The sequence below is a fragment of the Streptomyces sp. NPDC005761 genome (assembly GCF_040630635.1).
GTDB lineage: Bacteria > Actinomycetota > Actinomycetes > Streptomycetales > Streptomycetaceae > Streptomyces.
Genome location: NZ_JBEXXX010000001.1, coordinates 339,941 through 396,074, shown reverse-complemented (window position 1 = coordinate 396,074; position 56,134 = coordinate 339,941). Strand labels below are relative to the sequence as shown.

At 70.9% G+C, this 56,134-nt stretch carries 49 protein-coding genes and 1 tRNA gene (2 of these 50 cut by a window edge); 24 read left to right on the top strand and 26 right to left on the bottom strand.

Features of this window, described 5'->3' with window-relative positions; translation table 11 throughout:
- From ABZ434_RS01800 to ABZ434_RS01790, 3 genes are all read right to left on the bottom strand, one after another.
- Positions 1-2,367, bottom strand: partial view of an FtsX-like permease family protein gene (locus tag ABZ434_RS01800; RefSeq protein WP_359131316.1) — the 5' portion only. 213 nt of this gene lie to the left of the window's left edge; the window shows 2,367 of its 2,580 coding nt (coding positions 1-2,367); it begins with the start codon at positions 2,365-2,367; the stop codon falls past the left edge of the window.
- Positions 2,364-3,152, bottom strand: a complete 789-nt coding sequence (locus ABZ434_RS01795; protein ID WP_148019058.1) for an ABC transporter ATP-binding protein — start codon at positions 3,150-3,152, stop codon at positions 2,364-2,366. Before ABZ434_RS01795 ends, ABZ434_RS01800 begins: the two co-directional genes overlap by 4 nt.
- 345 nt (positions 3,153-3,497) lie before the next feature.
- Entirely contained in the window at positions 3,498-4,121 is a 624-nt protein-coding gene (locus ABZ434_RS01790; protein ID WP_359131313.1) for a TetR family transcriptional regulator, read from the bottom strand.
- 72 nt (positions 4,122-4,193) lie between these two features.
- Here ABZ434_RS01790 and ABZ434_RS01785 point away from each other — a divergent pair, with 72 nt between their 5' ends.
- From ABZ434_RS01785 to ABZ434_RS01775, 3 genes are read left to right on the top strand one after another with little or no spacing between them, the layout of a single operon-like run.
- On the top strand, positions 4,194-4,886 hold the full coding sequence (locus ABZ434_RS01785) for an NAD(P)H-binding protein (RefSeq protein WP_359131311.1): 693 nt from the start codon (positions 4,194-4,196) through the stop codon (positions 4,884-4,886).
- Positions 4,883-5,287 carry a TIGR03618 family F420-dependent PPOX class oxidoreductase gene (locus ABZ434_RS01780; protein WP_359131310.1) on the top strand — a complete coding sequence of 135 codons (405 nt, stop codon included), beginning with the start codon at positions 4,883-4,885 and terminating at the stop codon, positions 5,285-5,287. Before ABZ434_RS01785 ends, ABZ434_RS01780 begins: the two co-directional genes overlap by 4 nt.
- A gap of 19 nt (positions 5,288-5,306) precedes the next feature.
- A complete protein-coding gene (locus ABZ434_RS01775; protein WP_359131422.1) occupies positions 5,307-6,218 on the top strand; it encodes a haloalkane dehalogenase in 912 nt (303 codons plus the stop codon).
- Between the two features lie 9 nt (positions 6,219-6,227).
- Here the strand turns inward: ABZ434_RS01775 and ABZ434_RS01770 are convergent, their stop codons facing one another.
- Both ABZ434_RS01770 and ABZ434_RS01765 read right to left on the bottom strand, forming a co-directional pair.
- On the bottom strand, positions 6,228-7,109 hold the full coding sequence (locus ABZ434_RS01770) for an aldo/keto reductase (protein ID WP_359131308.1): 882 nt from the start codon (positions 7,107-7,109) through the stop codon (positions 6,228-6,230).
- A gap of 14 nt (positions 7,110-7,123) precedes the next feature.
- Positions 7,124-8,065 carry an NAD-dependent epimerase/dehydratase family protein gene (locus tag ABZ434_RS01765; protein WP_359131306.1) on the bottom strand — a complete coding sequence of 314 codons (942 nt, stop codon included), beginning with the start codon at positions 8,063-8,065 and terminating at the stop codon, positions 7,124-7,126.
- Between the two features lie 70 nt (positions 8,066-8,135).
- Here ABZ434_RS01765 and ABZ434_RS01760 point away from each other — a divergent pair, with 70 nt between their 5' ends.
- Positions 8,136-9,077 (top strand): LysR family transcriptional regulator, encoded by a 942-nt coding sequence (locus tag ABZ434_RS01760; RefSeq protein WP_359131305.1) that lies wholly within the window; start codon positions 8,136-8,138, stop codon positions 9,075-9,077.
- A gap of 38 nt (positions 9,078-9,115) precedes the next feature.
- Here the strand turns inward: ABZ434_RS01760 and ABZ434_RS01755 are convergent, their stop codons facing one another.
- A complete protein-coding gene (locus ABZ434_RS01755; RefSeq protein ID WP_359131421.1) occupies positions 9,116-9,736 on the bottom strand; it encodes an XRE family transcriptional regulator in 621 nt (206 codons plus the stop codon).
- A 339-nt stretch (positions 9,737-10,075) separates the two neighbouring features.
- On the opposite strand from ABZ434_RS01755, the gene ABZ434_RS01750 reads away from it, so the two are divergent.
- Positions 10,076-11,524 carry an NCS2 family permease gene (locus ABZ434_RS01750; protein ID WP_359131303.1) on the top strand — a complete coding sequence of 483 codons (1,449 nt, stop codon included), beginning with the start codon at positions 10,076-10,078 and terminating at the stop codon, positions 11,522-11,524.
- A gap of 117 nt (positions 11,525-11,641) precedes the next feature.
- On the opposite strand, the gene ABZ434_RS01745 is transcribed toward ABZ434_RS01750, so the two are convergent.
- Positions 11,642-13,099 (bottom strand): MFS transporter, encoded by a 1,458-nt coding sequence (locus ABZ434_RS01745; RefSeq protein ID WP_359131302.1) that lies wholly within the window; start codon positions 13,097-13,099, stop codon positions 11,642-11,644.
- Positions 13,100-13,271: 172 nt separating this feature from the next.
- On the opposite strand from ABZ434_RS01745, the gene ABZ434_RS01740 reads away from it, so the two are divergent.
- On the top strand, positions 13,272-13,727 hold the full coding sequence (locus ABZ434_RS01740) for a MarR family transcriptional regulator (RefSeq protein WP_359131301.1): 456 nt from the start codon (positions 13,272-13,274) through the stop codon (positions 13,725-13,727).
- 35 nt (positions 13,728-13,762) lie between these two features.
- Here ABZ434_RS01740 and ABZ434_RS01735 read toward each other — a convergent pair whose 3' ends face one another.
- From ABZ434_RS01735 to ABZ434_RS01725, 3 genes are all read right to left on the bottom strand, one after another.
- On the bottom strand, positions 13,763-14,656 hold the full coding sequence (locus ABZ434_RS01735; protein WP_359131300.1) for a cellulose-binding protein: 894 nt from the start codon (positions 14,654-14,656) through the stop codon (positions 13,763-13,765).
- A gap of 193 nt (positions 14,657-14,849) precedes the next feature.
- The gene (locus ABZ434_RS01730) at positions 14,850-17,315 is read right to left on the bottom strand and encodes an SUKH-4 family immunity protein (protein ID WP_359131299.1); all 2,466 of its coding nucleotides are present in this window, start codon (positions 17,313-17,315) and stop codon (positions 14,850-14,852) included.
- Positions 17,316-17,320: 5 nt separating this feature from the next.
- Positions 17,321-18,298: an SMI1/KNR4 family protein gene (locus tag ABZ434_RS01725; protein ID WP_326736634.1), complete on the bottom strand. Its 978-nt coding sequence runs from the start codon at positions 18,296-18,298 to the stop codon at positions 17,321-17,323.
- A gap of 304 nt (positions 18,299-18,602) precedes the next feature.
- Between ABZ434_RS01725 and ABZ434_RS01720 the strand changes: the two genes are divergently transcribed.
- Positions 18,603-19,136 carry a YwqJ-related putative deaminase gene (locus ABZ434_RS01720; protein WP_359131298.1) on the top strand — a complete coding sequence of 178 codons (534 nt, stop codon included), beginning with the start codon at positions 18,603-18,605 and terminating at the stop codon, positions 19,134-19,136.
- An 8-nt stretch (positions 19,137-19,144) separates the two neighbouring features.
- Positions 19,145-19,678, top strand: coding sequence for an SUKH-3 domain-containing protein (locus ABZ434_RS01715; RefSeq protein ID WP_359131297.1), 534 nt, complete (start codon positions 19,145-19,147; stop codon positions 19,676-19,678).
- Between the two features lie 67 nt (positions 19,679-19,745).
- On the opposite strand, the gene ABZ434_RS01710 is transcribed toward ABZ434_RS01715, so the two are convergent.
- Positions 19,746-21,047, bottom strand: a complete 1,302-nt coding sequence (locus tag ABZ434_RS01710; protein WP_359131295.1) for a histidine kinase — start codon at positions 21,045-21,047, stop codon at positions 19,746-19,748.
- 200 nt (positions 21,048-21,247) lie between these two features.
- Here ABZ434_RS01710 and ABZ434_RS01705 point away from each other — a divergent pair.
- The 6 genes from ABZ434_RS01705 to ABZ434_RS01680 all read left to right on the top strand — a co-directional run bounded on the left by ABZ434_RS01705 (position 21,248) and on the right by ABZ434_RS01680 (position 26,021).
- Positions 21,248-21,319: transfer RNA gene (locus ABZ434_RS01705), tRNA-Gln, on the top strand.
- A 119-nt stretch (positions 21,320-21,438) separates the two neighbouring features.
- Complete coding sequence (gene glmU, locus ABZ434_RS01700) at positions 21,439-22,887, top strand: bifunctional UDP-N-acetylglucosamine diphosphorylase/glucosamine-1-phosphate N-acetyltransferase GlmU (RefSeq protein ID WP_359131293.1); 1,449 nt, start codon at positions 21,439-21,441, stop codon at positions 22,885-22,887.
- A 120-nt stretch (positions 22,888-23,007) separates the two neighbouring features.
- Positions 23,008-23,982 carry a ribose-phosphate diphosphokinase gene (locus ABZ434_RS01695; protein WP_148019072.1) on the top strand — a complete coding sequence of 325 codons (975 nt, stop codon included), beginning with the start codon at positions 23,008-23,010 and terminating at the stop codon, positions 23,980-23,982.
- 186 nt (positions 23,983-24,168) lie between these two features.
- On the top strand, positions 24,169-24,747 hold the full coding sequence (locus tag ABZ434_RS01690; RefSeq protein ID WP_359131292.1) for a 50S ribosomal protein L25/general stress protein Ctc: 579 nt from the start codon (positions 24,169-24,171) through the stop codon (positions 24,745-24,747).
- A gap of 113 nt (positions 24,748-24,860) precedes the next feature.
- Positions 24,861-25,454 carry an aminoacyl-tRNA hydrolase gene (gene pth / locus ABZ434_RS01685; protein ID WP_359131290.1) on the top strand — a complete coding sequence of 198 codons (594 nt, stop codon included), beginning with the start codon at positions 24,861-24,863 and terminating at the stop codon, positions 25,452-25,454.
- Positions 25,455-25,550: 96 nt separating this feature from the next.
- Positions 25,551-26,021, top strand: a complete 471-nt coding sequence (locus ABZ434_RS01680; protein ID WP_359131288.1) for a hypothetical protein — start codon at positions 25,551-25,553, stop codon at positions 26,019-26,021.
- 54 nt (positions 26,022-26,075) lie between these two features.
- Here the strand turns inward: ABZ434_RS01680 and ppc are convergent, their stop codons facing one another.
- Positions 26,076-28,805 (bottom strand): phosphoenolpyruvate carboxylase, encoded by a 2,730-nt coding sequence (gene ppc, locus ABZ434_RS01675; RefSeq protein WP_359131286.1) that lies wholly within the window; start codon positions 28,803-28,805, stop codon positions 26,076-26,078.
- 342 nt (positions 28,806-29,147) lie between these two features.
- On the opposite strand from ppc, the gene ABZ434_RS01670 reads away from it, so the two are divergent.
- The 4 genes from ABZ434_RS01670 (at position 29,148) to ABZ434_RS01655 (ending at position 34,591) form a co-directional block, all read left to right on the top strand.
- Positions 29,148-30,128 (top strand): fatty acid desaturase, encoded by a 981-nt coding sequence (locus ABZ434_RS01670; protein ID WP_359131285.1) that lies wholly within the window; start codon positions 29,148-29,150, stop codon positions 30,126-30,128.
- Positions 30,125-30,811, top strand: coding sequence for a TetR/AcrR family transcriptional regulator (locus tag ABZ434_RS01665; RefSeq protein ID WP_359131283.1), 687 nt, complete (start codon positions 30,125-30,127; stop codon positions 30,809-30,811). Before ABZ434_RS01670 ends, ABZ434_RS01665 begins: the two co-directional genes overlap by 4 nt.
- A gap of 279 nt (positions 30,812-31,090) precedes the next feature.
- Positions 31,091-32,752 (top strand): VCBS repeat-containing protein, encoded by a 1,662-nt coding sequence (locus ABZ434_RS01660; protein ID WP_359131281.1) that lies wholly within the window; start codon positions 31,091-31,093, stop codon positions 32,750-32,752.
- A 78-nt stretch (positions 32,753-32,830) separates the two neighbouring features.
- Positions 32,831-34,591, top strand: a complete 1,761-nt coding sequence (locus ABZ434_RS01655; RefSeq protein ID WP_359131280.1) for a VCBS repeat-containing protein — start codon at positions 32,831-32,833, stop codon at positions 34,589-34,591.
- 40 nt (positions 34,592-34,631) lie between these two features.
- Here ABZ434_RS01655 and ABZ434_RS01650 read toward each other — a convergent pair whose 3' ends face one another.
- Positions 34,632-35,015 (bottom strand): VOC family protein, encoded by a 384-nt coding sequence (locus ABZ434_RS01650; RefSeq protein ID WP_359131279.1) that lies wholly within the window; start codon positions 35,013-35,015, stop codon positions 34,632-34,634.
- Positions 35,015-35,812: a trans-aconitate 2-methyltransferase gene (locus ABZ434_RS01645; RefSeq protein ID WP_359131277.1), complete on the bottom strand. Its 798-nt coding sequence runs from the start codon at positions 35,810-35,812 to the stop codon at positions 35,015-35,017. The genes ABZ434_RS01650 and ABZ434_RS01645 overlap by 1 nt, the downstream gene beginning before the upstream one ends.
- Positions 35,813-35,900: 88 nt before the next feature.
- On the opposite strand from ABZ434_RS01645, the gene ABZ434_RS01640 reads away from it, so the two are divergent.
- The gene (locus tag ABZ434_RS01640) at positions 35,901-36,398 is read left to right on the top strand and encodes a MarR family transcriptional regulator (RefSeq protein WP_359131276.1); all 498 of its coding nucleotides are present in this window, start codon (positions 35,901-35,903) and stop codon (positions 36,396-36,398) included.
- On the opposite strand, the gene ABZ434_RS01635 is transcribed toward ABZ434_RS01640, so the two are convergent.
- A complete protein-coding gene (locus ABZ434_RS01635; protein WP_359131274.1) occupies positions 36,357-37,211 on the bottom strand; it encodes a response regulator transcription factor in 855 nt (284 codons plus the stop codon). The two genes, ABZ434_RS01640 and ABZ434_RS01635, sit on opposite strands and share 42 nt — an antisense overlap.
- A gap of 267 nt (positions 37,212-37,478) precedes the next feature.
- Here ABZ434_RS01635 and ABZ434_RS01630 point away from each other — a divergent pair, with 267 nt between their 5' ends.
- Positions 37,479-37,922: a GNAT family N-acetyltransferase gene (locus ABZ434_RS01630; RefSeq protein ID WP_359131273.1), complete on the top strand. Its 444-nt coding sequence runs from the start codon at positions 37,479-37,481 to the stop codon at positions 37,920-37,922.
- A 16-nt stretch (positions 37,923-37,938) separates the two neighbouring features.
- On the opposite strand, the gene galK is transcribed toward ABZ434_RS01630, so the two are convergent.
- Genes galK through galT form a run of 3 tightly spaced genes read right to left on the bottom strand, consistent with a single transcriptional unit; the run spans position 37,939 to position 41,122 of the window.
- Positions 37,939-39,105, bottom strand: a complete 1,167-nt coding sequence (gene galK / locus ABZ434_RS01625) for a galactokinase (protein WP_359131272.1) — start codon at positions 39,103-39,105, stop codon at positions 37,939-37,941.
- Positions 39,102-40,082, bottom strand: coding sequence for a UDP-glucose 4-epimerase GalE (gene galE / locus ABZ434_RS01620; RefSeq protein ID WP_359131271.1), 981 nt, complete (start codon positions 40,080-40,082; stop codon positions 39,102-39,104). The genes galK and galE overlap by 4 nt, the downstream gene beginning before the upstream one ends.
- Complete coding sequence (galT, locus tag ABZ434_RS01615) at positions 40,079-41,122, bottom strand: galactose-1-phosphate uridylyltransferase (RefSeq protein ID WP_359131269.1); 1,044 nt, start codon at positions 41,120-41,122, stop codon at positions 40,079-40,081. The genes galE and galT overlap by 4 nt, the downstream gene beginning before the upstream one ends.
- A gap of 223 nt (positions 41,123-41,345) precedes the next feature.
- On the opposite strand from galT, the gene ABZ434_RS01610 reads away from it, so the two are divergent.
- Positions 41,346-43,016, top strand: coding sequence for a sodium:solute symporter family protein (locus tag ABZ434_RS01610; protein WP_359082768.1), 1,671 nt, complete (start codon positions 41,346-41,348; stop codon positions 43,014-43,016).
- Between the two features lie 15 nt (positions 43,017-43,031).
- A complete protein-coding gene (locus ABZ434_RS01605) occupies positions 43,032-43,328 on the top strand; it encodes a hypothetical protein (protein WP_359131267.1) in 297 nt (98 codons plus the stop codon).
- Between the two features lie 39 nt (positions 43,329-43,367).
- On the opposite strand, the gene ABZ434_RS01600 is transcribed toward ABZ434_RS01605, so the two are convergent.
- Complete coding sequence (locus tag ABZ434_RS01600; RefSeq protein WP_359131266.1) at positions 43,368-44,063, bottom strand: LuxR C-terminal-related transcriptional regulator; 696 nt, start codon at positions 44,061-44,063, stop codon at positions 43,368-43,370.
- Between the two features lie 210 nt (positions 44,064-44,273).
- Here ABZ434_RS01600 and ABZ434_RS01595 point away from each other — a divergent pair, with 210 nt between their 5' ends.
- The gene (locus tag ABZ434_RS01595) at positions 44,274-44,720 is read left to right on the top strand and encodes a hypothetical protein (RefSeq protein ID WP_359131265.1); all 447 of its coding nucleotides are present in this window, start codon (positions 44,274-44,276) and stop codon (positions 44,718-44,720) included.
- Between the two features lie 66 nt (positions 44,721-44,786).
- On the opposite strand, the gene ABZ434_RS01590 is transcribed toward ABZ434_RS01595, so the two are convergent.
- The 4 genes from ABZ434_RS01590 to ABZ434_RS01575 form a co-directional block, all read right to left on the bottom strand.
- Complete coding sequence (locus ABZ434_RS01590) at positions 44,787-46,664, bottom strand: PQQ-binding-like beta-propeller repeat protein (protein ID WP_359131264.1); 1,878 nt, start codon at positions 46,662-46,664, stop codon at positions 44,787-44,789.
- Between the two features lie 112 nt (positions 46,665-46,776).
- Positions 46,777-48,594 (bottom strand): PQQ-binding-like beta-propeller repeat protein, encoded by a 1,818-nt coding sequence (locus tag ABZ434_RS01585; protein ID WP_359131262.1) that lies wholly within the window; start codon positions 48,592-48,594, stop codon positions 46,777-46,779.
- Between the two features lie 415 nt (positions 48,595-49,009).
- Positions 49,010-50,743, bottom strand: coding sequence for a PQQ-binding-like beta-propeller repeat protein (locus tag ABZ434_RS01580; protein ID WP_359131260.1), 1,734 nt, complete (start codon positions 50,741-50,743; stop codon positions 49,010-49,012).
- Between the two features lie 162 nt (positions 50,744-50,905).
- Positions 50,906-52,720, bottom strand: a complete 1,815-nt coding sequence (locus ABZ434_RS01575) for an ABC-F family ATP-binding cassette domain-containing protein (RefSeq protein WP_359131259.1) — start codon at positions 52,718-52,720, stop codon at positions 50,906-50,908.
- Positions 52,721-52,913: 193 nt separating this feature from the next.
- On the opposite strand from ABZ434_RS01575, the gene ABZ434_RS01570 reads away from it, so the two are divergent.
- Positions 52,914-53,558, top strand: a complete 645-nt coding sequence (locus ABZ434_RS01570; protein WP_359131258.1) for a lipoprotein — start codon at positions 52,914-52,916, stop codon at positions 53,556-53,558.
- A gap of 39 nt (positions 53,559-53,597) precedes the next feature.
- Here ABZ434_RS01570 and ABZ434_RS01565 read toward each other — a convergent pair whose 3' ends face one another.
- The 3 genes in view from ABZ434_RS01565 to ABZ434_RS01555 are tightly spaced (at most 9 nt apart) and all read right to left on the bottom strand, a layout consistent with a single transcriptional unit that may run on beyond the window.
- A complete protein-coding gene (locus ABZ434_RS01565; RefSeq protein WP_359131257.1) occupies positions 53,598-54,497 on the bottom strand; it encodes a 4-(cytidine 5'-diphospho)-2-C-methyl-D-erythritol kinase in 900 nt (299 codons plus the stop codon).
- Complete coding sequence (gene rsmA, locus ABZ434_RS01560; RefSeq protein ID WP_359131255.1) at positions 54,494-55,366, bottom strand: 16S rRNA (adenine(1518)-N(6)/adenine(1519)-N(6))-dimethyltransferase RsmA; 873 nt, start codon at positions 55,364-55,366, stop codon at positions 54,494-54,496. Before rsmA ends, ABZ434_RS01565 begins: the two co-directional genes overlap by 4 nt.
- A gap of 9 nt (positions 55,367-55,375) precedes the next feature.
- Positions 55,376-56,134, bottom strand: partial view of a ubiquitin-like domain-containing protein gene (locus tag ABZ434_RS01555; protein WP_359131254.1) — the 3' portion only. The gene runs 429 nt beyond the window's last position; the window shows 759 of its 1,188 coding nt (coding positions 430-1,188); its start codon lies beyond the right edge, outside the window — the gene reads right to left on this strand; the stop codon is at positions 55,376-55,378.

Sequence of the window (56,134 nt, the reverse complement as noted above, 5' to 3'; positions counted from 1 at the left end):
GAACAGGGCGATGACCACGGACTCCAGCCGGATCATGCGGCGCAGCTGGCGGCGGGAGAGGCCGATGGCGCGCATCAGGCCGATCTCGCGGGTCCGCTCGACGACGGAGAGGGCGAGCGTGTTCACGACCCCGAGCACCGCGACGATGATCGCCAGGGCGAGCAGACCGTAGACGATGTTCAGCAGCTGGCTGATCTGGTCCTTCAGCTCCTGCTTGAAGTCGGCCTGATTCTGCACCTTGTACTGCGGGTACTCGGCGAGCGAGCTCTTCAGGGCGGCGTAGGCCTCCTTCTCCTTGCCGTCCTGCGCCTTGGCGAACATGATCACGTTCTTGGGCATCTTGTCGGCGGGGACGTACTGCTCGGCGGTCGTGGTGTTCAGGTACATCGCGCCCTGGTCCACGGTCGTGTCGTCCGAGGTGATCGCGGCGACCTTCAGCTTCGCCGTCCCGCCCGCCTTGAAGGCGACCGCGATCGTGTCGCCCACCTCGATCCCGTGCTCGGTGGCGTACTCGTCACCGACCGACATGGCGTTCTTCCCGTACGCAGCGGACAGGTCACCGGCGACCGTCTTGCGCTGCAGGTCCTGCGGGTACGTCGGGTCGGCGGCGGTGACGTCCTCGTCCGACGTCGAACCGTCGGGGTTGGTGAGCTTCGCGCCGAGGGCCTTGTAGTTGGTGATGTGCTCGATGCCGGGTGCGGTCTCCAGGGCCTTCGCGGCCTGCGGCACGATCAGCTGGCCGGTCGACGACTGCACGATGAAGTCCGCGCCCACCGACCTGTCCAGCTCGTCCGTGGCCGAGGCGACCATGGAGGAGCCCACCACCGAGAGGCAGGCCACCAGGGCCAGGCCGATCATCAGCGCCGCACCGGTCGCACCGGTCCGGCGCGGGTTGCGCAGGGCGTTGCGCTCGGCCAGCCGGCCGACAGGGCCGAACAGCCGCAGGACGACGACACTGAGCGCCCGTACGACGACCCCGGCGAGCAGCGGGCCGATGACGATGAAGCCGATGAGGGTGAGGACCACGCCCAGGCCGAGGAAGAGCGAGCCCTCGCTCGCCTCGTCCGCCCGTGTCGTCGCCCAGAGGGCTGCCGCGCCGGCCCCGGTGAGGACCAGGCCGATTCCGGCCCGGATCCAGCCCGACTTGGCGTCCGCCGGCGTTCCGGCGTCGCGCAGGGCGGCCATCGGGGAGACCTTGCCGGCCCGGCGGGCCGGGATGTAGGCGGCTAGGACGGTGACGATGATGCCGAGCGCGAGTCCGACCACGGGGGTCGTCCAGGCCACGGTCAGGTCGCCGGTGGACAGCTCCATGCCGATGGCGCCCATGAGCTTCATCAGCCCGACCGCCAGGCCGACACCTGCGGCGACGCCGAGGATCGATCCGACGATGCCGAGGAGCACCGCTTCGAGCAGCACGGACCGGTTGACCTGCTTGCGGCTGGAGCCGATAGCCCGCATCAGGCCGATCTCACGGGTCCGCTGGGCGACCAGCATCGAGAAGGTGTTGACGATCAGGAAGATGCCGACGAGGAAGGCGATTCCGGCGAAGCCGAGCATCGCGTACTTCATCACGTCGAGGAAGTCGCCCATGGAGTCCTTGTTGGACTCCGCGGTCTCCTTCTGCGTCTGCACCTTGTACGCGGCCGAGCCGTCCAGCGCGGCGGTCACGCTCTGCTTCAACTGCGTGTCACTGACGCCGGGTTCGGCGGTGATGGAGATCTGCGTGAAGACGTCGGCGCTGCCGAGCAGCTTCTGCTGGGCGGTGGCGGTGTCGAGGTAGACGATGGCCGCGCCCGGGTTGGTGACCTTGAAGGTGGCGATGCCGCTGATGCGCGCCCTGACATCACCGGTGACCGCGATGGTGCGCAGCTCGTCACCGATCTTCAGATCGTGCTTGTCCGCGGTGTCGGCGTCGACCATGACCTCGGTCGGGCCGCGCGGGGCGTGCCCGGAGGTGATCTCCATGGAACGCAGGTCGTTGGTGGTCCAGTTGCCTGCGAGGGTCGGGGCGCCCGTGTCGGAACCCATGTTCTTGTTGTGGCTGTCGACGACCGTGACCGCCGAACTGGAGATGGCACCCTCGGCCTTCTTCACCCCGTCGGCCTTCTCGACCTGCGCGATGACGGAGGCGGGCAGCGACTGGGGCTTGCCGTTCTCAGGGGTGTCGTCGACCTTCGCCGTCTTCGGGCTGACGGTGACGTCGGCCGACGTCGCGGCGAAGAGCTTGTCGAACGTGGTGTTCATCGTGTCGGTGAAGACGAGCGTGCCGCACACGAACGCCACCGACAGCAGGACGGCGACGGCGGAGAGCGCCATGCGTCCCTTGTGCGCGAAGAAGTTGCGCATCGAGGTCTTCCAGACGGTCATGACGTCCGCCCGCGCGCGTCGAAGTCCTTCATGCGGTCCAGCACCTGGTCGGCCGTCGGGTTGAGCATCTCGTCGACGATGCGCCCGTCCGCGAGGTACAGCACCCGGTCGGCGTAGGAGGCGGCGACCGGGTCATGGGTGACCATGACGATGGTCTGGCCGAGCTCGTCGACGGACTTGCGCAGGAAGTTCAGCACCTCGGCGCCGGCCCGCGAGTCCAGGTTGCCGGTCGGCTCGTCGCCGAAGATGATCTCCGGCTGGGCGGCGAGCGCCCGGGCCACCGCGACACGCTGCTGCTGGCCGCCGGAGAGCTCGGTCGGCCGGTGCTTCAGCCGCTCGGCGAGACCGACGGTCTCCACGACCTGCCGCAGCCAGGCGGCGTCCGGCTTACGGCCCGCGATGTCCATCGGGAGCGTGATGTTCTCCAGCGCGTTGAGCGTCGGCAGGAGGTTGAACGCCTGGAAGATGAAGCCGATGCGGTCGCGCCGCAGCTGGGTGAGCTTCTTGTCCTTGAGGCCGGTGATCTCGGTCTCCGCGAGGTGGATCTGCCCCGAGGTCACGGTGTCCAGGCCGGCGAGGCAGTGCATCAGCGTCGACTTGCCGGAGCCGGACGGGCCCATGATGGCCGTGAACTGGCCGCGGGCGATGTCGACGTCGACGTGGTCGAGCGCGACGACCCGGGTCTCCCCGACCCCGTACGCCTTGACGACCTGCCGCGCTCGCGCAGCCACGGCCGTACGCCCTCCAGTGCCCCCGTGCCTGGGAATGGTTACAGCCGTTGTCACGGTTTTTCTCCTATGTCGGTCGGTGACGGGTAGTCGCCGTCTGCTGTGAAGTCTGGTCGTCGGAGGGGGTCGTGCGCGCTGGTGCCCAGCGCAGTCTTCGGGTGGGGTTTTCCCCACCCCGCCCCCTGTGGTCTGCCGCAATCCCGGTGCATGACCACGCTACGGAGCGTGCGGTGCCGGGCACGTCCTCCGCCGGGAGGAACGGTCCCTGGCCAGAAGTAAGGAGCTACCCCTAGGGGTCTGGCCCCGGGGGTGGACATGTCTCTCAGGGACTGCGCCCGTGGGTCCACACCGCTGGGTGGAGAGGCAGGGCCCGGCGTTACGGAAACGCCCTGCTGGCGGCCTTCAGCCGCGCGGTCCCGTACCCGGGGGCTGCGAGGTGCGCGGCCTCGGGGCCAGCGCCGCGCGCAGGGCGGGGGTGAGGACGGTGCGTGTCTGGGCCGGGGTGAGGGCAGCGGGGGTGGCGAGCGGGTTGAGGTAGCGGGTGTAGATGAGCCCGCCGAGGATCGTCACGACGGCGGTGGCGCGCGCGGTCGCGTCCCGGCCGCCGAGAAATTCAACGAGCCGGGCCAGCAGCTCGCGTTCCAGGTATTCGCGGATCACGTCGGCGGCCTCGTCGCCCTGCGCGGTCAGCCGGCGGAAGTCGGCGTCCTCCCACAGGTCCGTGACCGCGTCGACGAGTCTGCCGGGAAGCGTGGCCGGGTCACCGCCCAGGACCTCGTCCACCGCCAGCGCGTTGGCGCACTGGAACTGCATCACGTCTGCGAACAGGCCCTTCTTCGAGCCGAAGTGGTACGCGATCAGTGCCGGGTCGACTCCGGCGGCCCCGGCCACCGCGCGCAGGGTGGTGGCCCGGTAGCCGCGCTCCAGGAACAGCGCACGCGCCACCGGAACGATCGACTCCCGGGTCGGCGGATTACCGCGGGGCCGGCCTCGGGTGCGCGCGGGGGCGGGGTCGGCGTTATTCATCAGCGTTGAGCCTGCGTTTCGTGATCGGCACAGTCAAGGGCGTTCCGGCCACCACACGAAGGAATGACCGACATGCGCATCACCGTCTTCGGCGCCAACGGACCGACCGGCCGCCACCTCACCGAACAGGCTCTCGCCGCCGGCCACGAGGTCGTCGCCGTGACCCGCCGCCCCGGCTCCCTGCCGGCACGCCCCGGCCTCACCGCGGCCGTCGCCGACGCCACCGATCCGGCCGCCGTCGACGACGCGATCGGCGGCACGGACGCCGTCCTGTCGGCGCTGGGCACCCGCTTCAGCAAGGAGACCATCACGACGTACTCGGCGAGCGCCTCCGTCATCACCGACGCCATGGCCCGCCACGGCGTCAAGCGGATCCTCGCCATCAGCTCCAGCATCGCCGACCCTGCCTGGCGTCCCACCGGTGCGCACTTCTTCAACCACGTGCTCGACCCGCTGGTGAACCGCCGTCTCGGCCGCACCCTGCACGAGGACATGCGCCGCATGGAGGAGGTGATCCGCAAAACCGGCCTCGACTGGACCCTCGTGCGGCCCTCGGGCCTCTTCGAGCACCCCGTCGTCACGGACTACCGCACCGCGCCGGTCAGCGCCGACGGAGTCTTCACCGCCCGTGCCGACCTTGCCGCGAGCATGCTGCGCGAGCTGGAGGAGCGGCGCTATGTCCGTACGGCCATGGGCGTCGTCACCACCGCCGTGAAGCCGAACATCGCCAAGCTGATCTGGAACGAGGGCGTGAAGAAGAAGTGAGCCCGGCGGCCCTCGAACTCAGCGCGGACGCGCGGAAGTTCCTCGCCCTCCCCCGGACGGCCGCCTTCACCACACTGCGCCCGGACGGCACCCCGCACGTCACCCCCGTCCGCTTCACCTTCGACGCGGCCACCGGCCTGGCCCGGGTGACCACCAGAGCGGGCGCCCGCAAGGCGCGGAACGTGTCGGCGGGCGGTCCGGCGGCCCGTGTCGCGCTCTGCCAGGCGGACGGCTTCCGCTGGATCACCCTCGAAGGCCGGGCGGCGGTCGACGACGACCCCGTGCGCCTGGCCGAGGCGGTCGGCCGCTACACCGCCCGCTACCGCACGGCCCCGCCGGCCCCGCCGGACCTGGTCGTCGTCGAGGTCACCGTCGACCGCGTCATGCACCTCGGCCTGTGACCCGCACCGAACACAACCCCTGACCCGAAAGCGATGTGACACCGCGATGCCCACCGTTCCCGTCCTGGGCTCCACCCTCCACTACCGCGAGTCCGGCGACCCCGACGGCCTGCCGTTCGTCTTCCTCCACGGCAACCCCACGTCCTCCCACCTGTGGCGCGACGTACTGCCGGGTGTGGCCGCGCCCGGCCGCCGGCTGCTGGCCCCCGACCTCATCGGCATGGGCGAATCCGGAAAGCCGGAGCTCGACTACACCTTCGAGGACCACGCCCGCCACCTCGACGCCTGGTTCGACGCGCTCGGCCTGGCCGAGGCCGTACTGATCGGCCACGACTGGGGCGGTGCGCTGGCCTTCGACCGGGCCGCCCGCCTCCCGGGCACCGTCCGGGGCATCGCCTTCACCGAGACGATCGTCAAACCGCTGGTCGGCGAGGAATTCCCGGCGGCCGGACGGGAGTTGTTCACACTCCTGCGTACGCCGGGGGTGGGCGAGAGCATGATCCTGGACCAGTCGCTGTTCATCGAGAGACTCCCGGACACCTTGACCACCCCGCTCGCCCCCGCCGACCTCGACGTCTACCGCCGCCCCTTCCCGACCCCGGACAGCCGTCGTCCGATCCTGGCGTGGACGCGCATGATGCCGCTGGACGGCGAGCCCGCGGACGTCGTGGCGCGCGTCGAACGCTACGACGCCTGGCTCGCCGCGAGCCCGGACGTCCCGAAGCTGCTGGCCGCGTTCGAGCCCGGGCCGGGCGCCATGACCGACCGGGGGGCGGTGGCCTGGTGCGAGGAGAACATCGCGGGTCTCGAGGTCTCCCGCCACGGACCGGCCGGCCATCACTCCCCGGAGGACCGGCCCGAGGAGCTCGCCGCGGCCGTCGACGCGTGGGCCCGGCGCCACGGGCTGGTGGGCCCGCGGGCGTCCGGCTGACGCGCCGCCCTACTCGGGTACGACGTCGAGCCGCGCCAGCTCCGCCTCGCTCAGCTCGGTCTCCGCGGCCCGGACCGAGTCCTGGATCGACCCGGGCCGGCTGGCCCCCGGTACCGGGACGACCGCCGGGGAGCGGGCCAACAACCAGGCCAGGGCGATCCGTTGCGGACTCACCCCGCGCTCGGCCGCGACCTGGTGGAAGGCCGTTCCCGCAGAGGCCGGTCCCGGCCGGCCGTCGAGTGCGCTCCGGGAGATGCCTCCCAGGGGGCTCCACGGCAGGAAGGCGAGGCCCAGTCGCTCACTCAGACGGAGCTCCGGCTCGCCGGACCGCACGGCGGGCGAGTACTGGTTCTGTACGGAGACCAGCCCGTCACCCAGGATCGCGTGCGCCTCACCGATCTGGGCGGTGGTCACGTTGGAGATCCCGGCGGACCGGATCGTGCCGGCGTCGAGCAGCTCGCGCAGCGCGCCGACGGAGTCGGCCCACGGCACGGCGGGATCCGGCTTGTGCAGCTGGTAGAGGCCGATCGCCTCGACGCCCAGGCGCCCCGCGGAGGCCTCGGCGGCGCGCTTGAGGTGTTCGGGGGTGCCGGTGACCGTCCAACTGCCGTCCCCGGGCCGCCCGCGCCCGCCCTTGGTGGCGACCAGGACGTGGGAGGTGTCGCCGGGGTAGAGCCGCAGCGCGTGGGCGACGAGGAGTTCGTTGTGGCCACGCTCCCCCGCATGCCAGTGGTAGCTGTCGGCGGTGTCGATGAGCGTGACGCCCGCCTCGACGGCGGCGTGGACGGTGGCGACGGCCCGCTGCCCGTCCGGGCGGCCCTCGATGGAGAGCGGCATGGCGCCCAGGCCGATGGCGCCGACCGTGCGGGCCCCGATGGTGCGTCGTCTCATGGCGGATGCGCTCCTCAGGCCGCAGGGGCGGTGGACGCGGCGACGGATTCGGCGGCGGCGCGGGGCAGCCAGTCGGCGGCGCGGGAGAAGGCGTAACCGAGCTCCTTCGCCCGGGAGTTGCTCATGGCGTAGTGCCGGTCGAAGGAGAAGGGGCCGGCCGGTTCGCCCTCGGCCACGGTCCGGTACACGGGCTGCCGGCCCGATTCCGCGGCGAGGGCGGCGGCGAGGTCACGGACGTCGGTCAGGCCGTCGGAGCAGGCGTTCAGCGGGCCGGTGAACCCGGTGGCCGTCGCCGCCCACAGCAGCAGGTCCGCCAACTCCTCGTAGTGGATGAACACCGTGGGCAGCTCACGGGCGTGCACGGAGATCTCCGCCCCTCGGGCGAGGCGTTCGGTGTAGTACGCCAGCCGGCCGGTGAACTCCCGGGCGCCGCCGCCGAGTACATGGGCGCTGCGCACGGAGGCGAAGGCGAAGGCGCCGGCGCGGGTGAGGACGGCCTCGGCCTGCCGCTTGCCCTCGGCGTAGTGGGTGTCGCGATAGGCCTCGTCGTGCCAGGGCAGGTCCGTCCGCACCCGCCAGACGGCCGGGTCGACGTGCTCCTCCGGCACCGGGGTGTCCTGCGCGACGGCCGGCAGGGCGGCGGTCGCCGGGTCGTAGACCTCGATGGTGGACGTCATGACGTACCGCCGGGTGCGTCCGGAGAAGACGCGGACGGCGGTCTCGGCCTGCACCGGTGTGTAGCAGACCTGGTCGACGACCACGTCGAACGTGCGCGTTCCGAGGACGGCGAGGAGCGCGTCCTCGTCGTCGCGGTCGGCGACGAGGTGCTCGGCACCCGGGGGCGGCGGGGTGGAGCCGCGGTTGATCACCGTGACCTGATGGCCGGCCGCCTGCAGCCGCTGGACCAGGAGCTTTCCGAAGTACCGGCTACCGCCGATGACGCAGATCCTTTGCATGCCCCCATCCTGGAGACGTACCGTCACCAGCAGAAGTATTGGCTTGCTGGATGCGCCGTAAGGAAAACTGTTGATCGATGTGCAGCGGCTCCGCGTCCTGCGGGCGGTGGCGGAGCACGGCAGTTTCAACCGCGCGGCCGCCGCCCTGCACCTCACCGCCTCGGCCGTCTCGCAGCACGTGGCCGCCCTGGAGCGCGGCCTCGGCTCCCAGGTCGTCCTGCGCAGCACGCGCGGGGTCACCCTCACCGCGGCCGGCCGGATCATGGTCGGCGCGGCCGAGTCGGTGGCCGCGGAGATCGAGCACGCACGACAGCAGGTCACCGAGCTCGGGACGGGCCGGGTCCAGCTCACCGTCGCGACGTTCACCAGCGGCGGCAGGCTGCTGCTCCCCGGGGCCCTCACCGAGCTCGCGGCCGCCCACCCCGGCACCGTCCTGCATGTCCGGGAGTACGAACCCGAGGACAGCCTGCCCCTGGTCCGTCAGGGGGCGGTGGACCTCGCGCTCGCCTATCACTTCGACGGCCCGCTGCCGGGCCGGCAGGGCGGCAGCGGGCCCGCCCCGGAGTGGACCGCGCTCATGGACGACCCGTTGCACGTCGTCCTGCCCCAGACGCATCGTCTGGCCGGCCGCGAGGCGGTGGACCTGGCCGAGCTGGCGGCCGAACCGTGGGTGCTCGGCTGTCTCAAGACCGAGGCGTACCTGCGCCGTTACGCGGAGCGGGCGGGCTTCGAGCCCGAGGTGCGCGGCACGACGAGCGACTACTTCTTCGCCCGCTCGCTCGTCGCCGCGGGCATGGGAGTCTCGCTGATCCCGTCGATCGCGCTGACGCCGGAGGTGCCGGGCCTGTGCACGGTCGCGGTCGGACCGCCGGCTCCGGCCCGTCACATCGGTGTGGCGACGACCGGTCACCTCCGCGTCCGTGCGGAGGTCACGGCTCTGGTGCGGGCCCTGCGGAAGCAGGCGGGGGCACCGGCCGGTCGCGAGGACACCGCCCCGGCTCCCGGAGCCTGAACCGCCGACGACCTCCCGGGCGGACCGCCGGGGAGCGGTTACGGCTGCTCGGGCAGCCTGGCCCAGAAGTGGTCGACGATCTCCTCCACATAGCGGCGCCCGTCCTCACCGGAGGCGGTGCTGCCGCTGGCCCGGCTGAGGGTGGCCGCCATGAGGGCCTGGTACTCGTGGTACATGGAGTCCAGCGGCTCGTGGAGCTGTTTGCGGTCCACGGAGACGAGTTTGGCGATGGCGCGAACATGCGCCTGCCAACGGGTGCTGACCGCTTCGGTGAGCAGGCGGGCGAGTTCGTCCTCGAGCCCGGTGATGGCGATGTGGTCACGCGGCGGGAGGCCGAGCAGGCTGCCGAGTTTCGCGGACTGCCGCTGGTCGCCGGTCCACCGGCCCGTCTCCTCCATACGGAGGTAGGCGTCCAGGGACAGGCCCGTCACGCGAGCAACGTCCTCGGCCGGTATCCCGCAGGCCACACGGTGCTCGCGCAGCGTACGCGGGTGCCCCATGATCTCGCTGGGGTGACACCACAACGCGCCTGCCAGTGCGGCGAGTTCATGCGGATCGGGCAACGCGGTGCCGCGCTCCCAGGCCGCGATGTGATCGGCCGAGACGTGAGCCGTCCCGAAGGAGGATCTCATTGCGTACGCGACGTGACCGTGGGCCATCCCGAGCTTTTCACGCAGGGCTCGGGCGGCGCGCGCATTGAAGGGGGGTGGAGGGTGCACGCACAGAACGTATGGGCATCGTCACCAGAAAATCCATCGCCACTGTCGCCTGCATCACGGTTTGGCTCTATAGATCACCGCTGATTCCGTAGGAACAGACAGACGGTTTCGAGTCATCAACAGCGGTATGTGGCAAGGCCCTTGAGGGTGAGGCCATGACACGTATGATCCGCACGCAAGGCGCCGCATGTGTGTTCGCACAACTACCTGTCACGTGTGCCGGGCAGCAGCGGCTCCCCCAGATCCCCCTTGTCCGTTGCAGGCCCAGGAGACGTTCCCATGCACCCCAGCAAGACCAGCCCGGCCGACATACCGCCGACCAGATCCGGTGGTGGCACCCTCGACCGGTTCTTCCGCATCACCGAACGCGGATCGACCTACGGCCGGGAAGTCCGTGGTGGCTTCGCCACCTTCTTCACCATGGCGTACATCCTCGTGCTCAACCCGATCATCCTCGGCGGCGCGAAGGACAAGTTCGGCGAGCAGCTGGACACCGTCCAGCTGGTGACCGCCACGGCCCTGGTGGCCGCGGTCATGACCCTCATCATGGGCGTGGGCGGAAATCTTCCCCTCGCACTGGCCGCGGGCCTGGGCATCAACGCGGTCGTCGCCTACCAGGTCGCCCCCCTCATGGCCTGGGACGACGCGATGGGCCTCATCGTGCTCGAGGGCCTGTTGATCTGTGTGTTCGTGGCGACAGGCCTGCGCGAAGCGATCATGCACGCGATCCCACAGGCCCTCAAACAAGCCATCAGTGTGGGCATCGGCCTGTTCATCGCGTTCATCGGCTTCGTCGACGCCGGGTTCGTCACGCGCATCCCGGACGCCGCGAACACCACCGTTCCCGTCCAGCTCGGCAGCGGCACCCTCACGGGCTGGCCGATGCTCGTCTTCTGCCTCGGCGTGATCATGACGATCGTGCTCCTCGCCCGCAAGGTCAAGGGCGCCATCCTCATCAGCATCGTCGTGATGACCGTGCTCTCCGTCGTCATCAACTCGCTCGCCGACGTGAAGTCCTGGGGGCTGACCGTCCCCTCCATGCCCGACAAGCCCGTCGCCGCGCCCGACTTCGGGCTGCTCGGCCAGTTCGACCTGCTCGGCTCGTTCGGCGAGATCAGCGTCCTGACCGTCATCCTGCTCATCTTCACCCTCATCCTGTCGGACTTCTTCGACACGATGGGCACCGTCGTCGGCGTCACCGCCGAGGCCGGACTGCTCGACGAGCGGGGGCAGGTGCCGGGCCTGGGCCGGGTCCTGCTCATCGACGGCGCGGCCGCGGTCGCCGGTGGCGCCGCCTCCTCGTCGTCCGCCACGACCTACGTCGAGTCCGCCGCGGGTGTCGGCGAGGGCGCCCGTACCGGCTTCGCCAACCTCGTCACGGGCGGCATGTTCGCCCTGGCCCTCTTCTTCTCCCCCGTCCTGACCATCGTGCCCATGCAGGCGGCGTCGCCCGCGCTCGTCGCGGTCGGGTTCCTGATGATGACCCAGGTCAAGCACATCGACTGGGACCGCTACGACCTCGCGATCCCGGCGTTCCTCACCATCACCGTCATGCCGTTCACCTACTCCATCACCAACGGCATCGGTGCCGGCTTCGTCACCTACGTCATCATCAAGGCGTGCCTGGGCAAGGCCCGTGAGGTCCACTGGCTGCTCTGGGGCACCGCGGCACTCTTCCTCGTCTACTTCGCGATCGACCCGGTGGAGCAGATCCTCGACCTCAAGTAGTGCGTCGAGAAGGAGGCCGTCGAGCGGCACCCGCACCGCCGTGACGCCGGACTGCCCGGCTCCAGCACCCCTTTCGCGGGGGGCGGAGCCGGGCAGTCGGCGTACGGGAGGGGCGGCTCAGCTCTTGGCCGCGGCCACCTCCGGCGAGGCGGCCGCTCCGGCCTTCTCTCCGGCGTCGGCCGAACCGCGTACGGCCGGGATGAACATCGAGATCAGCACGGCGACGAGGGCGACACCGCAGCCGAACATCAGGCCGGTACGGAATCCGGCCTCGGAGGTGAAGCTGTATCCGGCGGTCTCCGTGGTCATCTGCGCGAGGACCGCACCGATGACGGCGGCGCCGATCGACGTGCCCAGCGCGCGCATCAGGGTGTTGAACCCGTTGGCGGCTGCCGTCTCGGAGGCAGGGACCGCGCTCATGATCAGGGCGGGCATCGCCCCGTAGGCGAGGCCCACACCGCTGCTGCTGACCATGAGGAACAGCATCAGTCCCCAGGCGGATCCCATCAGGACGATGCCCAGGCCGTAGGCCGCGGCGATGACCAGCACACCGGAGATCAGCGTGAACTTCGGACCGCGGGCGTCGGTGAGCTTTCCGCCGAACGGGGAGACGATCATCATCATGATGCCGCCGGGGGCCATCCACAGACCGGCCTGCAGCATCGACTGACCCAGGCCGTACCCGGTGGCCTCGGGGAACTGGAGCAGCTGCGGCGCGATCAGCATGCCGGCGTACATGCCGAAACCGACGAAGAGCGACGCGAGGTTGGTGATCAGCACGCGGGGGCGGGCCGTGGTGCGCAGGTCGACCAGCGGGTCCTTGGTGCGCAGTTCCCAGAAGCCCCAGCCGATGAGCACCACGACGGAGGCGACGAAGAGCCCGATCGTCGTCGCGGACGCCCAGCCCCACTCGGCGCCCTTGGAGACGGCGAGCAGCAGGCAGACCAGACCGATGGCCAGACCGATGGCGCCGGGCACGTCGAAACGCTGCCCCTTGGCAGCGGCCGGCACCTCCGGGATCAGGAACCAGATCAGTGCGGAGATGGTGAGGGCCAGCACCGCGGAACCCCAGAACAGCACCCGCCAGTTCGCGTACTGGGCGACCGCCGAGGCGATCGGCAGGCCGAGGGCGCCACCGATGCCGAGGGAGGCGCTGACGAGCGCGATGGAGGAGCTCAGCTTCTCCCGCGGCACCACGTCACGCAGCAGGGCGATGCCGAGCGGCACCATGCCCATGCCCATGCCCTGCAGACCACGTCCGACGATCATGGGGACGACCGTGGACGAGAGTGCGCACACCACGGAGCCGGCGAACAGCGGCACGGAGCACACGAGCAGCATGCGGCGCTTGCCCAGCAGGTCGCCCAGCCGTCCGGAGACGGGCACACACACCGCGGAGACCAGCAGGGTGACGGTGATCACCCAGGCGGCGTTGGACGACGACGTGTCGAGGAGCTTCGGCAGCTCGGCGATGAGCGGCGTGACCAGGGTCTGCATGACCGCCGCCACGGTGCCTGCGAAGGCCAGCGTGGCGACCACACCGCCTGATCTGGCTGTCGGCTGGGGGGCATCCATGAGGAGGAACTCCTTGAGGTCGTGATCCCGTCTACCGGGATAGCGACGTGCATCGTACATGCCTAATGTGTCATGCACGTCATGTGTCCAGTGCACACGGCGTGAGAGCATGAGCCACCGCTCGCAGTCCGACGCAGGACCGACCCCGGCGCAGAAGCAGGAGGCCGCACACATGCCCAGCCCCACAGAAGAGGTGGAGTACGAGCAGATGCTGCTCGGGCGCCACAGCCTCGCCGACCACCGGGGCGGGCGCCACAAGTACGCCCTCCTGGAACGGAGCGCCTACATCCTGCTCAGCCGGCTCCGCGTCCAGGGGCCCATGTCCAACGGCGAGCTGAGCGACGCCTTCGGCCTCGACACCTCCACCCTCAACCGCCAGACCGCCGCGGTGACCCGCGCCGGTCTCGCCGAACGCATCGCCGACCCCGACGGCGGCATGGCCCGCAAGTTCCGCATCACCGAGGAGGGCGCAAAGCTCCTGGACGCGGAACGCGAACGGGTCGTCCAGTCCCTGGGCTACGTCATGCACGACTGGCCGGACGACGACATCGCCGCCTTCGCCGGCTACCTCAAACGCTTCAACAGCAGCATCGAACAGCTCTCCAAGCGCCCCTGGCCACGCCCCTGAACCCGCCGTGCGCGAGCGGGCGCGCGACCCCGGCCTCAGTCCTCCGCCGGAGCCACCCGCCCGGTCAGCGCCGCCAGCGAGTTGCGCACATGCGCCATGTGCGCCTGCACGTCCTCGCGCCCCTCCTCGTGCTCGCGCAGGATCCGCTCCGTCTCCCGCACCACCCGCTCCTCACGGACCCGGGCCCCCGCGACCAGCTCGGCCCCCTGCGCCTCCGCGTCCTCCTGGCCGTGCCGCGCGGCCTCCTCGGCCTCGGCCAACGCGCGCCGCGCCCCGGCCAGACCTGCCTCGGCCCGCTCCATCAGCCGCACATGCTCCGCCGACTGCGCCGCCTCGGCATCCGCCAGCTCCTGCTCGACGGCCTTCCAGCGCTCACCGTGCTCCTGCTCCTGGTGCGCCAGCACACTTGCCGTACGGCTCACGGTCGCCGCCATCGCGGCAGCCGCCTCCTCACGTACCTGACCCGCCTCAAGCCGGGCCGCGGCCAACTCCTCACCGGCCGCACCCTCGGCGGCGGCCAGCACCTGCTCCGCATGACCCGTCGCCGCCGCGCGCATCGCCTCCGCATCGGCCCTCGCCGACTCGCGCACGGCCCGCGCCGCCGCGTCCGCCTCGTCCCGCAGCGCCTGCGACTCCTCCGCGACGGCGGCCCGGAGAGTCTCCGCCTCACCCTCGGCCAGCGCCAGGATCTGCTGCGCCCGCTCCCCCAACGACGCGTAGTCCTGCGGCGCCAGCGCGGCGACGACCTCGTCCAGCCGCGCCGACTCGGCCACCAGCCGCTCCGCCAGCGCCGTCAGCCGCGCCACCTGCTCCTGCGCCCCGTCCCGCTCCGCCGACAGCGCGGCCACCGTCCGGTCCACCTGCTCCGGGCGGTAACCACGGCCGCGTACGCCGACGAAGCCGTGCGCGGACACCGGTGCAGAACTCATCCTTGACGCCTCTTTCCGACTCTCCGACCACCGAGCAATACGTCAAGGATGCGGCAATTGGTCAAGAAGTCGGAATCGTTTCGATGGTTTCCGGACGGAAGCGACAGGCATCACAACCCACAGAAGAGGTGTGGCGCCCCTCCCCCGAAGGGAAGGGGCGCCACACCCCGCTACCACCGCGAAGACCCGGTCGTCAGATCAGCCCGTCCCACATCTGCTCCAGCAGCACCGACCACCAGCTCTCCGGCGACGCCAGCGCCGCCGGATCGACCGCCACCAGCTGCGCCTGGAAATCGACCGTCCAGCGGCCCGCCTGCTCGGGGTTCAACCCGAACCGCAGCCGCCACATCCGGCCCAGCAGCGCCATGGAACGCGCGAACTCGGGCAGTCCCGTGTTCACGAACTGCGGCGGCACCGACTGCCCGCCCGGACCCGCCTCCACCGGCACGGCCACGATGTTCGCCGTCCCGTACTGCACACAGATCGCCCGGCCGAAGTCAGAACCCATCACCAGGTACGACCCCGCGTCAGGAGCCGCCTGGACCTGGCGCTGAGCCGCCAGCTCCGCCAGCGTCGGCACCACCGGCTGACCAGGCTGCGCCCAGAAGAACGGACCGAAGTCGGCGGGCAGCCCCGCCCACACCAACGTCCGTGCCACGATCTCCGGCACCCCCTGCCGGGACACCGCGCGCTGATCGAAGCGCAGCACCCCCTGAGGGCCGAACGTCTGCAGCATCTCCTCCGCGATCGCCTCCGGCGGCACCTGCATCGCCGGCGGCACCTGCGGCAGCGGAGCCCGCACCGGCGCCGGACGGGCCGGGCCGTCCGCGACCTGGTGCAGCTCCCCCTGATGCGTGAGCAGATGCTGCATGCCCTGCTGCCGGCTCGCGTGATCCGTGCCGTACGGGGCGACGCTCGTGATCCGCACCTGCGGCCACGTCTCACGGATCATCCGGGCGCAGTAACCACCCGGCAGCTCGCACGACTCGAGCTCCGTATGGAGCTCGATGACCTGCTGCGGCGGCACGTTCATCGCCCGCAGCTCGTGCAGCATCTGCCACTCGGGGTGCGGGGTGCCCGGCGCCGAACGACGGATCAGCTGCTGCTCGCTGCCGTCCGGCCCGCGATACCGCAGCACGGCCTGATAGCCGGGGCCGACGGTCGGCTGCCCCGTCGGCGCCTGCGGATAGCCGTAGGCGGGCGGCGGGGTGTGACCCGGCGGCGGTACGGGACCGGGGGCCCCGCCCAGCGGCCCGCCCTGGCCCATCGGCACACCGGGCGGACCCGGCGGACCGGGCGGACGCGGAGCCGACGGCCCGACCGGACCCGGGCCCGCGAGCATCGTCGCCGCATGGTGGACACTGCCCGCACCGGGCGGCGGCGTGGAACCGGGCGGCGCGGGCGGCTGCGGCGCACCCGGGGCACCGGGAGGCGCGGGCGGCTGCGGCGCACCGGGCGGACCCGGCGGACGCGGAGCCGACGGCCCGGCCGGACCCGGATCAGCGAACATCGTCGCCGCATGGTGGACATTGCCCCCACCCGGCGGCGGCGTGGAACCGGGCGGCGCGGGCGGCTGCGGCGCACCCGACGGGCCCAGCTGCGACACGAGCTGCGTCGGCACGTACCCACCCGCCGGAGCACCTGGCGTACCCGGCCCCGAGGGCGGCGGCAGAGGCGCACCCGGCCGGGCTCCCGGAGTACCGGGGGCACCGGGCGGCGGCGGAGTCGTCGACCCACCCCCACGCGCCCCGCGCGGCGGCACGACCGCCTTGCTGGTCGCCTCGTCCGAGATGTCGCCGGAACCGCGTCCCGGACCGGCCGGACGGCTCGGCGCAGGACTGCCCGGGAGAGGCGCGGGACTGCCCGGCACGGGAGCCGGCGGAGCACCGGGACCGCCGTACGCGGGCGCGGCCGCGGCCGCGGGGCCCTGCGGGGGCAGGCCCGGCACGATCGCCGTCGCCGGCAGCTGACTGCCGCCCGACATCAACGCGGTCGGGGCGTCGGCCGACACCACCCGGGGCGGCGCGCCCTCGTCGTCCGCACCCGAGAGCGGCGGCGCGAACACGGTGGCCGGCAGCGCCACCTCACCCTCGTCGGACCCCGCGTTGGTATCCGTACCCGCCCACGGAGTTGCCCCGACGGGCGGCTGCGGCGCGGACGCCGGAACCCCCGGAGAAGCCGGCGGCTCGTACGGAAGCGGCCCACCCTGCGCCGGCGGAGAAGAAGGAGAAGGAGCTGCGGGGGCGGGCGGGGGTGTCTGCCCCGCCGCTTCTGCGCGCCGGTCCGGGATACCCAGCTTGTCCGCCGCTTCCTGGAGCCACTCCGGCGGACTCAGCAGGAACGACGTCTGATTCAGATCGATGCGCTGCGGAGGCTCGGGCGCCGGGGGCGCGCCGTCCACGGATCCGTACTCCTCCTCGTACCGCCGGATCACCTCACCCACCGGCAGGCCCGGCCACAGCGTCGCCTCGCCGCTGTCCCGGGCGATCACCAGCCGCTGCCGCCCGCCGTCCGACACCGGGCCCTCCGCACGGTCCTCGGCCCACACCACGAAGCCCAGCTCGAACTCACGCACCCGCACCTCCCGGTGCTGATACGCCGGAACGTCGCCGTTGACCCACTCGTCCGCACGCTCCTGCGCCTGCGCAAAGGTCACCATCGCGCTCACCCCTCCACCGGGACAGCACGCGCGAAGCCGCCGTCCACCATCAGGTTCGCCACGGTCTCCAGCTCCGGCGGATTGCCCGCGAGACGCTGGAGAAACGCGTCGAAGTCGGCGCCGCACGGCAGCAGCAGCCGGTCCACCCGCTCCTGGACGCTCCAGCCGTCCTGGTCCCGCGCATCGTCGTACGCGCAGAACCAGACCGAACCGATGCCGTCCCCGCGGACCTTGACCGCGAGAATGCCGCCCTGGACGAAACCGACCCCCAGGTAGTCCTTGGTCAGATGGTCCCGCAGGCACTTGTTCACGTACACCAGGTCGTTCACGCCGGCTTCCTCACGCACCGTGAAGAACGGCTGGTCGACCAGGAGACCGAGCTCCGCGTCGAGCGCCGCGCCGACCGGAGCCGAACCCCCCGCCGCCTTCAGGAACGAGCGGTACGCACCCGGCAGCCGGTACCCGAGGTCCTCCTCGACGCCCTGGATCTGCTGCTCGCTCACCGCCACAGCGCCCTTCGGCAACCTGAAGTGCGCGGGCCGGGTCTCCTGCAGCGGGCGCGTGCCCCGCTTGTTCTGGTCCACCGCGGTCGTCGCCAGACCACCGTGATGCCGGAGCAACGCCTTCACCTCGACCGGGACCAGCTCCATCCGCCGGCCACCCGGCACGTGATGCCAGGTCCAGCCGTGCGGAGTGGCCACCGCGGGAATCGTGTCCCACAGCTCATGGCCGCTCGCCGCCAGCGCCGCGTTCGCCGACACGTAGTCCGTGAGCCGCAGCTCGTCCACGCCGAACCCCTGCGGAGGCTCGGCGATCTCGGCGGCGGCGCGCGCATAGGGCGCGAAGTCCGGACAGCCGTTCCCGTCCATGCGCACACCTCTGGGGTGGCGGGACGCCCGGACCGGGTCCGGGAAGTGCACGAGCTGCCCGGCGTAGGCCGCGTTCGGTGGCGCGGCTTGCTGCCCGAGCCGACCTGTCGTCATGGCGGTTGCCCCCTGCTGCGTCTGGCTGATGAGGACCGACCTGCCCATGGGGGCGGTCCAGGCACAGCCTATGCGGTGAGCCCGTGACAGGCCCCGCCCCTCCGCCCCACGACCAATTCCGTCACCAACCGTCACAACAGCGTGACGGACGAGCGACGATCAGGCCACTGAAACGCGACACGCAGACACGTTTCGCAGCCCCCGCTTTCACAGGACCCGACACATTTGGCAGGCTGTCACCCGCATACACGGGGGCGTGCACATTCGGCAGCAGCCGCTGCGGGCACGGGAGGGACACAGCACCATGCACACCGCACACTCTGCACAGACCGTCACGACCGGAGACCCCCGACTCAGCTGGAGCAGCAACGAGACCGGCCACGCCCCCCGTCTGACCCACCGCCGCGACGGCATCCTGCCGGCGGTGGCCGCGGCACTGTCCGTACGCGGCGAAACGCTCACCTGCACCGCGGGCAAGGGCGACCAGCCCCCCGTGCTCCACCACCTCGTCCAGGACTTCCTCGACACCCTCCCCAGCGGACAGCGCGAGCGCTTCACCGGCCGCTGCCCCGAAGCCATACTGCTCTCCCGGCACCTCACCGCCGCCGAGACCGGCCGCTCCAAGCGGGCCCAGCGCAAGCCGCTCACGAACGGCGAGGCCCGGCGCGCGCTCAAGCACGCCCGCCTCACCGCCCGCCGCATCCGCGAGGACGGCGACCCCCTCCACGGCAGTTACGCGGCACCCTGCCGCTCCTGCTCCGTCATGCTCGCCCACTTCGGCGTGCGTCCCGTCGACCTCACCACGACCGGAGCGGCGACGGCCGCCGAGAAGGGCTGACCGCGCCCATGCAGGACCGACCCGACCTCCCCGCGCAAACAGGCCCGGCGAACCACGACCGCCACAGCACCACCCGCTTCCCCGTCGCCGTCGACGCGGCCCTGCGCGCCGCCGGCTGGCAGCCCGGCCGCTGGGACATCCGCCAGGCCGAGGAGTGGGCCGACGCCCTGCGCTCGCACGCCTCACCCGCCGGACACCAGCACGCCGTCTTCCCGGCGGCGGTGGAGGCCTGGGCCGAGTTCGGCGGACTGCACATCACCGCGACCGCACCGGGGCGCCAGATCGCGCCCCCGTCCGTACGGATCGACCCGTTGAGCGGACTCCACCTGGCACGGACCCTGGGTGACCTCGGACGCGCCCTGGAGACCGAGGTCGCACCCCTGGGCGAGGAAGGGGACGCGCAGGCCGTCCTCGCGATCGACTCGCAGGGGCGGGTCTACAGCATCGACCACACCGGCGACTGGTACCTGGGACCCGACATCGAGGGCGCCCTCGCCACACTCGTCACCGGCATCCAGCCCGAACGCCTGGTCTCGGGCTGACACGCGGCCGGGTCGCCCCGTCCGTCGGCCGGAGGTCACCGGGCAGCCCCTGCGGACAGGGCCGCCGCTACGCCGCGCTCCCGTCCGGCAGTACCGCCGAGACCCGGAAACCGCCCGCATCCGTCGGTCCGGACACGAAGACGCCCCCCAGCCCCAGCACCCGCTCGCGCATGCCGACCAGACCGTTGCCCCCGCTCGGCAGCCCCGCGTCGGCCGTGGCCGCGTCCGAGGGGCCGTTCTCCACCTGCATCGCGACCTCGGCACCCCGGTGCGCGAGCCGCACCCAGGTCTTCGCGCCCGCCGCGTGCTTGTGCACGTTCGTCAGGGCCTCCTGCACCACCCGGTACGCCGTCTGCTCGACCTCGGGCGCGTACGCACGCACCTCCCCCTCGACCGAGAGGTCCACCGTCATCCCCGCCGCACGCGACTCCCCCACCAAGGTCTCGACCTCGTCCAGCCGGGGCCCGTCCTCCACCGCCGCAGGCTCCGACCGGCCGACCGAGGCCAGCGGCACCTGCGTCACCCGCGTCACCATCGGCTCGCCCGTACGCAGCACACCGAGCATCTGGCGCAGCTCGGTCAACGCCTGCCGGCCCATGTCCCCGACCAGCGCCGCGTTCCGCACCGCCTTCGCCGGGTCCTTCGGCGCCACCGCCTGCAGGGCCGCCGCGTGGACCACCATCAGGCTCACCCGGTGCGCCACCACGTCATGCATCTCGCGGGCGATCCGGTTCCGTTCCTCCGTGCGCGCCCACTCCGCCCGCTCCTCCGCCCGGTCCGCGAGCAGCGACAGCTCCCGCTCCAGCGAATCCGCCCGCTCCCGCAGGCTCTCCATCAGCCGGCGCCGCGCTCCTATGTAGAGGCCGAACAGCACCGGTGGTGCGGTCAGGCCCACCGCCATGAAAAGGGAGAGCATCGGCACGTACCAGTCACCGGGGCCGAAGTCCGCGTCGGCGTCGACGCCCTGCCGCAGCCGTACATAGGTGACGATGAACGTCCCCACCAGCTGCATGCTCATCAGCACCGCGGTGATCCGGCGGGGCACATCGGACGCGGCCAGCGTGTACAGGCCGACCAGGCCCATCAGGAAGCCCATCTCGGCCGGCATCGTCGCGATCGAGACGAGCACCACGGCGATCGGCCACTTCCGGCGCACCAGGAGCACGGCACCGGCGAACAGCCCGAACAACACCCCCAGCGGCACCGGCAACCCGGTGTCCCCCGCGAACACCACTCCTTCCAACGCACACTCCAGCGCCGAAGCCAGCGCCAGTCCCACATCCAGTGCGACACTCCGTCGCCGTTCCCACCACCAGTAGCCGCGGGTGGTCGGTCCCGCCGCTTCCCGGTCTGCCCCCGTTGCGGTCATGGCATCCAGCGTACGGGCGGCCGCACCTCATTTTCGGGTGACCTGCGCAGCACGTCCGCCGCCGAACGGAATCGAGTGAGCAGCACTTTGCGTGAACAAAAAGCGCGGACCTATACCGTCGCGTCGAGGGCCGGCCGTACGGCATAGTGTTGCGTGCCGATCCGATGTCCTGACGCAATGTCCGGTCAGTTCGGAGTTATTCCCCCATGGTGTAATTGGCAGCACAGTAGCTTTTGGTGCTATTTGTCCGGGTTCGAGTCCTGGTGGGGGAGCGGCATCGCGGGCCCCGACCCAACCGGTCGGGGCCCGCAGTCACGCCCGCCCCCGTACCGGCCGGAGGGCCCCCCGGTATCCTGCGGATGTCCATCACCCGAAGCCGAAGGGCCTATCCGTGAGCTCCGTACGCCCGGCAGCCGTCGTCGTCCTCGCAGCGGGTGAGGGCACCCGCATGAAGTCGAAGACCCCCAAGGTCCTGCACGAGATCTCCGGGCGTTCGCTCGTCGGTCATGTCGTCGCCGCCTCCCGCGAGCTGGACCCGCAGCACCTCGTCGTGGTCGTCGGCCACGCGAGCGAGCAGGTCACCGCCCACCTCACCGCCGCGGACGCCCAGGTGCGCACCGCCTACCAGGCCGAGCAGAAGGGCACCGGGAACGCGGTGCGCGTCGGGCTCGACGAGCTGGGCGGGACCGTCGACGGCACCGTGATCGTCGTCTGCGGCGACACCCCGCTGCTGTCCGGTGAGACGCTCGCCGCGCTCGCCGCCACCCACACCGCCGACGCCAACGCCGTCACCGTGCTCAGCGCCGAGGTCCCCGACTCCACCGGCTACGGCCGGATCGTGCGCGACGCGGCGACCGGCGCGGTCACCGAGATCGTCGAGCACAAGGACGCCACGGACGCGCAGCGCGCGATCCGGGAGATCAACTCCGGGGTGTTCGCGTTCGACGGGCAGCTGCTCACGGACGCGCTCGGCAAGGTCCGCACGGACAACAGCCAGGGCGAGGAGTACCTCACCGACGTGCTGTCCATCCTGCGTGAGGCCGGGCACCGGGTCGGCGCCTCGGTCGCGGGCGACCACCGGGAGATCCTCGGGATCAACAACCGGGTGCAGCTCGCGGAGGCACGCCGACTGCTGAACCAGCGGCTGCTGGAGCGTGCGATGACGGCCGGGGTGACCGTGGTCGACCCGGCGTCGACGCTGATCGACGCCACGGTGACGTACGAGCGGGACGCTCTCGTGCACCCGGGAACCCAGCTGCTGGGGACGACGCACCTCGCGGAGGACGCCGAGGTCGGTCCGAACTCGCGGCTGAAGGACACCGTCGTCGGGGCGGGTGCGCGGGTGGACAACACGGTCTCGGACGGGGCCGAGGTCGGCGCCGGTGCGACGGTCGGCCCGTTCGCCTACCTGCGGCCCGGCACGAAGCTGGGCGCGAAGGCCAAGGCCGGTACGTACGTGGAGATGAAGAACGCCACGATCGGCGAGGGGACGAAGGTCCCGCACCTGTCGTACGTGGGTGACGCGACCATCGGTGACCACACCAACATCGGTGCGGCGAGCGTCTTCGTGAACTACGACGGCGTGAACAAGCACCACACGACGATCGGCTCGCACTGCCGGACCGGTTCGGACAATATGTTTGTGGCGCCTGTCACGGTCGGGGACGGCGTCTACACCGCGGCCGGCTCGGTCATCACGAAGGACGTGCCCGCAGGTTCGCTGGCCGTGGCCCGCGGCCAGCAAAGGAATATCGAGGGTTGGGTGGCCCGCAAGCGTCCGGGCAGCGCGGCCGCACAGGCGGCCCAGGCCGCGACGGAGGACACCGACAGCGAAAGCTGACCGGAAACAGGTGCGTCGCGCACGGCGTACCGTGATAGATGCTCACCCCATTTCGGCTGGCTCGTTGCACATCGGGACATCTGCGTGCAGCGCCAGGAACACGTCTGAGGAGACTGTGCTGTGACCGGGATCAAGACGACCGGCGAGAAGAAACTGATGTTCTTCTCCGGCCGCGCCCACCCCGAGCTGGCCGAGGAGGTTGCGCACCAGCTGGGTGTGGGCCTCGTGCCGACGAAGGCCTTCGATTTCGCCAACGGTGAGATCTACGTCCGCTTCCAGGAGTCCGCCCGCGGCGCCGACTGCTTCCTGATCCAGAGCCACACGGCTCCGATCAACAAGTGGATCATGGAGCAGCTGATCATGCTGGACGCGCTGAAGCGCGCGTCGGCCCGTTCCATCACGGTGATCGTGCCGTTCTACGGCTACGCCCGCCAGGACAAGAAGCACCGTGGGCGTGAGCCGATCTCGGCCCGTCTGATCGCGGACCTGATGAAGACGGCGGGTGCGGACCGCATCCTCACCGTCGATCTGCACACCGACCAGATCCAGGGGTTCTTCGACGGCCCGGTCGACCACCTGTTCGCGCTGCCGATCCTCGCCGACTACGTCGGTGCGAAGGTCGACCGCTCGAAGCTGACGATCGTCTCGCCGGACGCCGGCCGTGTCCGGGTCGCCGACCGCTGGTGCGACCGCCTGGACGCCCCGCTGGCGATCGTGCACAAGCGTCGCGACAAGGACGTGCCGAACCAGGTCAGCGTCCACGAGGTCGTGGGCAACGTGAAGGGCCGGGTCTGTGTCCTGGTCGACGACATGATCGACACCGGTGGCACGATCTGCGCCGCTGCCGACGCCCTGTTCGCGCACGGTGCCGAGGACGTCATAGTGACGGCGACGCACGGTGTGCTCTCGGGTCCGGCCGCCGACCGGCTGAAGAACTCGAAGGTCAGCGAGTTCGTCTTCACGGACAGCCTGCCGACCCCGGGCGAGCTGGAGCTGGACAAGATCACGGTGCTGTCCATCGCGCCGACGATCGCGCGCGCGGTGCGTGAGGTCTTCGAGGACGGTTCGGTCACGAGCCTCTTCGAGGAGCAGTAGGCGCGCAGGCGTCGTAGAAGATCCACTTTGGGTGCGGCCTCCCCGCCGGGTAGACTCAGCGAGTTGCTCGGCGAGGGAGGCCGTACTCATAGGTACGGCGGTCCGTTATCGACGCGCTCTTCGTAGCAGGCCTGTCGTGGGCCGGGTGACCATCCGCAGTTTTGTCACCTTACGAGGAGTGCAGTCATGGCCGAGATCAAGCTCGCCGCCGAGGTCCGTTCCGAGTTCGGCAAGGGCGCCGCCCGCCGTACCCGTCGCGCCAACCTGGTCCCCGCAGTCGTCTACGGTCACGGCGCCGAAGCGGTCCACATCACGCTGCCGGCCCACGAGCTGCAGCTCGCGCTCCGTACCGCCAACGTCCTCATCGGTCTCGAGATCGACGGCAAGGACGCCCTGGTCATCCCGAAGGCCGTGCAGCGCAACGCCCTCAAGGGCAACATCGAGCACGTCGACCTGCTGACCGTGAAGCGCGGCGAAAAGGTCGAGGTCGAGATCGCGGTGCACGTCGAGGGCGAGCTGGCCCCGGGCGGCAACCTGCTCGAGTACGTGCAGAACACCCTGCTCGTCGAGGCCGAGGCCACGCACATCCCCGAGTCCGTCACGGTCTCCATCGCGGGCCTGGACGCCGGCGACTCGATCCTCGCCAAGGACGTCCCGCTGCCCAAGGGCTCCGTGCTGGCCGGCGACGAGGACGCCGTCGTGCTCCAGGTCGTCACCGCTCAGGTCGAGGAGGCCCCCGCGGAGGAGGCTCCCGCCGAGGCCTGATCCATGCCCCACCTGCTTGACTGACGGGGTGGCGGTCTCCTTCCGGGGGATCCGCCGCCCCGTTTCCCTGTGCCCTGCCTGCCGACCGCTCGTACGCGAGGAGACCCAGCGCGATGTCCGACGCCACCGACCCCTGGCTGATCGTGGGCCTGGGCAATCCCGGCCCCGAGTACGCGGCGAACCGGCACAACGTCGGTTTCATGGTCGCCGACCTGCTCGCGGAGCGGATCGGCGGGAAGTTCAAGCGGGCCCCCAAGGCCCAGGCGCAGGTGCTGGAGGGGCGGATCGGTCCGCCCGGGCCGTCGAGCCGCCGCGTTGTCGTGGCGAAGCCGATGTCGTACATGAATCTCTCGGGTGGCCCTGTCACGGCACTGCGCGACTTCTACAAGGTGCCGCTGGATCATGTCGTGGCGGTGCACGACGAGCTGGACATCGACTACGGGATGCTGCGGCTGAAGCTGGGCGGCGGGGACAACGGGCACAACGGGCTGAAGTCGATGACGAAGTCGATGGGTCCCGGCTATCACCGGGTCCGGTTCGGTATCGGCCGTCCGCCGGGCCGGATGCAGGTCGCGGACTTCGTGCTCAAGGATTTCTCGTCCACGGAACGCAAGGAGCTCGCGTTCCTGGTGGACCGGGCGGCGGACTCGGTGGAGTGCCTGCTGGCGGAGGGGCTGGAGCGCGCGCAGAGCGCGTACAACTCCTGAGCCGGCGCGCACCAATCCCGACATACCCACCGGTAACCGGGCCGTTTTCAGCCACGGCTTGACCGACCGCAGGGGCCTGGCCAAGGATCGGCCCCCATGAAGCGCAGCTCCTCCCAACGTGCCGTTCAGTACGGCCGCAGCGCAGCGCTCGGCTGTGTCGTCCTGTTGTTGCTCGTCGCAGGTGTGCTGTCCTCGTGGGAGTCGGCGCATCACATCGTGCTGGCGAAGGGCCGTGAGCACGGGACGATGACGATCACGGGATGCGGCAGCGAGGTCTGCACGGGTCCCTACACGCCGTCCGACGACGGGTCGGCGCGTTCCCGGGTCTCGGTGGAGAAGTCCGTCGCGGCGAAGAAGGGTGACCGCTTCCCCGTCGTCGTGAAGCCGGACACCTTCGAGGTCGTACGCACCGGGACCCCGGGTTTTCTGCATGCGTGGATGCCGCTGGGCGGGGCGCTGGTCCTGGCCGGGCTGGTGATCGGCGGCGGGCTGCGGCTGCCCCGGGTCGGGTGGGGTGCCGGGATCGCGGGCGGGGCCCTGCTCGTGGCGACGTTCATCGCCCTGTGAACGGGACCCCGCCCGCGACCGCGTAAGCAGCCGTGGTGGCTCAGCCGATGGTGATCAGCCGGTGTTGCGCAGTCCGGCCGCGACACCGTTGACGGTGAGCAGCAGGGCGCGGGCGAGCAGCGGATCGGCTTCCTCGCCGCGTTCGGCCGCCCGGCGCTGGCGGGCCAGCAGGGACACCTGGAGGTAGGAGATCGGATCCAGGTAGGCGTCGCGGATGGCGAAGGTCTGCTGGAGCACCGGGCTGGTGCCGAGCAGTTCGGTGCCGCCGGTGACCCTGAGGACCTCCTGCACGGTGAGCGCGTGCTCGGCCTCGATGGCGTCGAAGACGTGCTTCAGCTCGTCGGGGACGAGCGTGTCGACGTAGTGACGGGCGATGCGCAGGTCGGTCTTGGCGAGGGTCATCTCGACGTTGGAGAGGAAATTGCGGAAGAAGTGCCACTGCTCGTGCATCTCTTCCAGCACCGTGTCGAGACCTGCCTCGCGCAGGGCCTTGAGTCCGGAGCCGACGCCGAACCAGCCGGGCACGATCTGGCGTGACTGGGTCCAGCCGAAGACCCACGGGATGGCCCGAAGTCCGTCGAGCGAGACGCCCGAGCCGGGGCGGCGGGAGGGCCGGGAGCCCAGGTGCAGGTCGGCGAGCTGGTCGACGGGGGTGGAGGCGAGGAAGTACGCGGGCAGGTCCGGGTCCTCGACGAGCTTGCGGTAGGCGGCGTGGGCGGCGTCGGAGACGGTGTCCATGGCCGCGTCCCAGCGGGCCAGGGCCTCGTCGGACTGGCGGGGCGCCGTGTGCAGCGCCGAGGCCTGGAGGGTGGCCGCGACGGTCAGCTCCAGGTTCTCCCGGGCGAGCGCGGGGATGAGGTACTTGTCCGAGATGACCTCGCCCTGCTCGGTCACCTTGATCTCGCCCTCCAGCGTGCCCCAGGGCTGCGCGAGGATCGCGTCGTGCGAGGGACCGCCGCCGCGGCCGACGGTGCCGCCGCGGCCGTGGAAGAGGCGCAGCCGTACGCCGTAGCGGTGGGCGACGTCGCGCAGGCGGCGCTGGGCGCGGTGGATCTCCCACTGGGAGGTGGTGATGCCGCCGAACTTGGAGGAGTCGGAGTAGCCGAGCATGACCTCCTGGACGTCGCCGCGGAGCGAGACGAGGCGGCGGTACGAGGGGTCGGCGAGCATCTCGTCGAGGATGACGTCGGCGGCCTTGAGCTCGTCCGTGGTCTCCAGGAGCGGGACGATGCCGATCTTGGCCCAGCCGCCGTGCAGGTCGAGGAGGCCTGCCTCGCGGGCGAGGACGGCTGCGGCGAAGACGTCGTCGGCGCCCTGGCACATCGAGATGATGTAGGACTCGATGACCTCGGGGCCGAAGCGTTCGAAGGCCTGGCTGATGGTGTGGAAGACGCCGAGAGTCTTCTCGCCCGCGGCGTCGAGCGGGGCCGGGGTCGGGGCGAGCGGCCGGCGGGAGCGGAGCTCCTTGGCGAGGAGCTTCTGCCGGTAGTCGCGCGGCATGTCGGCGTAGCGCCAGGACTCCTCGCCGAGGCGGTCGAAGAGCTGGCCGAGCGCGTGGTGGTGGGCGTCGGCGTGTTCGCGGACGTCCATGGTGGCGAGCTGGAGGCCGAAGGCGTTGAGCGTGCGGATGGTGCGGTCCATCCGGCCGTCGGCGACGATGCCGGCCTTGTGCTTGCGCAGCGAGGTCTGGATGAGCGCCAGGTCGGCGATGAGCTCGGCGGTGCCGAGGTAGTCGCAGCCGGGGCGGTGCGGGGTGCCGGAGGCGAGGCGCTCGCGGGTGTTGACGAGCTTCTGCCGGATGCAGGTGGCCTTGAGCCGGTAGGGCTCCTCGGCGTTCAGCCGCTTGTAGCGGGGGCTGATCTCGGGGAGCGCCTCCAGGTCGGCCTGGAGGGAGGTGAGGAGCTCGTCGGTGGCTCCGGTGTAGCGGATGGAGTTGGAGAGCAGGCCGCGCAGCTGGTCGACGAGTTCGAGGGCGTCGGTGATGCCGTGCTCGTGCTGGAGGATCAGCACGTCCCAGGTGACGGCGGGCGTCACGTTGGGGTTGCCGTCGCGGTCGCCGCCGATCCAGGTGCCGAAGGTCAGGGGGCGGGTGCCGGCGGGCAGCTCGACGCCGACGCGCTCCAGTTCGGCGGCCAGGTCCTCCAGGACGTCGCCCACGGCGTTGGCGTGGAGCTCGTCGAGGTAGTAGATGGCGTTGCGGGCCTCGTCGGCGGGTTCCGGGCGGACCACGCGCAGCTCGTCGGTCTGCCAGATGAGGTCGATGTTCTCGGCGAGCCGGATGTCCTGGCGGCGCCGGTCGGCCTCGATGACGGGGGTTTCGAGGAGTGCGGCGATGCGGCGGAGCTTGTTCAGGACGGAGCGCCGGGCGGCCTCGGTGGGGTGCGCGGTGAAGACGGGCCGGACGTTGAGGTTCTTGACGGTCTCGCGCAGGTGCTCGGGGTCCGCGTCCTTGAGCCGGTCGGCGGTCCGGGCCAGGAGTCCGCCCTCGGCGGCGCGCCGGTCGCGCATCTCGTGGGCGCGGTGGACCTGCTCGGTGACGTTGGCGAGGTGGAAGTAGGTGGAGAAGGCCCGCACGAGCTGTGCGGCGGTCTCCAGGTCCGTGTCGCCGAGGAGTTCGGCCGCGGCCTCGCCGTCGGTGCGGGTGAGGGCGCGGACACGCTCGACGAGGTCGAGGAGCTCCTGCCCCTCCTGGCGTACGAGGGTCTCGCCCAGCAGGTCGCCGAGGCGGCGGATGTCGGCGCGCAGCTCGGGGCTGGCGGCAGGGGTCTGGTCGGCACTGCTCACAGTGTGCGGCTCCTTGCAGTGGTTGAGCACGGGATCCGGGGCCCGCAGTCGGCGCGGTGCCGACGCGACCCCCCGGGTGGCAGGGTGCGGACCGCGCTGTCCGACCTCTCCAGGATAGGTGTCCGTGCTGTCGGTGCTGTTCGCGCCCCGAGGAGTGCCCGCTGTTCGTGGCGGGTACGCGCAGGGTGCGCCCGATGTCTCCTACCCCGTACGGCAGCGGTCTGTGCCCGCTCCGTCTTCCTCTCGTGTGGCGGGCCTTCTCGCTGCCATACTTACGACGCCGTAGGTTACGGGTGCGTAGCCCCGACTGTTCGCTGCATTCCTACCCACAGGGGACTCCCCATGAAGTCCAGCCCCGAAGTGATCGAGGCCGCCGAGGCGGCTGACGGTCAGGTCCTTCCCCCTGCCACGCTCGGCGGGGACAACAAGCGGTCGATCGAGCAGATCGCGCTCCTGCTGTTCATCGTCGTGCCGTTCGTTGCCCTGGTCGCGGCGGTGCCGCTGGCCTGGGGCCGCGGTGTGAGCTGGCTCGATCTGGGACTGCTGGTGGCGATGTACTACATCGGCTGCCACGGCATCACGATCGGTTTCCACCGGTACTTCACGCACGGCTCGTTCAAGGCGAAGCGTCCGCTCCGTATCGCCCTGGCCGTGGCCGGTTCGCTGGCGGTGGAGGGCCCGGTGGTCCGCTGGGTGGCCGATCACCGCAAGCACCACCGTTTCTCGGACGCGGAGGGCGACCCGCATTCGCCGTGGCGTTTCGGCGAGACGCTGCCGGCCCTGATGAAGGGCCTGTGGTGGGCGCACATCTCCTGGATGTTCGACGAGGAGCGGACGCCTCAGCAGAAGTACGCCCCCGATCTCATCAGGGACCCGGCGATCCGCGGGATCTCCCGTCACTTCCTCTCCTTCACGATCGTCTCGCTGGCCATTCCGCCGCTGGTGGGCGGCCTGGTCACGATGTCGTGGTGGGGTGCGGCGACCGCGTTCTTCTGGGGCTCGCTGGTCCGGGTGGCGCTGCTGCACCATGTGACCTGGTCGATCAACTCGATCTGTCACGCGGTCGGCAAGCGCCCGTTCAAGTCGCGGGACAGGTCCGGCAACGTGTGGTGGCTGGCGATCCTGTCGTGCGGTGAGTCCTGGCACAACCTGCACCACGCCGACCCGACGAGTGCGCGGCACGGTGTGATGCGGGGTCAGATCGATTCGAGTGCCCGGCTGATCCGCTGGTTCGAGAAGCTGGGCTGGGCGACCGATGTGCGCTGGCCCGACTCCGCGCGTATCGAGTCCCGGCGCCACCCTGTGCAGGCCGACGCGGCATGATTGACGACGTGGCGACCGATGGAAGCACAAGCAGCGAGAACACCCGTGCACCCTCTGCCCGGCGCACCCGCCGGGTGCGGATGACCGGGAAGGAACGCCGCGAGCAGCTGCTGGACATCGGTCGCACCCTCTTCGCCGACAAGGGTTTCGAAGGCACGTCGGTGGAGGAGATCGCGGCGCGTGCCGGGGTCTCCAAGCCGGTCGTCTACGAGCACTTCGGCGGCAAGGAGGGGCTCTACGCCGTGGTGGTGGACCGGGAGATGCGTCAGCTCCTGGACATGGTGACCAGTGCGCTGACCGCCGGTCATCCGCGGGAGCTGCTGGAGCAGGCGGCGTTCGCGCTGCTGGACTACATCGAGACGTACACGGACGGTTTCCGCATTCTGGTCCGTGACTCGCCGGTGGCCCAGGCGACGGGCACGTTCGCCTCTCTGATCAGTGATATCGCCACGCAGGTGGAGGACATCCTGGGGCTGGAGTTCAAGGCCCGGGGCTTCGACGCGAAGCTGGCGCCGCTGTATGCGCAGGCGCTGGTCGGGATGGTGGCGCTGACGGGCCAGTGGTGGGTGAACGCGCGCAAGCCGGAGAAGGCGGAGGTCGCCGCCCATCTGGTGAATCTGGCGTGGCACGGTCTGGAGAACCTGGAGTCGAAGCCGCGACTGATCGGGCACCGCAGGAGCTGAGCGCCGGTGGTGCCGCCTGCTCCTGGCGCGTGTCCGATCCGAGACATCGTCCAGCGCTAAAACACTTCAGTCCCGCTGGTCACAGTTGTAGAGTCTGTGACCATCCCGGGAATGCTTCACCCTGCATGCAATGCACCTGTGAAGGCGTTTCTCCCGGTTCCACCACGTACCCCTGGGGGGGCTTTGTCTTCTGTGGAACCCGGCCGACGTGTCATGCCCGCGCGCTCGAAGCGCGCGCGCCGCATCGCGGCCTGCACTACCCTCGTTCTCTCGGCCGGCATGCTGCTGGCCGCCCCGGCCTCGGCCGATGACACCGCACCGCACCGCGCCGCGGTCGAGCAGTCCGCGCCGGCCCTCGGCGAGCTGCCGTCCCTCACGCTCCCGAAGCACCCGGCGCGGAAGTCGGGTGCGGCGGGCGTCGAGGGCGCTGCCGCCGCGGTCGTGCCCGCCAAGCCGCGTCTCGACGTGGACGGCGACGGTTACAGCGACACGATGTACCGGGCGATCGACGGCAGCGTCTACGTCGAGCCGTCGACCGGCGCCGACTCGCACGAGTACACGATCAACGGCGACTACGAGGAGCAGTACAAGGACCTCGTCGCGCCCGGCGACCTGGACGGGGGCGGCGGTCCCGAGTTCCTGGCGCTGTCCGCCACCGGCACGCTCTCGCTCTTCCAGAGCTGGGGCGACACCGGCACCGGTTACGTCACCTGGTCAGGCCAGGGCTGGCAGATCTACAACAAGCTGGTCGGCCCCGGCGACCTGAACGGCGACGGCCGCGGCGACCTGCTGGCCCGTACTCCGTCGGGCGAGCTGTACCTGTACGTCACCAACGGCGCGGTCACCAGCAACCCGTTCAAGTCCCGGATCAAGGTCGGCAACGGCTGGGGCGGCTACGACCAGCTGGTCGGCGCGAACGACGTGACCGGCGACGGCATCGCCGACCTCTTCGCCCGTACGCCCGGCGGTGAGCTGTACTTCTACGCCGGCACCGGAACCGCCGCCAAGCCCTTCGCGGGGCGGGTGAAGGTCGGCAACGGCTGGAACGGCTACAACCAGATCATCGGCGTCGACGACGCCAACGGCGACGGTCTCGGCGACATCATCGCCCGGACGACGGCCGGTGCGATGTACTACTACGAGTCCACCGGAGCGGGCAGCTTCCTCACCCGTACGGGCGGCGGCACCGGCTGGAACGTGGCGTCCCTGTTCATCGGTGCGGGCGGCAACCCCGACTTCGGCAAGAACGAGATGCTCGGTCTCGACACCAAGGGCAACCTGTTCTGGTACTACCCGAAGAACAACGGCCTGTTCGCCGACCGGCAGGCGGTCGGCGAGGGCTGGGGCGGGGCCAACATCACCTTCCCGTCGTCCCTCGACAAGGACGGCCGCGCCGAGCTGATGGAGCTGTACGCCGGCACGCTGTACAACGGCGCGTACACCATCGGCAGCGGCTGGGGCGTCTACAACAGCCTCGTCGGTCCCGGTGACCTCAGCGGCGACGGCAAGGGCGACCTGCTGGCCCGCACGCCGGGCGGCACGCTCTACCTCTACCGGGGCAACGGCACGGGTTCCAAGTTCGCCTCCCGGATCAAGGTGGGCAGCGGCTGGAACGCGTACAACAAGCTGGTCGGCGCCGGTGACTACAACGGCGACGGCCTCACCGACCTGCTGGCCCGCACCTCCGGCGGCACGCTCTACCTCTACCCGGGTACGGGCGTCGCGACGAAGCCGTTCAAGTCCCGCGTCTCCGTCGGCAGCGGCTGGAACACCTACAAGAAGCTGGCCGCGCCCGGCGACATCAACGGGGACGGCAAGGCCGACCTCGTGGGCGTCGACGGCAAGGGCGACCTCTACCGCTACACCTCCACCGGCACCGGCAAGTTCGGCGCCCGGGCCAGGGTCGGCGGCGGCTGGGGAACGTACGCCAACCTGTACTGATCCATGACCGGACCGGGAGGCTCCGCCGCGCACAGGGTGCGGGGCGGGGCCTCCCGGCCTCGTACCCCAGGGGGGGCTATGACTTCTGTGGAAACCGGCCGTCGTGCCGTGCCCGCGCGCCCGAAGCGCGCGGGCCGGATCGCCGCCTGCACCGCCCTCGTTCTCTCGGCCGGCATGCTGCTGGCCGCCCCGGCCTCGGCCGATGACACCGCACCGCACCGCGCGGCGACCGAGTGGTCCACGGCCTCGGAAGGTCTGCGGCCGGTCCTGGATCTGCCGTGGCACACCGCCCAGCGGCAGGCGGCCGCGGCAGTCGCCCCGAAGCCGCGTGCGGACTTCGACGACGACGGCTACTCCGACCTGGTCTACCGGACCTACGACGGCGGAATCGGCATCACGCCGAGCAGTGTGGAGGGGTCGTTCGGCTTCGAGATCCCCGGTCAGGCCACGACCGCGCACAAGGACATCGTCCCGGTCGGCGACCAGACGGGTGACGGGTTCGCCGATCTGCTGACCCTGTCGCCGTACGGCTCGCTCTCGTTCCACTCGGGCATGTCGGGGGCGGGCACCGGTAACGCGGAATGGACCGGCAAGGGCTGGCAGATCTACAACAAGGTCCTCTCGCCCGGCGACCTGACCGGGGACGGGCGGTCCGATCTGCTGGCCCGCACGCCCGCGGGCGAGCTGTACCTGTACCCGGCCACCGGCGACACGTCCACCGCGCCGTTCGCCGCCCGTGTCCTGGTCGGCAAGGGCTGGCACATGTACGACCAGCTCATCGGGGCGAACGACGTCACCGGGGACGGCATCGCCGACCTCTACGGGCGGACCGTCTCCGGCGACCTGTACTTCTACAGCGGCACCGGCTCCACAGCTGCCCCGTTCACGGACAGCGCCAGGGTCGGCCACGGCTGGAAGATCTACAACCAGGTCATCGGCGCCGACGACCTGGACGGTGACGGCCGGGGCGACCTGATCGGCCGCGCGGTCAACGGTGACGTGTACGTCTATCTCGCCACCGGCACGGGCGGCGAACTCGCGACGCGCGTCGCGGGCGGCACGGGGATGGACGTGGCCTCGCTCATCGCCGGCGCGGGAGGCACCCCCGACTACGGCAAGAACGATGTCCTCGGGGTCGACTCCAAGGGCACGCTCTGGTCCTACCGGTCGCTGAACAACGGCGAGCTGAGCGCGCGGTCCCAGTCGAGCGACGTCGGCGGGTGGAAGGGTGCCAAGCCCTTCCACGCGTCCTCGCTCGACGAGAACAACCTGGTCGACCTGCTGGACGTGTCCGACGGCGGGATCTACAACTACAGCTACACGCCGGGCGAAGCTCCCCGGATCAGCACCGGCTGGGACAGCTACGACGTCACGGTCGGCCCCGGCGACCTGACCGGGGACGGCAAGGCCGACCTGCTGACCCGTGACACCAGCGGCTACCTGTACATCCACCCCGGCACCGGCACCGGCAGGGGCTTCGGCGCCCGCGTCAAGGTCGGCGGCGGCTGGAACGTGTACGACGTGATCACCGGCGCCGGTGACTTCACCGGTGACGGCCTCCCCGACCTGCTGGGCCGCAACTCCGCCGGCACGCTCTACATGTACCGGGGCACGGGAGTCGCGTCCAAGCCGTTCCTTAATCGGTTCCCCGTCGGCAACGGCTGGCAGGTGTACTCGAAGCTGGTCACGCCCGGCGACATCACCGGGGACGGCAAGGCCGACCTCCTGGCCGTCGACTCCGGTGGCAGCCTCTACCGCTACATCTCGAACGGCGCCGCCGCGTTCACCGTCCCGGTCAGGCTCGGCGGCGGCTGGAACACCTACAGCATCCTGAACTGATCCACGGCACGCAGCCGCGACCGTGACCGACGGGGCCCCGTCACCGGACTTCCGGTGCCGGGGCCCCGTCCGGTTCCAGGAACTCCAGGCGGTTGCCCACCGGGTCATGGCTGAAGAAGCGACGGTGACCTGGCAGGTCGCCGTCCCACCGCACCTCGGCGCCGTGCTCCGTCAGCCGGGCCGCGTACGCCTCGATGTCCCGCACCCGAAGGCCCGGATGAGCCTTGCGGGCCGGGCGGAAATCCGCCTCGACGCCCAGGTGCAGCTGGACCGGGCCCGCCTGGAACCAGCAGCCGCCGCGGGCGGCCAGGACCGGTGGCTTCGGCATCTCCGTCATGCCGAGGACGTGCACGTAGTACGTGCGCAGCGCCTCCTCCGAGCCCTCGGGGGCCGCCAGCTGGACGTGGTCGACGGCGGCGATCATCACTTCTCCCGGTGGGCGACGGCGAAGATGCGGCGGAACGGGAAGACGGTGCCGTGGGGGCCCGCCGGGTACGCGGCCCGCAGCAGGTCGCGGTACTCCGCGAGGAAGGCGGCCTCGGCCTCCTCGTCGTCGGCGAGGGCGGTGAGGACCGGGCGCAGTCCGGTGCCCTTCACCCAGTCGAGGACGGGGTCCTCGCCGTGCAGGAGGTGGAGGTAGGTGGTCTCCCAGACGTCGGCGGTGACGCCGGGAGCCGTGAGCCGGTCGAGGTACCCGGCAGGGCTCAGGACCGCGTCCGAATGGCGCAGGCGCCCGCCGAGCCGGGTGCGCCAGCGCGGGGACTCGGCGAGTTCGCGCATCAGGGCGTGCGAGGGCTGGTCGAAGTTGCCCGGGACCTGGAGGGCGAAGGTGCCGCCGGGAGTGAGCGCGTCCAGCCAGTCCGGGAAGCGGTCGGCGTGGCCGGGGACCCACTGCAGCAGGGCGTTGGAGACGATCAGGTCGTGCGGCTGGGCGGGGGTCCAGGTCGCGGCGTCGGCCTCGGCGAAGTCCAGCAGGGGGGTGGCGTGGGCGCGGGCCCGGTCCAGCATCTGCGGGGAGTTGTCGTAGCCGGTGACGCGGGCCCGGGGCCAGCGCTCGGCGAGCAGCGCGGTGACGTTGCCGGCGCCGCAGCCGAGGTCGGCGATGCGTGGGGCGGGGGTGTCCGGCAGTCCGGGGACGCGGGCCAGCAGGTCGTGGAAGGGGCGGGTGCGATGGTCCGCGTGGCGCAGGTACTGCTGCGGATCCCAGGTGGGTGCGGTCATGATGTCCAGGATCGACCTCAGGTATCTTGATGTCAAGACACTTGAATTCAAGAGACTTCATGTCGACAGACCCTCTACACTGATCCACATGGAGGACGAGGTCGACCGACTGGTCGCTGCATGGCGCCGCGAGCGCCCCGACCTCGACGTGGAACCACTCGAGGTCCTCAGCCGCGTCTCCCGCCTGGCCCGCCATCTCGACCGGGCCCGCAGAATCGCCTTCGCCGAGCATCACCTGGAGCCGTGGGAGTTCGACGTCCTCACGTCGCTGCGCCGCGCCGGCGCCCCGTACCAGCTCTCGCCCGGCCAGCTCCTCACGCAGACCCTGGTCACGTCGGGCACGATGACCAACCGCATCGACCGGCTGACCAAGAAGAACCTCGTCGAGCGGCTCCCCGATCCCAGCGACCGCCGCGGCGTGCTGGTCCGGCTCACCGCCGAGGGCCGCGACAAGGCCGACCAGTCGCTGGCCGGCCTGCTGGCCCAGGAGCGCGCCATCCTGGGTGAACTCTCCCGTCAGCAGCGGGGCGAACTGGCGGGGCTGCTACGCCAGTTGACTGCCCCGTTCGACAACATCCCCGGCTAGCACCGGCGCTTGGAGGTCGGCCGGGCCTACACCCGCCCGCCGGGCCAGCGCGACGGCCGCCAGCGTCGAGTGCACCCCCAGCTTCCCCAGCACGTTCTGCATGTGCGTACGCACCGTGTGCGGGGACAGGAAGAGCCGCTCCGCCACCGCTTTGCGCCCGAGCCCCGCGACCATGCACCGCAGCACCTCGCACTCGCGCGGGGTCAGGGACTCGACGAGCATCTCGCTCTCGGTGCGGTGCTTGCGGTCCGCCATCAGCTCCCGCAGCACGCCCGTGAGCAGCGCCGGAGGCAGATGCGTCTCGTCGCGCAGCACGCCCCTGATCACCGCGAGCAGCCGTTGCAGCGAGCTGTCCTTGGCGACCCACCCGCAGGCGCCCGCCTGGAGGGCGAGCGCGGCCCGGCGCGGGTCGTCCTTCTCGGCGAGCACCACCGTGCGCACGGGTGAGCGGAGCGAACGGATGCCCGCGACCAGGGAGATGCCGTCGACCGGGCCGTTCCCCCCGGAAGGCTGAGCGGGCACCGGGACCGGGCCCGCGGCCGGGTGGCCGGGTGCCGGAGCGGGCACCGGGAGGGGGCCCGCGGCCGGGTGGCCGGGCGGGCGCAGGATGCCCAGTTCGGCATCGACCAGTATCACGTCGTATCCGCGGCCCTCGGACGCCGCGCGTTCCAGGCAGCGCAGCGCGGCCGGGCCGCTGCCCGCCGCGGCCACGTCGACGTCCGGCTCGGCGGCGAGCGCCGCGGCGAGCGACTCGGCGAAAATGCGGTGGTCGTCGACGACGAGAACCCGGATACGGGCCACAGGCACCCCCATGCTGTGCGTTCTGGGACTCGCGAAGCGTGCGGCCCCCGGCAGGGACGGACCGGCACGGGTGCGACGCCCGGAGCGGGGAGTTGAACCGCAGTCCACGGCCGCCGCCGTGTTCCGACTGCCACCCCCTCCGGGTGTCGCACCCGGCTGTCTCGTACCCCTGAATCAGCACCGGCCCCCACCGGTGCTGTGCATCAGGGTACGGGCGGCAGCCCCGAGGGGAAGGAATTTCACAGAACTGACAGGAGGTCGGGTCCTAGGGTGTTGTTCATGTTCCGTCTTGAGACAGAAGTGGACAAAGAACGACGTCAGCTGCTGCACACATGGCTGCGTGAGGACAACACGGCGCGCTCACCGCGGCTACGCGCCCTGAGGGATACGCCCGCGGCGCTCGAAGTGCCGCTGGAGGTGTGGGCGCTGGACGACGAGGGCCGGCTCGCGGCGGGCCTGACCGGCCGCACCTGGGCGACCTGGCTCCATGTGGACCTGCTCCGGGTCGACAGCCGGCTGCGCGGTTGTGGCCTCGGCTCGCGGCTGCTCGCCGAGGCGGAACGGGTGGCCCGCACGGAACGGTCCTGCACCCGCTCCCGGTTGGAGACCTGGGACTTCCAGGCCCCGGACTTCTACCGGAAGCGGGGTTACGAGGTGAGCGGGCGGATCGAGAACTACCCGCCCGGCATCACCGAGTTCACACTCGTCAAGGAGCTCGGCTGAACGGCTCCCGGCCGGCTCAGACGAGCCGGCGGGCCCCGGCGGACGGCACCGCGGGGAAGACGCCCGGGGCCGCGTAGCCTGCCGCGGCGAACGCCTCCAGCACGGACTTGGTGACGGTGTCCGCCTGCGACTCCTCCACGAGCACGATCGCGGAGCCGCCGAAACCGCCACCGGTCATCCGTGCGCCGAGCGCGCCGGCGGCGTTCGCCGTCTCGACGACCAGGTCCAGCTCCACGCAGGAGACCCGCAGATCGTCCCGGAGCGAGACATGCCCGGCGGTGAGAACCGGTCCGGCCGCACGGACCTCGCCGGAGTCGAGCAGCGCGATGACCTGCTCGACGCGCTGGTTGTCGCCGACCACGTGGCGTACGTAGCGCACGACGGACTCGTCCGCGCCGGCGGCCGCCAGCGTGTCGAGCGCGGTGCCCAGTTCCCCGTACGCGAGCTCGCGCAGGGTGCGCATGCCGAGCAGACGGGCGCCCTCCTCGCAGCCGGCGCGCCGCTCGGCGTACGCGCCGTCGCCGAGCGCGTGCTTGACGCGGGTGTCGACGACCAGGAGCCGGAGGCCGTGCGCTGCCAGGTCGAAGGGGACCTGGCGCTGGGTGAGGTCGCTGGTGTCCAGGTGCAGGGCGTGGCCGTCGGTGCAGCAGGCCGAGGCCATCTGGTCCATGACGCCGCAGGGGACGCCGACGAACGCGTTCTCGGCGCGCTGGGCGAGTACCGCGAGTTCGGCGGCGGCGAGCCCGAGTCCGAAGAGGTCGTTCAGGGCCAGTGCGGTGACCACTTCGAGGGCCGCGGACGAGGAGAGCCCGGCGCCGGTGGGGACGGTGGAGGACAGCTGGATGTCGGCACCGGTGATCGCGTGGCCGGCCTCGCGCAGCGCCCAGACGACCCCGGCCGGGTAGGCGGCCCATCCGTGGCCGGAGTGCGGGACCAGCTCGTCGACGCGGAGCTGGACGACACCGCCGGGCACATCGGTGGAGTGGAGCCGAAGCTCGCCGTCGGTGCGGCGGGCGACGGCGGCCCGTGCGGTGTGCGGCAGCGCGAGCGGCATCACGAAGCCGTCGTTGAAGTCGGTGTACTCGCCGATCAGGTTCACCCGGCCGGGGGCGGCCCAGACCCCCTCGGGCACGGTCCCGTAGAGCTCGGTGAAGGAGGTGATCAGCTCAGCGTTGTCGGTCATGGTGCGGTGGGCTCCTCTCGGCGGGCGAACGTCCAGGCGTCGGTGACGATCCCGGCCAGGTCGGCGCGGGACGGCTGCCAGCCGAGGCGCTCCCTGGCGGTGGCGGCGGAGGCGACGAGGACGGCAGGGTCGCCGCCGCGGCGCGGGGCCGCGGTTTCGGGGACCGGGTGGCCGGTGACCTGCCGGACCGTCTCGATGACCTCGCGGACCGAGAAGCCGTTGCCGTTGCCGAGGTTGCAGATCAGGTGCTCGCCCGCGGTGGCGGCGTCGAGGGCCAGCAGATGGGCCTCGGCGAGGTCGGCGACGTGGATGTAGTCGCGGACGCAGGTGCCGTCGGGGGTGGGGTAGTCGTCGCCGTAGACGGAGATCGACTCGCGCTGCCCGAGCGCGACCTGGAGGACCAGCGGGATGAGGTGGGACTCGGGGCTGTGCCGTTCGCCGCAGCTGCCGTACGCCCCGGCCACGTTGAAGTAGCGCAGCGAGACGGCGGCCAGGCCGTGGGCGGCGGCCTCCCCGGTGATCATGTGGTCGACGGCGAGCTTGGTGGCGCCGTACGGGCTGGTCGGGGCGGTGGGGTCGGCCTCGGTGATGGGGCTGGAGACCGGTTCGCCGTAGGTGGCGGCGGTGGAGGAGAAGACCAGGGTGCGCACCCCGGCGTCACGCATCGCGGCGAGCAGGGCGGTGGAGCCGCCGACGTTGTTGACCCAGTACTTCTCCGGGTCGGTGACGGACTCGCCGACCTGGGAGTACGCGGCGAAGTGCAGCACCCCGTCGTAGGAGGGGTCCAGCCACTTGGCGGCGTCCTGGATACGGCCCTCGATGAACTCGGCGCCGGCCGGGACGCCCTCGCGGAAGCCGGTGGAGAGGTCGTCGAGGACGGTGACCGTGTGGCCCGCCTCCAGCAGGTGCTGGGCGACCACGCTGCCCACGTATCCCGCGCCGCCGGTCACCAGGTACTTCTTCGGGGACTTGCTCACTCGCTCGCTACCTCTCGCAGTCGCTGGGCCGCGGTCTCCGGCGGCACGTCGTTGATGAACACGCTCATGCCGGATTCGGAACCCGCGAGGAACTTCAGCTTGCCGGAGGTACGTCGGATGGTGAAAAGCTCCAGATGGAGCCCGAAGTCCTCCCGCCCCTCCACTCCGAACGGCGCCTGGTGCCAGGCGGAGATGTACGGGGTCGGCGGCTCGCCGGGGCCGAAGATCCGGTCGAATCGCCTCAAGAGTTCCAGATAGACCTGTGGGAATTCCGTGCGTGCCGCCTCGTCGAGCTCCCTCAGGTCGGGAACGCGGCGGCGCGGGTGGAGGTGGACCTCGTACGGCCAGTGTGCCGCGTACGGCACGAAGGCCACCCAGTGCTCGGCGGCGAGGACGATCCGCGAGCCGTCGGCCTCCTCGCGGGCCACGAGGTCGTCGAAGAGGTTGCCGCCGGTCTCGGCGTGGTGGGCCGCAGCGGAGCGGAGCATCAGCTGGGTGCGCGGGGTGACGAAGGGGTAGCCGTAGATCTGGCCGTGCGGGTGGCCGAGCGTGACGCCGATCTCGGCGCCCCGGTTCTCGAAGCAGAACACCTGGGTGACCTGCGGGAGCTCGGCGAACTCGGCGGTGCGGTCGGTCCACGCCTCCAGGACGAGTGCGGCCTGCTCCTCGGTGAGGTCGGCGAAGGACGCGTCGTGGTCGGAGGTGAAGCAGACGACCTCGCAGCGGCCGGAGTCACCGGCGAGCGAGGGAAAGCGGTTCTCGAAGACGGCGACGTCGTAGTCCGGCTCCGGGATCTCGCTCTGCCGGCCCTCCTGCGAGGGGCAGAGCGGGCACTCGTCGGCCGGCGGGTGGTAGATGCGGCCCTGGCGGTGCGAGGCGATGGCCACGCTGTCACCGAGGAGCGGGTCACGGCGGACCTCGGAGGAGGTCGAGACGGGATCCAGCGGGCGCCGGTCGACCGCGTCACGCACGACGTCGTCACGGCTGTCGTAGTAGATCAGCTCCCGGCCGTCGGCGAGCGTCGTAACCGTCTTCTTCACCAGACTCCTCCCAAACAGAACCGCACACAATGAACCACAAATCAACAGGCTCGTCAATGAGTCGTCGGCGGCTGCATAACAGGAATCTCGCGGGGTTGAGACCGGGTTTTTGGGCAATACGATCACAATCCAACAAAGAACCTCATCTGAACTGTTCAGTTTTTGAACACAAGAGCGTAGTTTCCTTCGGGTTCAGTTCGCGCAACGAAGCGAGTACCCCCACATGCAATATCTGGCTGCAGGGCTCCGGCTCCCCACGAACGGGCTCGACTACACGATCCTGGCGATCTACTTCGTCGTCGTTCTCGGCATCGGCTTCGCCGCTCGGGCGAGCGTGAAGACGAGCCTCGACTTCTTCCTGTCCGGCCGGTCGCTGCCCGCATGGGTGACCGGTCTGGCCTTCGTCGCGGCGAATCTCGGCGCCACGGAGATCCTCGGCATGGCGGCGACCGGCGCGCAGTACGGCGTCGCGGTCGTCCACTGGTACTGGATCGGCGCCATCCCGGCCATGGTCTTCCTGGGCCTGGTGATGATGCCCTTCTACTACCGGTCGAAGGTGCGCTCCGTACCGGAGTTCCTGCTCCACCGCTTCGACAAGTCGGCCCACCTGCTGAGTTCCATACTGTTCGCCTTCTCGGCGGTCCTGATCGCGGGCGTCAACCTGTACGCCCTGTCGATCGTCGTGGAGGCGCTCCTCGGCTGGCCCCAGTGGGTCGCGATCGTGGTCGCGGGACTCTTCGTCCTCATCTACATCACCATCGGCGGGCTCTCCTCCGCGATCTACAACGAGGTGCTGCAGTTCTTCGTCATCCTCGCCGCGCTGATCCCGCTGACGGTGCTGGGTCTCAAGCGGGTCGGCGGCTGGGACGGGCTGAGCGACTCGCTGGAATCGAGTCACGGCGCGAACTTCATGACCGCCTGGGGCGGCACCGGCATCGGTGACGCCAACCCCCTCGGCGCCAACTGGCTGACGATCATCCTCGGCCTCGGCTTCGTGCTCTCGTTCGGTTACTGGACGACGAACTTCGCCGAGGTGCAGCGCGCCCTGTCCGCGAAGAACCTGTCGGCCGCCCAGCGCACCCCGCTGATCGCCGCGTTCCCGAAGATCTTCATCGTGTTCCTCGTGATGATCCCGGGCCTGGTCGCCGCCGTGGTCGTGCCGAACATCGGCACCGCCGGCTCGGACACCACCTACAACGACGCGATCCCCCTGCTGATGCGGGAGCTGCTGCCCAACGGCGTGCTCGGCATCGCGGTGACGGGTCTGCTGGCCGCGTTCATGGCGGGCATGGCCGCCAACGTCTCCTCGTTCAACACCGTGTTCACCACGGACATCTGGGCGCGGTACGTGAAGAAGGACCAGTCGGACGCGTACTACCTGCGCTTCGGCCGCGGGATCACGGTGATCGGGGTGCTGGCCTCCATCGGCACGGCGTTCATCGCCGCCAGCTTCTCCAACATCATGAGCTACCTCCAGACGCTGTTCTCCTTCTTCAACGTCCCGCTCTTCGTCGTCTTCATCATCGGCATGTTCTGGAAGCGCGCCTCGATGAAGTCCGGTGTCTGGGGCCTGCTGGCGGGCACCACCGCCGCGATGGTCAACTACTTCGTCATCTACAAGCAGGGCATCATCGACATCCCGAGCGACCAGGGCGCCAACTTCGTCTCCGCGATCGTCGGATTCGTCGCCGGTGCGGTCGTCATGGTCGTGGTCACTCTGTTCACGGCACCCAAGCCAGAGGCCGAACTGGCCGGCCTGGTGTACGGAACCGAGTCCCCGGAGGCGGACGAGGTGCCCGAGGAGGGCGACAGCGCCTGGTACCGCCGGCCGGCCCTGCTGGGCTGGAGCGCGATCGTGCTCGCCGCCCTGTGCTACGTCCCCTACTCCTTCTGATCGGAGCAACTCACCATGTCCGACATGCGCAAGGAAGTCTCCGACCTGGAGAAGAAGTCCGCGACAGCGGCCCGCCTCTTCGACATCCGGCGGATCATCGGCGGCCTCTTCGTCGTCTACGGCGTCATCATCACCATCGCCGGGATCAACCCGTCCGACGCGGACCTGAAGAAGGCCGAGGGCGTCCACATCAACCTGTGGACCGGGCTGGCCATGCTGGCCCTGGGGCTGTTCTTCCTGGTCTGGCTGAAGCTGCGCCCGGCCCAGCCGCCGGCCGCCGCGCCGGAGACCACGGACGCACCGGCAGGCTGACACCCGGTCAGCCTGTCGGCCACCAGGGGCCGGACACCGTCAGCCGACGGTGTCCGGCCCCTGCGGCGTCTCCAGCACCGCCCGGTCCAGCAGGCCCGTACGGGCGGCGAGCGCCGCGGCCTCCAGCCGGGAGCCGACGCCCAGCTTCATCAGCACACGCTGCACATGGGTGCGGGCGGTGCTGGGCGCGATCCGCATCCCGGCCGCGATCAGCCGGGTGTCCTCGCCCTCGGCGACCCGGACCAGGACCTCGACCTCGCGCGGCGTGAGCATCTGCAGCAGCCGCCGGCCCTCGTCGTCCGGCTGCGCGGCCGGGTTGAGCAACTCGGCGAAGGCGCCCTGGAGCAGTTGCGGCGCGATCGCCGTCTCACCGGCACGCACTTTGACCATGGCCCGCTCGACGCCTTCGATGCGTTCGTCGTGCCGGACGTACCCCGCGGCGCCGGCCGCGAAGGCGGCCGCGATGCCCCGCGGGCTGGGCACCGGCCCGAGGACCACCACGGCGGTCTGCGGGCGCTCGCGCCTGATCCTGACGACCGGGTCGAAGGTGCCCGGTTCGGCGGGTGCCGCCGTGCCGAACAGACAGATCTCCGGCGCCCTGCTGACCACCAGCTCCGCCGCCCCGGATGTGGGCGCGGCGGCAGCGAGCACCCGGTGCCCCCGCAGCTTCAGCGCCGAGGCGAGCGCCTCGGCGAGAAGCCGGTGGTCATCGATCACCATGAGCCGCACGCCCATCGGGCAACCCCCCATCGCACCGGCAGGCCCCCCGGCCCTCCAGACCCGGCAAGTTACACGCTTGTTCGAGGCAGCGGGCGCCTAAGCGGTCAGAAGGATCGAGATAGCCGACTTACTGCGTCTCAGAGGCGAGTTGATGGTTCATCATGGCCGGTTTCAGACTGTTGTAATCTGCGTGCTGACCATTACGGATCACCTTCTGGGGGAAACTTGCGTCTCAAGAAGACTCTGCTCGTCTCGGCGGCCACGTGTGCCGTACTGGCAGGACCCGCGTTCACCGGGACGGCCGCCGCCGCCTCCAACGTCACCGGCGAAGACGTCTCCACGACGTGGGGATACGCCGAGGTGAAGGCTGCCTGGCGGCTGAACCCGTACAAGCTCGACCCGCTCTACCTGTACGTGAAGGACAAGGACGCCGACGGTCACTCGGTGGGCGTACGGCTGATCACCACCGGCGACGCCGGTACCCACTACTTCCCGATCCACCGGGTCTCCACCGGCGCCGGCACCGCATGGGGCGCGACCAGCTACGCCAACCCCGGTGGCTGGATCAGCACCGCGCGGATCGAGCTGTGCCAGATGGAGGGCACCACGATCCTCAAGTGCGTCTCGTCCGGCATCATGTACCCGGCGTTCGACGACAGCACCAACTCCTGACCGTACGGGAGACATGCGTGAGGGGGTGGAGCCGGCCGGCTCCACCCCCTCACGCATGTCCGGCGGTCAGTTCGTGCTGAACGAGACGACCAGGTACTCCTTGTCGTCCAGCGAGCTCTCCCGCGGCTTGCTGATCATCGTCTCCGAGATGAACAGCTTGCCACCGCCGTAGATGTACTCGGCGTAGTCCGAGGAGAAGCTGGTCTCCGCGTCCCGTACGGACTCGTCGCCCGGGTTGTCCATCAGCACGGTCGGCTTGAAGGTCGCGCCGTCGATGGAGACGATCTGGCCGCCCTTGTCGTAGGGGGGCTCCTTGTACGCGATCACGTTGCCGCCGTCCATGCGGACCGGGAACATCGAGTAGCGGTCGCCCGCGTCGGCCCGGTCACTGGTCGGCTTGCCGGTGGTCAGGTCGAACGAGACGATCTCGTTGGTGTTGCCGTACTCCCCGGTGCCCTCGTGCTCCTCGGTGGGCACGTAGATGCGGTTGTTGCCGACAGCGAGGTGCTGGCAGCTCTCGACCTTCGTGGAACGGCAGCTCGCCGCGTACTTCTCGCCGTCCGCGGCGATCCGGGTGAGGAGCTTGCCACTGGCCGCGTCGATCGAGAAGAAGTCGGAGATGCCGCTGCCGTCACCCGCGGTGTCACCGACGTCGGCGGCGACGACCAGGGGCTTGGTGGAGACGATGCTCGCGTAGTCGACACCGGGCGGCATCTTGTACGAGGAGAGCGGGGCGCCCGAAGTCGGGTTCAGGGCCTGGATGATGAGCTGGGGGTCGTCGTACGTCCCGCACTTGCGGACCACGGCGAGGGCCTCGCCGCCGCCGTACCCCTTGTCGTAGCAGCCGTCCGTGCTGACCTTCGGCTTCCAGCGCTCGGCGCCGGTGTTCAGGTCGAAGGCGGCGCCGCCCTCGGTGCCGCCGGCGGCTACCGTGCTGCCGCTGAGGGTGACCTCGTCGAACCGGACCGGGCGGTCACCGCCGGTGGACGCGGTCACCGACTTGTTCCACATCAGCTTGCCGGTGCTGAGGTCGAGGGCGCCCACCTGGTTGCAGCTGGGGTACTTGTTGGACGCGGACCGCTTGCCCTCCTCGAAGGCGACGGCCGTCTTGAAGTCCTTGCTCATGTGCCGGGAGGCGGCGCACACCTGGCCGTCCAGCGGGATCGACCAGAGCTTGGTGCCCTTGGCCGGGTCGTAGCCGACGATCTCGTTGACGCCCGTCTTCACGTACGCCTTGTCGGTCAGCCAGGAGCCGGAGACCGTGGTGACATCGGTGACCTTGGGCTGCGGGAGCTGGAAGCCCACCTCGGCCTTGATGTCGGCCGGGGCCTTCTCCTTGCCGCCGCCGCTGCTGCTGCCGCCCGAACCACCCTTGTTCTCACCGGTGGTGCCGGTGGACGTGGACGCCTCGTCCTTCTTCTTGCCGTCGTCGCCACTGGATGCGAACCAGACGCCGCCGCCGATGATCAGTGCCACGGCGACCACCGCGGCGACGATGATCTGGGACTGGGTGGAGAACTTCTTCGGCCCGTTGCCGCCGGGCTGCTGCGGCTGGTACGGCTGCTGCATCGGGGTGGTCGGGTAGCCGTAGCCCTGCTGCGGCGGCTGGCCGGGCGGGAATCCGTACCCCTGCTGCGGGCCGCCCTGCGGGGGCGCCTGCGGGAACCCGTAACCCGGCTGCTGCGGCGGGCCCTGCGGGTAGCCGTAGCCGGGCTGCTGCTGGGGCGGGCCGGCGGGGGGCGGAGTGCCGTAGCCGCCGGGGGCCGGGGGCGGCGGGGTGGCCGGCGGCTTGCCGAACGGGTCGGCGGGCGGCGGCGTCGGGGCACCGAAGCCACCGGGCGGGGGGTCCTGCGGGGCACCGAAACCGCCGGGCGGCGGGTCCTGGGGGGCGCCGAACCCGCCCTGGGGCGGGTCGTTGGGCGGCGGCTGGGGCGGCTGCGTCATGGCGTTGCGTACCTCTGGAGAAGGGGAGTCGATCGGTGGGCCGGAGCCGGCCGCGGACGGGTCTGCCGTGGTCCGCGACCGGTGGTGTTCCTGCGGATGCCGTGGGGAGCTGTTACTTGCCGAAGGCCATCATGGTCTTCGTCTCCAGTTCCTTCTCGTCGTTGGTCGCGCTGACCCGTCCGCTCGCGATGAACGAGCGGCCGCCCGCGTAGAGCACCTCCTCGTCCCAGAAGGAGCTCTCGATCTGCGCCGTCGACGCCGGGTGCTGGAGCACCGTCTTCGGGCTGCCGCCGGAGGGTGCCAGGGTGGCGATCCCGCCGCCCTTGTTGTAACCGGCGTCCACGTAGAGGAGCACGTCGGCGCCCTCCATCCGCAGCGGCTTCATGGTCTGCCCGGCCGGGGCCTTCGCCTTCCACTTCGTCTTGCCGGTGTTCAGGTTGAAGGCGACGACCTGGTTGGTGCGGGCGGAGCCGCTGGTGTCGTCCTGCGTCGCCATGTAGAAGGTGTTGGCGTCGGCCGCGACACCGGTGCAGCCGTCGAGGCGCTGACCGAAGATGGCGAACGCGCCACCGCAGTCCGGTGCGAACTTGTCGCCCTTGTCGCTGACGACCTGGGAGCGGAGCGTGCCGTTCTCCCGGAGCGCGATGATGTTCCACTTCTTGTCGTCGCTGCTGCTTCCCTTGGTCAGCGACACGATGAGGGGACTCACCGAGTAGACCTTGTCGACCTCCCAGCCACGCGGGGGCTTGTAGGTCCACTTGGGCTTGCCGGTGTCCGGGTCGATCTCCTCGATCTGGTGCTGCGGGTTGTCGAGGTCATCGGTACGGCAGCTGGTGGCGGCAATGAGCTTGGGACCGCCGGCGAAGGCGAACGGCTGGCAGATCCCGTCGCGCTTGCCGAACAGCTCCTTGCCGTCGCTCACCCGGAACGCGTTGGAGGCGCCGGTGCGGCCGACCGTCACGGTGTTTCCGCTGATGGCGAGGGAGATGTCCGACATCATGTCGAAGAGCCCGCTGCTCTTGACCGGCTTCTTCCAGCCCGCCTTACCGGTGTTGAGGTCGATCAGCTGGAGGTCCGAGCAGTCGGCCTTGTCGCTCGTGCCGTTCTTGACCCCGATGACGATCTTGCCGTCCGTGGTGGTCTGCGCCGGCGCGGAGCAGATGTCCGCGGGCAGCTTCAGCGTCCACTTCTGCTTGCCGTCGGCCACCGAATAGCCGGAGACCGTGCGGTACATGCCCTTGACGACGGTGTCGCCGACGATCCACGGGCCGTACACGTCCGCGCCGTTGCGCGGCAGGTCGACGTCGTTCTTCTGGAGCCAGAGGACCTTCGCCTCGCCGGGCTTGCGCCCGCCGTTCAGGTCGTCGTCGCCCTCACGGCCGGTGCCGTTGCCGTCGCCCTCGTCGACGGTGGGCGAGGCGGTCGGCTGCTGGACCTCGCCGCTCTTCTTCGCCACCGGCTTCTTGTCGTCGTCGTCCCCGCCCGACAGCAGGAAGACGCCGCCGCCGATGACCAGGAGCGCGGCGACCGCTGCCCCGATGATCATGGCGGGCTTGCCCTTGAAGGGGTTGCCGCCGCCGGGTCCCGCCGGACCGGCCGGCCCCGGGGCGCCGGGGTACTGCTGCTGCGGATAGCCGTAACCGGGCTGCTGCGGCTGGCCATAGGGGCCGGGCTGCTGGGCGTACGGGCCCGGCTGCTGCGCGCCGTAGGGGCCGGGCTGCTGCGGCTGGCCGTACGGGCCCGGCTGCTGGGCGTACGGACCCGGCTGCTGGGGGTAGCCGTAACCCGGCTGGGCGGCCGGTGCCTGCGGCGGCTGCGCGGGCGGCGGTGTCTGCGGCGGGCCCTGGGGCGGCTGAGGTACCCCCTGCGGCGGCTCCTGCGGAGCGCCGAAGCCTCCCTGCGGCGGTTGCTGGCTGGGCGGCTGACTCATCAGCGCGTCCCCCTTCATGCGGTCCGGTGCCCGGTCCGGACTCCCCCGCGATCACGCCGGAGCCCCGGGAGTCGGCGAAGACTCTCCGAATTGCCGGCGAAATGGAGCGAATCGGGCATGGATCCCGCGGTGTTACGTCAGTCGGGCGGGGCTTCTTTGTACCACCCGGCCCCGCGCCGGTTCCGGTTCGGTCCACCCCTGTGCCCAAGGGAGAACCGCCCCGTGATGCCGCCGTTACGCCTAAGGGCTGTCCCGCAATTCCTGGCGGGCGCACGACGACAGCTACGGCACCTCGCCGCGTTGTCGAAACGCCCGAATACGTCCAGTATGCGGGCGCCTCTCCGCCTTGCGATGCACCGCATCTGACGCCGCGCGCTGATCCACCAGGAATTGCGGGACAGCCCTTGATCCGCCGTCAGTTGCCGAAGGCGGCGATGGATCGCGTCTCCACTTCCTCGTCGTTCGAGCCGCTGATCCGCGCATGCGTGAGGAAGCTGCGCCCGTTCACGTAGGAGACGTGCGTACCGAAGAAGTCACGCTCGACGCCGGCCGCCGCCGCCGGGTGGCGCAGCAGCATCTGCCAGTCGCCGCCGGTGGACGGGAGAGAGGCGATCCCGCCCCCCTTGTTCCTGGCCGCCGCAAGGTACATCAGCAGCTTGCCGTCGTCCGTCCGCAAGGGCGTGAGTGGCTGGTCGGCCGGAGAGGTGACCGCCCACCGGAACTTGCCGGTGGACAGGTCGAACGCAGCGACCTTGTTGCCCTCACCGGCCTTGACGTCCACGGCCCCGGTCGCCATGTAGAACGTGTTCGCACCGGCGGCCACCCCGACGCAGCTGTCGAGGTTGGACCCCTGGACGCGCTGGTCCTTGTCGCACTCGGGTGCGTAGTTTCCCGGTCCGCCAGAGAGCTGGGTGCGGTACGTGCCATTGGCGTTGAGTACCAGGATGGCCCACTTCTTCTCCTGCTTGAGCGAGATCACCAGCGGGTCGGCGGAGTAGATCTGCGCGACCTGCCAGCCCTTCTTGACCTTGTACGTCCACTGCACCTTGCCGGTGGCGGGGTCGATCCGCTCCACGAGATGTTCCTTGTGGTCGTCCGCCGCGGTCTGGCAGCTCGCCGCGGCGATCGCAACGGGCCCGCTGGCGAAGCCGAACGGCTGGCAGTTGCCGGGCAGTTTCCCGAACAGCACCTTGCCGTCGCTGACCCGGAAGGCGTCGGTCCTGCTGGTGCGCCCCACGGTCACGGTGTCGCCGTTGATCGCCATCGCGAGGTCGGAGAGCTCGTCCCAGACACCGTCGCGGACGTACTCCTTGCGCCAGCCGAGCTTGCCCGTCGCGAGGTCGACCATCTGGAGGTTGTCGCAGGACGCGTCGCTCGCGGTGCTGTGCTCGATGCCCAGGACGATCTTGCCGTCGGCGGTGGGCCGGGTGGGTGCCGCGCACGCGTCAGTGGGCAGCCGCAGACTCCACTTGAGCGTGCCGTCGGCGATCGAATAGCCCGTGATCGTGTGGTACATGGCCGTCACGACGGTGTCGCCGGCGAACCACGGGCCGTACACGTCCTCCCCGCCGTCCGGCAGGTCGACGCCGCTCCTCTGCAGCCAGAGGAGCTTCGACTCCCCCGGCTTGCGCTTCGCGTTGATGGCGGCGGTCTCGGCGCGGGGGCTGATCGTGTCCCCGCCCTCGTCGTCCCCCTTTCCTCCGCTCCCGGTGGGGGCCGGAGCCGGCGGCGCGGAGCTGTGGCCGCCGTTCGCCGTGGGCTTCGGGTCGTCGCCGTCGCCGCCGGTGGCGAGCCAGATGCCGCCGCCCGCCAGGAGCACCACCGCGAGCAGGCCGCCGATGAGCATCCCGGTCCGGCCGCGGAAGCGGCCGCCGCCGCGCGGTCCCCCGGGCTGCGGGGGCTGCGTCGGGTAGCCGGGGACCGGCTGTTGTCGCTGGGGCGGATAGCCGTGACCGAAGCCCTGCGTCGGCGGGTTGTACGGGCCGGGCTGTGCTCCGTACGGGCCGGGCTGGTGGTACGGACCCGGCTGAGTGCCGTACGGACCGGCCGGCTGCGGCTGGACGGGCGGTGGCGGATACGCCCCGGGCGGCGGGTCGTAAGGAGCTCCGAACTCGCCCTGCGGCGGCTGCTGTCCGGGCGGCTGGCTCATCGGCCCGTTCCCCTGTTCCGTTGTCGTTCCGTCGGTGCCTGTGGTGCGACGCGGTCCGGCTGTCACGCCGGCCAGGGTTTCTTTCTACCACCCGCCCCTCAGGCCTCATCGGCCACACCGGTCACAGCAGTTGTACCGACCACCCGGCGAAAAGGCCCTGGCTCAGGCGTCCTCGGCCAGTTCCAGCCAGCGCATCTCCAGCACATCGCGCTCCGCGACGAGTTCGCGCAGTTCGGCGTCGAGCTTCGCGACCTTCTCGAAGTTCGTGGCGTTGTCGGCGATCTGGGCGTGCAGCGTCGTCTCGCGGGTCGACATCTTGTCGAGCTGGCGCTCGACCTTCTGGAGTTCCTTCTTGGCCGCGCGGGCCTCCTGCGCGGAGACGCCGGGGGCGGCGGCCGCGGCCGGCGCGGACCGGGCCGGGGCGGCGGGCGTGGCCGTCGCCGTCATCTGCAGCCTGCGCTCCAGGTACTCGTCGATGCCGCGCGGCAGCATCCGCAGCGACTTGTCGCCGAGGAGCGCCATCACCCGGTCCGTGGTCCGCTCGATGAAGAACCGGTCGTGGGAGATCACGATCATCGACCCGGGCCAGCCGTCGAGGAGGTCCTCCAGCTGGGTCAGGGTCTCGATGTCGAGGTCGTTGGTGGGCTCGTCGAGGAAGAGGACGTTGGGCTCGTCCATCAGCAGCCGCAGGATCTGCAGCCTGCGCCGCTCACCACCCGACAGGTCGCCGACCGGCGTCCACTGCTTCTCCTTCGAGAAGCCGAACTGCTCGCAGAGCTGGCCCGCGGTCATCTCCCGGCCCTTGCCGAGGTCGACCCGGTCGCGCACCTGCTGCACGGCCTCCAGCACCCGCAGGTTCGGGTTGAGCTCCGCGACCTCCTGGGAGAGGTAGGCCAGCTTGACGGTCCTGCCGACGACGATCTTCCCGGCCGAAGGCTGTTCCTCGCCCTGGCTGCGGGCCGCCTCGGCCAGGGCGCGCAGCAGCGAGGTCTTGCCCGCACCGTTGACCCCGACCAGACCGATCCGGTCACCGGGGCCCAGCTGCCAGGTGAGGTGGGTGAGCAGCGTCTTGGGGCCGGCCTGGACGGTCACGTCCTCCAGGTCGAAGACCGTCTTGCCGAGCCGGGCGTTGGCGAACTTCATCAGCTCGCTGGTGTCGCGCGGCGGCGGCACGTCGGCGATCAGCTCGTTGGCCGCCTCGATGCGGTAGCGCGGCTTGGACGTACGGGCGGGGGCCCCGCGCCGCAGCCAGGCGAGCTCCTTGCGCATCAGGTTCTGCCGCTTGGACTCCTCGGTCGCGGCGATCCGCTCCCGCTCGGCCCGCGCGAACACGTAGTCGCTGTAGCCGCCCTCGTACTCGTGGACGGTGCCGCGCTGGACGTCCCACATGCGGGTGCAGACCTGGTCGAGGAACCACCGGTCGTGGGTGACGCAGACCAGTGCGGAGCGGCGGGCGCGCAGATGTCCGGCCAGCCAGGAGATGCCCTCGACGTCGAGGTGGTTGGTCGGCTCGTCGAGGACGATCAGGTCCTGCTCGGCGATGAGGAGCTTGGCCAGCGCGATCCGACGGCGCTCGCCACCGGAGAGCGGGGCGATGACGGTGTCGAGGCCCTGCTCGAAGCCGGCCAGGTCGAGACCGCCGAAGAGCCCGGTCAGCACGTCACGGATCTTGGCGCTGCCCGCCCACTCGTGGTCGGCGAGATCGCCGATGACCTCGTGGCGGATCGTGGCCTTCGGGTCGAGCGAATCGTGCTGGGTCAGGACGCCGAGGCGCAGTCCGCCGTTGTGGGTGACGCGGCCGGTGTCCGCCTCCTCCAGTTTGGCGAGCATCCGGATGAGGGTCGTCTTGCCGTCTCCGTTACGGCCGACGACACCGATCCGGTCCCCCTCGGACACGCCGAGGGACACACCGTCGAGCAGCGCACGGGTGCCGTACACCTTGCTGACCTGCTCGACATTGACGAGGTTGACGGCCACAAACGCTCCAGCTCGAAGAAGAACACTGGCCTTCAGCGTAGTCGCCACGGCGCCGGACTCCTGACGAGCGCCCGCTCACCCGTGCGGGACGGGGCCCGGCACGGCGTTCTCGCCGACACCCCCGTGCGGTACCTTGCCCGGATCGATCAAGGCCCGGGGCCGGTACCCGGCCGGCACCGGGGTGGGGAACTTCATGACACGACGTACGGTTCGCGGGCTGGTGCCCGTCCTGTTGGCAGCCGTGGCGCTGGCCGGCTGCTCGTCGGGGTCGGGCGACGGGGCGACGGCGGACACGAAGCCGGGCAGCGCCCCGGCGACGGCGACGGCGGACACCTCCGCGGCCAAGGGCGGCACGGTCGGGGGCTCCGGCTCCGGATGCGAGCTGCCCGTGGTCTTCGACACGGCCCAGCACTGGACGGCGGAGGCCGTGGTCCCCGATAAGGCGGGCTCGGAGTTCGCCGAGCTCGGCATCCAGGGCCCGGTCGGTCTGGTCTGCGAGATCGACGCGAAGCCCGCCGGGCACATCGGGTTCCTCCGGGTGTGGCAGGGCGACGACAAGGGGAGCACGGCGCGTCAGGCCCTGGAGGGCTTCGTGAAGGCCGATACCAAGCCCTCGAAGATCACGTATACGCAGGCGACGGTCGGGAAGCTGTCCGTGACGGAGGCCCGCTACACCATCTACAGCGAGCTGCTGGACGAGTCGCGCCCCAACCGGGCCTTCGCCGTCGCCACCCCGGACGGCCCGGTCGTGGTGCACCTGGGCGGACTGGACGCGTACGAGCACAAGAGCATGCTGCCGGCGTTCGAGCTGGCGAAGCGGAGCGTGCGGCTCGGCTGAGGCCGGGGCCGGGGCCCGGGGCCCCGGCCGGCGGCGTGCTCAGCGCAGGGTGGCGCCCGGGGCGGGGGACGACGCGATGCGGGCGGTGCGGCAGGTCCCCGACGCGGTCAGCGCGTCGGCGACCTTGCGGGCCGACGCCTCGTCCTCGGTGAGGAACGCGGTGGTCGGCCCGGAGCCCGAGACCAGCGCGCCGAGGGCACCGGCGGCGGTGCCCTCCGCGAGGGTGCGGGCCAGGGAGGGCCGCAGCGACAGCGCCGGGGCCTGCAGGTCGTTGCCGAGGGCCGCGGCGAGTGCGGCGGGGTCGCCGGACCGCAGCGCGTCCAGCAGTGCGGGGGACGCGACGGGCTCGGGCACCTGGGTACCGGCGGTGAGGCGGTCGAACTCGCGGTAGACGGCCGGGGTGGAGAGGCCGCCGTCGGCGACCGCGAAGACCCAGTGGAAGGTGCCGCCGACCTCGACGGGTGTGAGCTGTTCCCCGCGGCCGACGCCGAGGGCCGCCCCGCCGACCAGGCTGAAGGGCACATCGCTGCCCAGTTCGGCGCAGATGGCGAGGAGCTCCTCGCGGGTGGCGCCGGTGGACCAGAGCGCGTCGCACGCGAGCAGTGCGCCGGCCGCGTCCGCGCTGCCGCCGGCCATGCCGCCCGCGACGGGGATGTCCTTGGCGATGTGGATGTGCACATCGGGCGCGATGCCGTGCCGCCCGGCCAGCACGGTCGCGGCGCGGGCTGCGAGGTTGGAGGCGTCCAGCGGCACCTGGGCGGCGTCCGGGCCCGCGCAGGTGACGCTCAGCCCGTCGGCCGGGGAGACGGTGACCTCGTCGTACAGGCCGACGGCGAGGAAGACGTTGGCGAGGTCGTGGAAGCCGTCGGGGCGCGCGGCGCCGACCGCGAGCTGGACGTTGACCTTGGCGGGTACCCGGACGGTGACGCTCTCGCTCATGCGGACGGCTCCGGCTTGTTCTCGGCGATGGCTGCGAACTCCTCGACGGTGAGGGCCTCGCCGCGGGCCTGCGGCGAGATGCCGGCCGCGACGAGGGCCGCTTCGGCGGCGGGCGCGGAGCCCGCCCAGCAGGCCAGGGCCGCGCGCAGCGTCTTGCGGCGCTGGGCGAATGCGGCGTCGACGACCGCGAAGACCTCGGCCTTGCTCGCCGTCGTCGCGACGGGCTCGGTACGGCGCACCAGCGACACCAGCCCGGAATCGACGTTCGGCGCGGGCCAGAAGACCTTGCGGCCGATGGAGCCGGCGCGCTTGACGTCGGTGTACCAGTTGGCCTTCACCGACGGCACGCCGTAGACCTTGTTGCCGGGCCTGGCAGCCAGCCGGTCGGCGACCTCGGCCTGCACCATGACCAGGGTCCGCTCGATGCTGGGGAAGCGGTCGAGCATGGTGAGCAGCACGGGCACCGCGACGTTGTACGGGAGGTTGGCGACCAGCGCGGTCGGCGGCGGGCCCGGCAGCTCCCGTACGAGCATCGCGTCGGAGTGGACGAGCGCGAAACGGTCTGCGCGCTGCGGCATCCGGGCGGCGACCGTGGCCGGCAGGGCGCTCGCCAGCACGTCGTCGATCTCGACGGCGACGACCCGGTCGGCCGCTTCCAGCAGCGCCAGGGTCAGCGAGCCCAGACCGGGCCCGACCTCGACGACCACGTCGTCCGGGCGGACCTCCGCGGTGCGCACGATCCGGCGGACCGTGTTGGCGTCGATGACGAAGTTCTGACCGCGCTGCTTCGTGGGGCGTACGCCCAGCGTCGCGGCCAGCTCGCGGATGTCTGCGGGGCCCAGGAGGGCGTCGGGCTCTGTGGTGCTCACCCGTCAAGCCTACGGGCTGTCCCCCGGCGGACGTCCGGCCTCTTCCACCCACCCGGCCGTGCGCGGCCCGGTGCCGGCCTTCACGACCCGGCTGACGGGTTCCCGCACGACCTCGGTGGCCAGGACCCGGGGCTTCTGCCGGACTCCGTTGACGGTCCGCAGGGCGTACATGACCCGGCGCGAACCGTCCCGGCCCTCCCGTTCGACCACCTCCGTGCCGACGGCCAGGGCTCCGTCCCCGGACCGTTCCACGGGGTACGGCAGCAGTTCCTCGCGCACCACCCTGGTGGTCGCGATCCTGAGCACCGAGACGGTCTGGCCCTCGCGCGGGAAGCTTTCCGGGGCCACGGACGTGGTGTCCTCGCCGTGCAGGACGACGCCGGCCCGGGCGACTGCCTCGCGGACGGTGGCGGCGTTGGTGCGGACGGTGTGCTCGCGGCCGTCGGCCATCACGGTGACGGTGCGCTCGGTGCGCACGTCCAGCGTCAGCCCGGTGCGCCCGATCGGCGCGGCCCGGGAGACGGAGAGGTAGGCCCCGTCGGCCCGCACGCCCAGCCGGCGCAGGGCGGCGCCGACGGTGGGCTCGGAGGTCCAGATCCGGCGCCGGACCCCGTCGAGCGTGAGTATCACCGGGCGCGGGCCGCCGAGGGTGATCACGTCACCGTTACCGATGCGGGTGCCCGGGGCCGGGGACACCGCGGCGCCGTCGTCGGCGTCGATCCCCTGTTCGGCGAGGAGTTCGCCCACGTCGTCCGCGAACGTGTGCAG

Excerpts from the sequence above, each read along its gene's own strand:
- ABZ434_RS01790 (WP_359131313.1), bottom strand. The coding sequence starts at position 4,121 with ATGAATAACGCCGACCCCGCCCCCGCGCGCACCCGAGGCCGGCCCCGC.
- ABZ434_RS01785 (WP_359131311.1), top strand. The coding sequence starts at position 4,194 with ATGCGCATCACCGTCTTCGGCGCCAACGGACCGACCGGCCGCCACCTC.
- ABZ434_RS01770 (WP_359131308.1), bottom strand. The coding sequence starts at position 7,109 with ATGAGACGACGCACCATCGGGGCCCGCACGGTCGGCGCCATCGGCCTG.
- ABZ434_RS01765 (WP_359131306.1), bottom strand. The coding sequence starts at position 8,065 with ATGCAAAGGATCTGCGTCATCGGCGGTAGCCGGTACTTCGGAAAGCTC.
- ABZ434_RS01755 (WP_359131421.1), bottom strand. The coding sequence starts at position 9,736 with ATGGCCCACGGTCACGTCGCGTACGCAATGAGATCCTCCTTCGGGACG.
- ABZ434_RS01750 (WP_359131303.1), top strand. The coding sequence starts at position 10,076 with ATGCACCCCAGCAAGACCAGCCCGGCCGACATACCGCCGACCAGATCC.
- ABZ434_RS01745 (WP_359131302.1), bottom strand. The coding sequence starts at position 13,099 with ATGGATGCCCCCCAGCCGACAGCCAGATCAGGCGGTGTGGTCGCCACG.
- ABZ434_RS01740 (WP_359131301.1), top strand. The coding sequence starts at position 13,272 with ATGCCCAGCCCCACAGAAGAGGTGGAGTACGAGCAGATGCTGCTCGGG.
- ABZ434_RS01735 (WP_359131300.1), bottom strand. The coding sequence starts at position 14,656 with ATGAGTTCTGCACCGGTGTCCGCGCACGGCTTCGTCGGCGTACGCGGC.
- ABZ434_RS01730 (WP_359131299.1), bottom strand. The coding sequence starts at position 17,315 with ATGGTGACCTTTGCGCAGGCGCAGGAGCGTGCGGACGAGTGGGTCAAC.
- ABZ434_RS01725 (WP_326736634.1), bottom strand. The coding sequence starts at position 18,298 with ATGACGACAGGTCGGCTCGGGCAGCAAGCCGCGCCACCGAACGCGGCC.
- ABZ434_RS01720 (WP_359131298.1), top strand. The coding sequence starts at position 18,603 with ATGCACACCGCACACTCTGCACAGACCGTCACGACCGGAGACCCCCGA.
- ABZ434_RS01715 (WP_359131297.1), top strand. The coding sequence starts at position 19,145 with ATGCAGGACCGACCCGACCTCCCCGCGCAAACAGGCCCGGCGAACCAC.
- ABZ434_RS01710 (WP_359131295.1), bottom strand. The coding sequence starts at position 21,047 with ATGACCGCAACGGGGGCAGACCGGGAAGCGGCGGGACCGACCACCCGC.
- ABZ434_RS01690 (WP_359131292.1), top strand. The coding sequence starts at position 24,169 with ATGGCCGAGATCAAGCTCGCCGCCGAGGTCCGTTCCGAGTTCGGCAAG.
- pth (WP_359131290.1), top strand. The coding sequence starts at position 24,861 with ATGTCCGACGCCACCGACCCCTGGCTGATCGTGGGCCTGGGCAATCCC.
- ABZ434_RS01680 (WP_359131288.1), top strand. The coding sequence starts at position 25,551 with ATGAAGCGCAGCTCCTCCCAACGTGCCGTTCAGTACGGCCGCAGCGCA.
- ABZ434_RS01670 (WP_359131285.1), top strand. The coding sequence starts at position 29,148 with ATGAAGTCCAGCCCCGAAGTGATCGAGGCCGCCGAGGCGGCTGACGGT.
- ABZ434_RS01665 (WP_359131283.1), top strand. The coding sequence starts at position 30,125 with ATGATTGACGACGTGGCGACCGATGGAAGCACAAGCAGCGAGAACACC.
- ABZ434_RS01660 (WP_359131281.1), top strand. The coding sequence starts at position 31,091 with ATGCTGCTGGCCGCCCCGGCCTCGGCCGATGACACCGCACCGCACCGC.
- ABZ434_RS01655 (WP_359131280.1), top strand. The coding sequence starts at position 32,831 with ATGACTTCTGTGGAAACCGGCCGTCGTGCCGTGCCCGCGCGCCCGAAG.
- ABZ434_RS01650 (WP_359131279.1), bottom strand. The coding sequence starts at position 35,015 with ATGATCGCCGCCGTCGACCACGTCCAGCTGGCGGCCCCCGAGGGCTCG.
- ABZ434_RS01645 (WP_359131277.1), bottom strand. The coding sequence starts at position 35,812 with ATGACCGCACCCACCTGGGATCCGCAGCAGTACCTGCGCCACGCGGAC.
- ABZ434_RS01640 (WP_359131276.1), top strand. The coding sequence starts at position 35,901 with ATGGAGGACGAGGTCGACCGACTGGTCGCTGCATGGCGCCGCGAGCGC.
- ABZ434_RS01635 (WP_359131274.1), bottom strand. The coding sequence starts at position 37,211 with ATGGGGGTGCCTGTGGCCCGTATCCGGGTTCTCGTCGTCGACGACCAC.
- ABZ434_RS01630 (WP_359131273.1), top strand. The coding sequence starts at position 37,479 with ATGTTCCGTCTTGAGACAGAAGTGGACAAAGAACGACGTCAGCTGCTG.
- galK (WP_359131272.1), bottom strand. The coding sequence starts at position 39,105 with ATGACCGACAACGCTGAGCTGATCACCTCCTTCACCGAGCTCTACGGG.
- ABZ434_RS01610 (WP_359082768.1), top strand. The coding sequence starts at position 41,346 with ATGCAATATCTGGCTGCAGGGCTCCGGCTCCCCACGAACGGGCTCGAC.
- ABZ434_RS01605 (WP_359131267.1), top strand. The coding sequence starts at position 43,032 with ATGTCCGACATGCGCAAGGAAGTCTCCGACCTGGAGAAGAAGTCCGCG.
- ABZ434_RS01600 (WP_359131266.1), bottom strand. The coding sequence starts at position 44,063 with ATGGGCGTGCGGCTCATGGTGATCGATGACCACCGGCTTCTCGCCGAG.
- ABZ434_RS01590 (WP_359131264.1), bottom strand. The coding sequence starts at position 46,664 with ATGACGCAGCCGCCCCAGCCGCCGCCCAACGACCCGCCCCAGGGCGGG.
- ABZ434_RS01585 (WP_359131262.1), bottom strand. The coding sequence starts at position 48,594 with ATGAGTCAGCCGCCCAGCCAGCAACCGCCGCAGGGAGGCTTCGGCGCT.
- ABZ434_RS01580 (WP_359131260.1), bottom strand. The coding sequence starts at position 50,743 with ATGAGCCAGCCGCCCGGACAGCAGCCGCCGCAGGGCGAGTTCGGAGCT.
- ABZ434_RS01570 (WP_359131258.1), top strand. The coding sequence starts at position 52,914 with ATGACACGACGTACGGTTCGCGGGCTGGTGCCCGTCCTGTTGGCAGCC.
- ABZ434_RS01565 (WP_359131257.1), bottom strand. The coding sequence starts at position 54,497 with ATGAGCGAGAGCGTCACCGTCCGGGTACCCGCCAAGGTCAACGTCCAG.